This is a genomic window from Mesorhizobium sp. L2C066B000, from assembly GCF_000502335.1.
In the GTDB taxonomy this organism is placed as follows: Bacteria; Pseudomonadota; Alphaproteobacteria; order Rhizobiales; family Rhizobiaceae; genus Mesorhizobium.
In genome coordinates this window covers 55,786-113,456 of record NZ_AYWZ01000009.1, presented here as the reverse complement: position 1 = coordinate 113,456, position 57,671 = coordinate 55,786, and the positions used below count along the sequence as shown (strand labels likewise).

The 57,671-nt window shown below is 63.3% G+C and carries 46 protein-coding genes, 1 tRNA gene and 2 pseudogenes (2 of these 49 only partly in view); 23 read left to right on the top strand and 26 right to left on the bottom strand.

The window, feature by feature from the left end:
* From glgA to X733_RS146795, 8 genes and pseudogenes are all read left to right on the top strand, one after another.
* Positions 1-1,211, top strand: partial view of a glycogen synthase GlgA gene (glgA, locus tag X733_RS146765; RefSeq protein WP_023819223.1) — the 3' portion only. The gene continues 235 nt to the left of window position 1, outside the view; only the last 1,211 of its 1,446 coding nucleotides appear in the window; its start codon lies off the left edge, out of view; the stop codon is at positions 1,209-1,211.
* Between the two features lie 3 nt (positions 1,212-1,214).
* On the top strand, positions 1,215-2,843 hold the full coding sequence (locus X733_RS146770; protein WP_023752773.1) for an alpha-D-glucose phosphate-specific phosphoglucomutase: 1,629 nt from the start codon (positions 1,215-1,217) through the stop codon (positions 2,841-2,843).
* Between the two features lie 157 nt (positions 2,844-3,000).
* Positions 3,001-5,001, top strand: coding sequence for a glycogen debranching protein GlgX (glgX, locus tag X733_RS146775; protein ID WP_023819222.1), 2,001 nt, complete (start codon positions 3,001-3,003; stop codon positions 4,999-5,001).
* Positions 5,001-6,650 (top strand): alpha-glucosidase family protein, encoded by a 1,650-nt coding sequence (locus X733_RS146780; RefSeq protein WP_023819221.1) that lies wholly within the window; start codon positions 5,001-5,003, stop codon positions 6,648-6,650. Before glgX ends, X733_RS146780 begins: the two co-directional genes overlap by 1 nt.
* A 449-nt stretch (positions 6,651-7,099) precedes the next feature.
* Positions 7,100-8,692 (top strand): peptide ABC transporter substrate-binding protein, encoded by a 1,593-nt coding sequence (locus tag X733_RS146785; protein WP_023670734.1) that lies wholly within the window; start codon positions 7,100-7,102, stop codon positions 8,690-8,692.
* Positions 8,693-8,866: 174 nt separating this feature from the next.
* A pseudogene (locus tag X733_RS01000000166385) lies at positions 8,867-9,866 on the top strand (ABC transporter permease subunit).
* A gap of 9 nt (positions 9,867-9,875) precedes the next feature.
* Entirely contained in the window at positions 9,876-11,003 is a 1,128-nt protein-coding gene (locus X733_RS146790; RefSeq protein ID WP_023670736.1) for an ABC transporter permease subunit, read from the top strand.
* Positions 11,004-11,050: 47 nt separating this feature from the next.
* Positions 11,051-12,670, top strand: a complete 1,620-nt coding sequence (locus tag X733_RS146795; protein ID WP_023819218.1) for an ABC transporter ATP-binding protein — start codon at positions 11,051-11,053, stop codon at positions 12,668-12,670.
* Between the two features lie 41 nt (positions 12,671-12,711).
* Here X733_RS146795 and X733_RS146800 read toward each other — a convergent pair whose 3' ends face one another.
* Together X733_RS146800 and X733_RS146805 are read right to left on the bottom strand one after the other, a co-directional pair.
* Entirely contained in the window at positions 12,712-13,050 is a 339-nt protein-coding gene (locus X733_RS146800) for a hypothetical protein (protein WP_023684572.1), read from the bottom strand.
* Between the two features lie 168 nt (positions 13,051-13,218).
* Positions 13,219-13,295, bottom strand: a tRNA-Pro gene (locus X733_RS146805).
* Positions 13,296-13,495: 200 nt separating this feature from the next.
* Here X733_RS146805 and X733_RS146810 point away from each other — a divergent pair.
* A complete protein-coding gene (locus X733_RS146810) occupies positions 13,496-15,016 on the top strand; it encodes a phosphomannomutase/phosphoglucomutase (protein WP_023819217.1) in 1,521 nt (506 codons plus the stop codon).
* 11 nt (positions 15,017-15,027) lie between these two features.
* Positions 15,028-17,265, top strand: a complete 2,238-nt coding sequence (locus tag X733_RS146815) for a mannose-1-phosphate guanylyltransferase/mannose-6-phosphate isomerase (protein ID WP_023819216.1) — start codon at positions 15,028-15,030, stop codon at positions 17,263-17,265.
* A gap of 188 nt (positions 17,266-17,453) precedes the next feature.
* Here X733_RS146815 and betB read toward each other — a convergent pair whose 3' ends face one another.
* Genes betB through betI form a run of 5 tightly spaced genes read right to left on the bottom strand, consistent with a single transcriptional unit; the run spans position 17,454 to position 23,737 of the window.
* Positions 17,454-18,917, bottom strand: coding sequence for a betaine-aldehyde dehydrogenase (gene betB, locus X733_RS146820; protein ID WP_023819215.1), 1,464 nt, complete (start codon positions 18,915-18,917; stop codon positions 17,454-17,456).
* Positions 18,918-18,951: 34 nt separating this feature from the next.
* The gene (gene betA, locus X733_RS146825; protein ID WP_023819214.1) at positions 18,952-20,604 is read right to left on the bottom strand and encodes a choline dehydrogenase; all 1,653 of its coding nucleotides are present in this window, start codon (positions 20,602-20,604) and stop codon (positions 18,952-18,954) included.
* 3 nt (positions 20,605-20,607) lie between these two features.
* A complete protein-coding gene (locus X733_RS146830; RefSeq protein WP_023752766.1) occupies positions 20,608-21,612 on the bottom strand; it encodes a threonine/serine dehydratase in 1,005 nt (334 codons plus the stop codon).
* Positions 21,609-23,138, bottom strand: a complete 1,530-nt coding sequence (betC, locus tag X733_RS146835) for a choline-sulfatase (RefSeq protein ID WP_023819213.1) — start codon at positions 23,136-23,138, stop codon at positions 21,609-21,611. The genes X733_RS146830 and betC overlap by 4 nt, the downstream gene beginning before the upstream one ends.
* An 8-nt stretch (positions 23,139-23,146) precedes the next feature.
* Positions 23,147-23,737, bottom strand: a complete 591-nt coding sequence (betI, locus tag X733_RS146840) for a transcriptional regulator BetI (protein ID WP_023752764.1) — start codon at positions 23,735-23,737, stop codon at positions 23,147-23,149.
* A gap of 188 nt (positions 23,738-23,925) precedes the next feature.
* Between betI and X733_RS146845 the strand changes: the two genes are divergently transcribed.
* Positions 23,926-25,092, top strand: a complete 1,167-nt coding sequence (locus tag X733_RS146845) for an acetyl-CoA acetyltransferase (protein ID WP_023752763.1) — start codon at positions 23,926-23,928, stop codon at positions 25,090-25,092.
* Between the two features lie 27 nt (positions 25,093-25,119).
* Positions 25,120-26,124, top strand: coding sequence for an asparaginase (locus X733_RS146850; protein ID WP_023752762.1), 1,005 nt, complete (start codon positions 25,120-25,122; stop codon positions 26,122-26,124).
* On the opposite strand, the gene X733_RS146855 is transcribed toward X733_RS146850, so the two are convergent.
* Positions 26,117-27,472, bottom strand: a complete 1,356-nt coding sequence (locus X733_RS146855; protein ID WP_023752761.1) for a TIGR03808 family TAT-translocated repetitive protein — start codon at positions 27,470-27,472, stop codon at positions 26,117-26,119. The two genes, X733_RS146850 and X733_RS146855, sit on opposite strands and share 8 nt — an antisense overlap.
* A 137-nt stretch (positions 27,473-27,609) precedes the next feature.
* Here X733_RS146855 and greA point away from each other — a divergent pair, with 137 nt between their 5' ends.
* A complete protein-coding gene (gene greA / locus X733_RS146860; protein ID WP_023742677.1) occupies positions 27,610-28,083 on the top strand; it encodes a transcription elongation factor GreA in 474 nt (157 codons plus the stop codon).
* 7 nt (positions 28,084-28,090) lie between these two features.
* Here greA and X733_RS146865 read toward each other — a convergent pair whose 3' ends face one another.
* The 3 genes from X733_RS146865 to X733_RS146875 all read right to left on the bottom strand — a co-directional run bounded on the left by X733_RS146865 (position 28,091) and on the right by X733_RS146875 (position 31,951).
* A complete protein-coding gene (locus X733_RS146865) occupies positions 28,091-28,327 on the bottom strand; it encodes an AbrB/MazE/SpoVT family DNA-binding domain-containing protein (protein WP_023742676.1) in 237 nt (78 codons plus the stop codon).
* A gap of 64 nt (positions 28,328-28,391) precedes the next feature.
* Positions 28,392-30,512 (bottom strand): methylmalonyl-CoA mutase, encoded by a 2,121-nt coding sequence (scpA, locus tag X733_RS146870; protein WP_023752760.1) that lies wholly within the window; start codon positions 30,510-30,512, stop codon positions 28,392-28,394.
* A complete protein-coding gene (locus X733_RS146875; protein WP_023752759.1) occupies positions 30,509-31,951 on the bottom strand; it encodes a methylmalonyl-CoA mutase subunit beta in 1,443 nt (480 codons plus the stop codon). The genes scpA and X733_RS146875 overlap by 4 nt, the downstream gene beginning before the upstream one ends.
* 349 nt (positions 31,952-32,300) lie before the next feature.
* On the opposite strand from X733_RS146875, the gene X733_RS146880 reads away from it, so the two are divergent.
* Together X733_RS146880 and X733_RS146885 are read left to right on the top strand one after the other, a co-directional pair.
* On the top strand, positions 32,301-33,845 hold the full coding sequence (locus tag X733_RS146880) for a helicase HerA-like C-terminal domain-containing protein (RefSeq protein ID WP_023819212.1): 1,545 nt from the start codon (positions 32,301-32,303) through the stop codon (positions 33,843-33,845).
* Positions 33,846-33,916: 71 nt separating this feature from the next.
* A complete protein-coding gene (locus tag X733_RS146885; RefSeq protein ID WP_023819211.1) occupies positions 33,917-34,786 on the top strand; it encodes an aldose 1-epimerase in 870 nt (289 codons plus the stop codon).
* 4 nt (positions 34,787-34,790) lie between these two features.
* On the opposite strand, the gene X733_RS146890 is transcribed toward X733_RS146885, so the two are convergent.
* The 10 genes and pseudogenes from X733_RS146890 to X733_RS146920 form a co-directional block, all read right to left on the bottom strand.
* Positions 34,791-35,267 (bottom strand): DUF4189 domain-containing protein, encoded by a 477-nt coding sequence (locus X733_RS146890; protein WP_023687219.1) that lies wholly within the window; start codon positions 35,265-35,267, stop codon positions 34,791-34,793.
* Positions 35,264-35,959 carry a hypothetical protein gene (locus X733_RS146895; RefSeq protein WP_023819210.1) on the bottom strand — a complete coding sequence of 232 codons (696 nt, stop codon included), beginning with the start codon at positions 35,957-35,959 and terminating at the stop codon, positions 35,264-35,266. The genes X733_RS146890 and X733_RS146895 overlap by 4 nt, the downstream gene beginning before the upstream one ends.
* 13 nt (positions 35,960-35,972) lie before the next feature.
* Positions 35,973-36,548 carry an invasion associated locus B family protein gene (locus X733_RS146900; protein ID WP_023670757.1) on the bottom strand — a complete coding sequence of 192 codons (576 nt, stop codon included), beginning with the start codon at positions 36,546-36,548 and terminating at the stop codon, positions 35,973-35,975.
* Positions 36,549-36,557: 9 nt separating this feature from the next.
* Positions 36,558-38,126: pseudogene (locus X733_RS1000000171515) on the bottom strand (YadA-like family protein); the annotation flags it as partial.
* Positions 38,089-41,043 carry a hypothetical protein gene (locus tag X733_RS1000000171510; protein ID WP_050588683.1) on the bottom strand — a complete coding sequence of 985 codons (2,955 nt, stop codon included), beginning with the start codon at positions 41,041-41,043 and terminating at the stop codon, positions 38,089-38,091. The pseudogene X733_RS1000000171515 and the gene X733_RS1000000171510, both read right to left, overlap by 38 nt.
* Positions 41,044-41,207: 164 nt before the next feature.
* Positions 41,208-41,627, bottom strand: coding sequence for a hypothetical protein (locus tag X733_RS10540; protein WP_023684558.1), 420 nt, complete (start codon positions 41,625-41,627; stop codon positions 41,208-41,210).
* 233 nt (positions 41,628-41,860) lie between these two features.
* Positions 41,861-42,796 (bottom strand): AraC family transcriptional regulator, encoded by a 936-nt coding sequence (locus X733_RS146905; protein WP_348625726.1) that lies wholly within the window; start codon positions 42,794-42,796, stop codon positions 41,861-41,863.
* A gap of 806 nt (positions 42,797-43,602) precedes the next feature.
* A complete protein-coding gene (locus tag X733_RS146910) occupies positions 43,603-43,803 on the bottom strand; it encodes a hypothetical protein (RefSeq protein ID WP_023684556.1) in 201 nt (66 codons plus the stop codon).
* A gap of 289 nt (positions 43,804-44,092) precedes the next feature.
* A complete protein-coding gene (locus X733_RS146915; protein WP_023819209.1) occupies positions 44,093-44,902 on the bottom strand; it encodes a L,D-transpeptidase in 810 nt (269 codons plus the stop codon).
* 175 nt (positions 44,903-45,077) lie between these two features.
* The gene (locus X733_RS146920; protein WP_023727656.1) at positions 45,078-45,740 is read right to left on the bottom strand and encodes a haloacid dehalogenase type II; all 663 of its coding nucleotides are present in this window, start codon (positions 45,738-45,740) and stop codon (positions 45,078-45,080) included.
* A 167-nt stretch (positions 45,741-45,907) separates the two neighbouring features.
* Between X733_RS146920 and X733_RS146925 the strand changes: the two genes are divergently transcribed.
* The 4 genes from X733_RS146925 (at position 45,908) to X733_RS146940 (ending at position 49,051) form a co-directional block, all read left to right on the top strand.
* Positions 45,908-46,786, top strand: a complete 879-nt coding sequence (locus X733_RS146925) for a branched-chain amino acid aminotransferase (RefSeq protein WP_023673688.1) — start codon at positions 45,908-45,910, stop codon at positions 46,784-46,786.
* Positions 46,787-46,891: 105 nt separating this feature from the next.
* The gene (locus X733_RS146930) at positions 46,892-47,494 is read left to right on the top strand and encodes a superoxide dismutase (protein ID WP_023673687.1); all 603 of its coding nucleotides are present in this window, start codon (positions 46,892-46,894) and stop codon (positions 47,492-47,494) included.
* A gap of 159 nt (positions 47,495-47,653) precedes the next feature.
* On the top strand, positions 47,654-48,091 hold the full coding sequence (locus X733_RS146935; RefSeq protein ID WP_023684552.1) for a cytochrome c: 438 nt from the start codon (positions 47,654-47,656) through the stop codon (positions 48,089-48,091).
* Positions 48,092-48,100: 9 nt separating this feature from the next.
* Positions 48,101-49,051, top strand: coding sequence for a cytochrome c (locus tag X733_RS146940; protein ID WP_023819208.1), 951 nt, complete (start codon positions 48,101-48,103; stop codon positions 49,049-49,051).
* Between the two features lie 20 nt (positions 49,052-49,071).
* Here X733_RS146940 and X733_RS146945 read toward each other — a convergent pair whose 3' ends face one another.
* The 3 genes from X733_RS146945 to X733_RS146955 form a co-directional block, all read right to left on the bottom strand.
* Positions 49,072-49,461: an SET domain-containing protein-lysine N-methyltransferase gene (locus X733_RS146945; RefSeq protein ID WP_023673684.1), complete on the bottom strand. Its 390-nt coding sequence runs from the start codon at positions 49,459-49,461 to the stop codon at positions 49,072-49,074.
* A 145-nt stretch (positions 49,462-49,606) separates the two neighbouring features.
* The gene (locus X733_RS146950; RefSeq protein WP_023692796.1) at positions 49,607-50,233 is read right to left on the bottom strand and encodes a LysE family translocator; all 627 of its coding nucleotides are present in this window, start codon (positions 50,231-50,233) and stop codon (positions 49,607-49,609) included.
* The gene (locus X733_RS146955) at positions 50,230-52,401 is read right to left on the bottom strand and encodes a S9 family peptidase (RefSeq protein WP_023819207.1); all 2,172 of its coding nucleotides are present in this window, start codon (positions 52,399-52,401) and stop codon (positions 50,230-50,232) included. The genes X733_RS146950 and X733_RS146955 overlap by 4 nt, the downstream gene beginning before the upstream one ends.
* A 114-nt stretch (positions 52,402-52,515) precedes the next feature.
* On the opposite strand from X733_RS146955, the gene X733_RS146960 reads away from it, so the two are divergent.
* Entirely contained in the window at positions 52,516-52,890 is a 375-nt protein-coding gene (locus X733_RS146960; protein ID WP_023702200.1) for an SH3 domain-containing protein, read from the top strand.
* Positions 52,891-53,302: 412 nt separating this feature from the next.
* Positions 53,303-53,728, top strand: a complete 426-nt coding sequence (locus X733_RS146965) for a MucR family transcriptional regulator (RefSeq protein WP_023727649.1) — start codon at positions 53,303-53,305, stop codon at positions 53,726-53,728.
* Positions 53,729-53,854: 126 nt separating this feature from the next.
* Here the strand turns inward: X733_RS146965 and X733_RS146970 are convergent, their stop codons facing one another.
* Both X733_RS146970 and X733_RS146975 read right to left on the bottom strand, forming a co-directional pair.
* Positions 53,855-54,283, bottom strand: a complete 429-nt coding sequence (locus tag X733_RS146970; protein WP_023673679.1) for a SufE family protein — start codon at positions 54,281-54,283, stop codon at positions 53,855-53,857.
* A gap of 116 nt (positions 54,284-54,399) precedes the next feature.
* Positions 54,400-54,768 carry a DUF5330 domain-containing protein gene (locus X733_RS146975; protein ID WP_023684546.1) on the bottom strand — a complete coding sequence of 123 codons (369 nt, stop codon included), beginning with the start codon at positions 54,766-54,768 and terminating at the stop codon, positions 54,400-54,402.
* Positions 54,769-55,300: 532 nt separating this feature from the next.
* Here X733_RS146975 and X733_RS146980 point away from each other — a divergent pair.
* Complete coding sequence (locus X733_RS146980) at positions 55,301-57,046, top strand: HAMP domain-containing sensor histidine kinase (protein WP_023819206.1); 1,746 nt, start codon at positions 55,301-55,303, stop codon at positions 57,044-57,046.
* Positions 57,021-57,671, top strand: the 5' portion of a protein-coding gene (locus X733_RS146985; RefSeq protein WP_023687231.1) for a peptidoglycan-binding protein. 138 nt of this gene lie beyond the right edge of the window; only the first 651 of its 789 coding nucleotides appear in the window; it begins with the start codon at positions 57,021-57,023; its stop codon lies beyond the right edge, outside the window. Before X733_RS146980 ends, X733_RS146985 begins: the two co-directional genes overlap by 26 nt.

Sequence of the window (57,671 nt, the reverse complement as noted above, 5' to 3'; positions counted from 1 at the left end):
ACCTGTTCGTGCTCGACGCGCCGCATCTCTACGATCGTCCCGGCGGCCCTTACGGCAATGCGGCCGGCGCCGATTGGCCCGACAATTGGCGGCGTTTTGCTGCGCTGAGCCAGGTCGGTGGCGATATCGCCGGCGGCGCCATTTCCGGCTACCAGCCGGATCTCGTCCACGCCCATGACTGGCAGTCGGCGATGACGCTGGCCTATATGCGCTACGGCAAGGCGGTCGGCGTGCCGTCGCTGATCACGGTTCACAACCTTGCCTTCCAGGGTCAGTTCGGCGCCGGCATTTTTGGCGAGCTCGGCTTGCCGGCCGCGGCGATGGCGCTCGACGGCGTAGAATACTATGGCGGCGTCGGCTTCCTCAAGGCCGGCCTGCAGGCGGCCTGGGCGATCACCACGGTGAGCCCCACCTATGCCCAGGAAATCCGCTCGCCGGAATTCGGCATGGGCCTCGACGGCCTGATCAACATGCGCTCTTCCGACCTCTACGGCATCGTCAACGGCATCGACACCGACATCTGGAACCCGGAGACCGACAAGCATCTGGTGTCGGCCTACTCCGCCGCGACGCTCAAGGCTCGGCTTCCCAACCGGGCGGTTGTCGAGGACCGCTTCAGCCTCGAGCGCGACGACAGTCCGATCGTCTGCGTCGTCAGCCGGCTGACCTGGCAGAAGGGCATGGACATACTGGCGGCTGTGGTCGACGGCGTCGTCGCCACCGGCGCGCGGCTGGCGATCCTCGGCTCAGGCGACGCCGGCCTGGAAGGCGCGCTGCTGGCTGCCACCGCCCGCCATCGCGGCCGTGTCGGCGTCGTCGTCGGCTATGACGAGGGGCTTTCCCACACCATGCAGGGCGGCTGCGACGCCATCGTCATCCCGTCGCGCTTCGAGCCTTGCGGGCTGACCCAGCTTTACGGCCTACGCTATGGCTGCGTGCCGGTCGTCGCCCGCACCGGCGGCCTTGCCGACACCATCATCGACGCCAATGAAGCAGCGATCTCGGCCGGTGTCGCCACCGGCTTCCAGTTCGCGCCCAATAGTGGCGGCGCCATGCTGCACGCCATCCGCCGGCTGGTCGATGCGCATTCGAGCCCGGCCGTCTGGGAACAGATCCAGCGCCAGGGCATGAAGGCCGATGTCTCCTGGGACAAGAGCGCCGACAAATACGTTGAACTCTACCGCCTGCTGCTTTCGAAAAGGGTTGCCTGAAGCATGATCCGGACCGTCGCCACCAAACCCTATCTCGACCAGAAACCCGGCACGTCCGGCCTGCGCAAGAAGGTGCCTGTCTTTCAGCAGGAGCACTATGCCGAGAACTTCATCCAGTCGATCTTCGACGCGCTGGAGGGCTTTGAGGGCAAGACGCTGGTGATCGGCGGCGACGGCCGCTTCTACAACCGCGAGGTCATCCAGAAGGCCATCGCCATGGCGGCGGCCAACGGCTTCGGCAAGGTGATGGTCGGGCAGGGCGGCATATTGTCGACGCCGGCGGCGTCGCATGTCATCCGCAAATACAAGACCTTCGGCGGCATCATCCTGTCGGCCAGTCACAATCCGGGCGGCCCGCACGAGGATTTCGGCATCAAGTACAATGCCGGCAATGGCGGCCCGGCGCCGGAAAAGCTGACCGACGCGATCTTCGAAAAGACCAAGACGATTTCGAGCTTCAAGACCGCCGACATCGACCAGATCGACATCGACAAGATCGGCACGGTGACCGCCGGCGGCATGGCGGTCGAGATTATCGACCCGGTCACCGACTATGCCGAATTGATGGAGAGCCTGTTCGACTTCGACGCCATCCGCGCCAATTTCAAATACGGCTTCCGCATGCGCTTCGACGCCATGCATGCGGTCACCGGCCCGTATGCCAAGGAAATCCTCGAGCGCCGGCTCGGCGCGGAGAATGGCACCTGCCGCAACTACAAGCCGCTGCCGGATTTTGGCGGCCATCACCCGGATCCGAACCTGGTCCACGCCAAGCATCTCTATGACGAGATGATGGGACCGGATGCGCCCGATTTCGGCGCCGCTTCCGACGGCGACGGTGACCGCAATCTCATCATCGGCAAGGGCATTTTCGTCACCCCGTCGGATTCGGTGGCCATGCTTGCCGCCAATGCGCAATTGGCGCCGGGCTACAAGGACGGCCTCAAAGGCATCGCCCGCTCGATGCCGACCAGCGGCGCTGCCGACCGCGTCGCCGAACAGCTCGGCATCGGCATCTACGAAACGCCGACCGGTTGGAAGTTCTTCGGCAATCTGCTCGATGCCGGCATGGCAACGATCTGCGGCGAGGAAAGCGCCGGCACCGGCTCGAACCATGTCCGTGAAAAGGACGGGCTGTGGGCGGTGCTGTTGTGGCTGAACATCCTGGCCGTGCGCGGCGAAAGCTGCAAGGACGTCGTCACCGAACATTGGGCGACCTACGGCCGCAATTACTATTCACGTCATGACTATGAGGAGGTCGAAACCGAGCGCGCCAACGCCCTGGTCGACGAGTTGCGCGCCAAGCTGACCTCGCTGCCCGGCACCAGCGTGCGCGGCCTGAAGATCGCCAATGCCGACGACTTCGCCTATCACGATCCGGTCGACGGTTCGGTGAGCAAGAACCAGGGCATCCGCATCCTGTTCGAAGGCGGCTCGCGTGTCGTGTTTCGTTTGTCCGGCACCGGCACGTCGGGTGCTACGCTGCGCGTATACATCGAGCGCTACGAGCCGGACAGAGCGCGGCATGATCTCGACACGCAAGAGGCGCTCGCCGACCTGATCGCGGCTGCCGATGATATCGCCGGGATCAAGAGCCACACCGGGCGCAACAAGCCGAGCGTGATTACTTGAGGGTGGTGACGTCTTTACCCTCGCCCTTGTGGGGAGGGTCGATCCGCGCAGCGGATCGGGTTGGGGGTGCTCGTAAAGCGCTTTCCCCGCGCCGACCCCCACCCCGCTCACTTCGTTCGCGACCCTCCCCACAAGGGGGAGGGTGGAGGATGCGCCGATGACCCAGCTCGGCGCAACGGTCACTCCCGAAGGCATCCGCTTCGCCGCCTGGTCGTCGTCCGCGCGGCGCCTGTGGGTGTCGATCTTCGACGACACCGGCGCCCGTGAAATCGACCGGCTCGAACTTCAGCCGGAAGGCGAGAGCGTCCATGCGCTGTTCGTCGCCGGCCTTGCCGCGGGTACGCGCTACGGCTTTCGCGCCGACGGCGAATATGCGCCGGAGCGCGGGCTGTGGTTCGATCCCGACAAGCTGCTCACTGATCCCTACGCTGTCGAGATAGACCGGCCCTACCAGCATCATTGGCGGCTTGCCGCCCGGCGCAACGAAGGCACCGATACCGCGCCGCTGATGCCGAAGACCGTCGCCCGCGCGCTACCCAAGCCGCTGCCGGCCAAGGCGCCTTTGTTCCAGCCGGGCCGTCTGATCTACGAACTCAATGTCCGTTCCTTCACCAGACTGCATCCGGACGTGCCCCAAGCGCAGCGCGGCACCATTGCGGCACTTGCGCATCCGGCCATCCTCGAACACCTCAGAAAGATCGGCGTCTCCGCCGTTGAGCTGATGCCCGTGACGGCATGGATCGATGAGCGCCATCTACCGCCGCTCGGCCTCAGCAACGCATGGGGCTACAACCCAGTCACCTTCATGGCGCTCGATCCGCGGCTGGCGCCGGGCGGCCTCGCCGAATTGCGCGATACGGCGGGGGTGCTGCGCAAGGCTGGCATTGGCACCATCCTCGATCTCGTCTTCAATCATACCGGCGAAAGTGACCGGCTCGGGCCGACGCTGTCGCTGCGCGGCCTCGACAATCAAGCCTACTACCGCAGCGAGCCGGACGGCAGGTTGGCCAACGATACCGGCACCGGCAATACCATTGCCTGCGATCATCCGGTCGTTCGCGACATGGTACTCGACACGCTACGCCATTTCGTCCGCCATGCCGGCGTCGACGGTTTCCGCTTCGACCTGACGCCGGTCCTCGGCCGCGTCGCTGGCGTATTCGATCCGGCGGCCCCGTTGCTCGAGACCATCGCTGGCGATCCTCTGCTTGCCGATAGGGTGCTGATCGCCGAGCCGTGGGACATCGGCCCGAATGGCTATCAGCTCGGCAATTTCCGGCCGCCTTACCTCGAATGGAACGACCGCTACCGCGACGACGTCAGGCGCTTCTGGCGCGGCGATGCCGGCGCGGTCGGTGCGCTGGCGACAAGGCTCGCCGGCTCCTCCGATGTGTTCGGCAGGGAGGGCCAATCCGCCAGCCGCACGGTCAACTTCATCGCCGCACACGATGGCATGACGCTGACCGATATCGTCGCCTATGAAGCCAAGCACAACCAGGCCAATGGCGAGAAGAACCGCGACGGCCACAATGAGAACCTGTCCTGGAACAACGGCGTCGAGGGCGAAACCTCGGACAAGGCGATTGCCGAGGCCCGTTCCCATGATCGCTTCGCGCTGCTCGCCACTCTGTTTGCCTCGCGCGGCACCATCATGCTGACGGCGGGCGATGAATTCGGCCGCACGCAAGGGGGCAACAACAACGCCTATGCGCAGGACAACGCCATCACCTGGCTCGACTGGGCCGGGCGCGACGTCGGGCTGGAAGCCCATGTGTCGGCGCTCGCAGCTCTGCGCGGCGCGGTGCCGGCGCTTTCCGATACGCGCTTCCTGACCGGAGAGCCGCCGGACGGTTCTGATGTGCCCGACGTCGCGTGGCTGACCGAGACCGGCGCGCCGCTCGGCGAAGCCGACTGGAACGATGGCTCGCGCCATCGCCTCGTCATGCTGCTCGGCGATGGCGGGGAAGGCCGCCTGGCTGTGATCGTCAATGGCGATCGCCGCCAATGCGTCTTCACGCTGCCCGCGCGGCAAGGGTTTGAATGGCAGCCGGGTGTTGAAGCGCAAGCGGTCGACCTCGCGTGGCCGCTGCCCGGCCGCAGTGTCAGTTTCATGATCGAGCGCCGGACCGCAAAGGCCCGCGCCAGGAAGGGTCCGTGATGGCCGACGACAATGCCCAGCCGGAACCCGAACAGAGCGCCGACTGGTGGCGCGGCTGCGTCATCTACCAGATCTATCCTCGCTCCTTCCAGGACACCACCGGCGACGGCAGCGGCGACCTCTCAGGCATCACCTCACGGCTGGCGCACGTCGCCTCGCTCGGCGTCGACGCCGTCTGGCTGTCGCCCTTCTTCAAATCGCCAATGGCCGATATGGGCTACGACGTCTCCGACTATCAGGCGGTCGATCCGATGTTCGGCACGCTCGACGACTTTGACGCGCTGGTTGCCGAGGCGCACAGGCTCGGCCTGAAGGTGATCATCGATCAGGTGTTGTCGCACTCCTCCGACAAGCACGAATGGTTTGTAGAGAGCCGTGCCAGCAAGGATAATCCCAAGGCTGACTGGTATGTCTGGGCCGACACCAGGCCGGACGGCAACGCGCCCAACAACTGGCTGTCGGTCTTCGGCGGCCCGGCCTGGGAGTGGGACGCGACCCGCCGGCAATACTACATGCACAATTTCCTCGCCTCGCAGCCGGACCTCAACTTCCACAATCCTGAGGTTCAAGACGCGTTGTTGCAGACGGTGCGGTTCTGGCTCGAGCGCGGCGTCGACGGCTTCCGCCTGGATACGGTCAACTACTATGTCCACGACCGCTGGCTGCGCAGCAATCCGCCGCTGGCGTCGAGCGTCGCCGGCACCAATGGCGAAACCAACACCTATCTCTTCCAGGAGCATCTGTTCGACAAGACGCAACCGGAAAACCTCGGTTTCCTCAGGCGCTTCCGCGCTTTACTCGACGAATATGACGGCCGCGCCAGTGTCGGCGAGGTCGGCGACGAAGGCCGTTCGCTGCAGACGCTGGCCGCCTACACATCCGGCGGCGACAAGCTCAACATGTGCTACACCTTCGACCTGCTCGGTCAGCAATTCTCAGCCGCCCATGTGCGCGGCTGCGTCGAGGCCTTCGAGGCAGCTGTCGCCGACGGCTGGGTCTGCTGGGCGTTCTCCAACCACGATGTCGTGCGCCATGTCAGCCGCTGGACGCGGCCGGGCGGCGATCCAGATGCGGTGGCGACATTCGCTATCGCTTTGCTCTCCTGCCTGCGGGGCTCGATCTGTCTCTACCAAGGCGAAGAGCTTGGGCTGGAGGAGGCGGAACTGACCTTCGAGGATCTGCGCGATCCCGTCGGCATCCGTTTCTGGCCGGGGGTCAAGGGCAGGGACGGCTGCCGCACACCGATGGTGTGGGAGGCGGGCGCCGACAATGCCGGTTTTTCTTCGGGAAAACCCTGGCTGCCGGTGCCGGAAAGCCACCGCGCTCGGGCGGTCGATATCCAGAACGCCGACGACAAGTCCGTGCTCGCCGGCTACCGGACGATGCTCGCCTTGCGCAAGGCGCATCTGGCGCTGGTCAAGGGCCCGATCCGCTTTCTCGATACCGACGGCGATGTCCTTGCCTTCATCCGGCAGGGCGAGGACGAGATATTGCTCTGCGTCTTCAATTTCGCCGACAAGCCGGCCGACTGGCGGCTGCCGCCGGATCTCCAGCTTGTCGAGGCGATCGCTCTGGGTGGCGGTGCCGTCCTGCAGGAGGAGGGGCTGTTGCTGCCGGCCCTGGGCTGGTTTGTCGGCAAGGTAGGCTGATCTTTCAGGGACGCCGTCCGGCTTCAAAAAAGATCGTGTCCGCATGCAACCGTGCCGAGTGATCCGCGCAACGTCACCGGCGCCACATTTTTCATTTTCGGGCTTCTTCGGTACTTTCGTCGAGCTTGGCCACGAACGGCATTCCTGGAATTTTTCCAGATGGTTGCGCTAATGACAACTGCTGAGGGCAAAACCCAAAATTACAGGACAACCACAAGCTGCACCCAATTGGATCTTGTAATATAGATTAGCTATGGCTGGTTTAAGGTGAGGATGCTCACTTAGCGTCAAGCAAGACTCGGTTGAAATAATATTTCCGTCTGTCTAGTCTCCTGCCACCAGCTGCCGGAACGGGAACCGGCGGCGCGCTCGAAGGGGCCAGAAATCGGTTCCGGGGCGTCAACACTCGTAAGGCGCAGCCGATGGGCAGCGCCACAGGGAGAGACTTCATGCTGAAAAATATGCTGAAGGCGACGCTTGTCGCCGCGACCATGACCTTTGCCGCAGGCACGTTCCTGACGCCGGCCCTTGCCGAGACCGTCTATAACAGAGGCAGCGCCGCCGAAGCGGAGACGGTCGATCCGCACAAGACCTCGACCGTCTACGAAGCCGATATCATACGCGACCTGTTCCAGGGACTGGTCATGCACGATCAGAAGACGAACCTCATCCCGGGCGCCGCCGAAAGCTGGACGGTATCTGATGACGGCACCGTCTACACCTTCAAGCTGCGCAAGGACGGCTTGTGGTCGGATGGCAGCCCGGTGACGGCGGACGACTTCGTCTATTCCTTCCGTAGGCTGGAGGATCCGGCGACCGCCGCCGAATACGCTTCCATGCTCTATCCCGTGAAGAACGCCGAGGAAGTCAACACCAAGAAAGGCAAGCCCGAGGACATGGGCGTCAAGGCGATCGACGCCAACACCCTGGAAGTGACGCTGAAGGCGCCGACGCCATACTTCCTGGAGATGCTGACCCACCAGGCTACCTACCCGGTCAACAAGGCCTCGATCGACAAGCTCGGCGCCGACTGGATCAAGGCGGGCAATCTCGTTTCGAACGGCGCCTATACATTGGCCGAGTGGATTCCCAACGACCACATGAAGCTGGTCAAGAATCCGAAATTCTGGGATGCCGCGACCGTCAAGATGGACGTCGTCAACTACATCCCGACCGAAGACCGCTCTTCGGCGATGAAGCGCTTCGAGGCAGGCGAACTCGACAGCTACGGCGACCTGCCGACCGAACAGCTCGCTGACCTCAAGACCAAGTTCGGCGATCAGGTCCGCGTCGGACCGTATCTCGGCACCTATTATTACGCGATCAAGACCGACAAGGCGCCCTGGGATAATGTCGAGCTGCGCAACGCCATCTCGATGGCTATCGACCGCGACTTCCTGGCCGAAAAGGTCTGGCAGAATTCCATGCTGCCTGGCTATTCGATGGTGCCTCCGGGCATCGCCGGCTACACGCCGGCAATGGCCAAATACGCCGACATGCCGCAGATCGACCGCGAGGACGCCGCCAAGAAGATCCTTGAGAAACTCGGCTATACGCCCGAGCATCCGCTGAAGATGGAGATCCGCTACAACACCTCGGAAAACCACAAGAACACCGCGGTTGCCATCCAGGAACAGTTGAAGCCGCTTGGCGTCGAGATCACGCTGCTCAACACCGATACCAAGACCCACTATTCCTTCCTCGAGCAGAAGGGCAACTACGACGTGGCGCGTGCCGCCTGGATCGCCGACTACAAGGATCCCGAGACCTTCCTCGGCATCACCCGCAAGGCCAGCGGCAACAACTATTCGAACTACGTCAGCCCGGCATATGAGGCGGCCATGGACAAGGCCGCGGCTGCCGGCGGCAAGCCGGAAGAGCGCATGAAGGACCTCACTGAGGCCGAGCGCATCCTTGTCGATGACGTCGGCAACATTCCGCTTCTCTACTACAGCTTCCACGATATCGTTTCCTCGAAGCTGCATGGCTTCGATGACAATGTGATGGACATCCATCCGTCCCGCTTCGTCTCCAAGGACTGATAATCATCCTTGACTGGACCGCCGCGCCCCATTTGGGCGCGGCGGACTGGTCGGTCATCGCACCGGTCCGAAAGTCGTGGTCGATTTTCGGCAAGCCCGGTGCGAAGATTTGGCGCCGGAGCGTGGCAATGCGTCCGCATGGACGTATGTCGCTCTGGCCGAAGCGGGGCGCCGATGCTGCGATACATCTTACGGCGGCTTTTGACCGCCATTCCGACGCTGTTCGTCATCGTGACAATGGCGTTCTTCCTGATACGCGTCGCACCGGGCGGCCCTTTCAATCAGGAGCGGGGCCTCAGTCCCGAGATCAGGGCCAATCTGGAAGCACAGTTCGGCCTCGACGATCCGCTCTGGCTGCAATATGCCCACTATCTCGGCAATCTCCTGCGCGGCAATTTCGGGCCGAGCTACAATTTGCCTGACTTCACCGTCACCGAACTGTTTGCCAAGGGGCTGCCGATATCGGTCCAGCTCGGCACCTCCGCGCTGATCCTGGCGCTGCTGCTTGGTTCGGTGCTCGGCACCATCGCCGCGCTCAACCAGAACAAGCTTGGCGACTATACGGTGATTGCGCTGGCGACCGCCGGCAGCACTATCCCCACCTTCGTCATCGCTCCTGTGATTCAGCTGGTGTTCGGATTGACCTGGAAGCTGTTGCCGATCGGCGGCTGGGGTGATGGCGCATTGATCAACAAGATCGGCCCGGTGCTGACGCTGGCCTTGCCGCAGATCGCCATCGTTGCCCGCCTGATGCGCGGGTCGATGATCGAGAGCTTGCGTTCGCATCATATCCGAACGGCGCGTGCGCTCGGCCTCTCCGACTGGTCGGTGGTGGTCAAGCACGCGCTGCGCGGCGCCATCCTGCCGATCGTTTCCTTCACCGGNCGGCCTCTCCGACTGGTCGGTGGTGGTCAAGCACGCGCTGCGCGGCGCCATCCTGCCGATCGTTTCCTTCACCGGTCCGGCAGCCGCGGCGCTGCTCACCGGTTCGGTCATCGTCGAGACCATCTTCTCCATTCCCGGTGTCGGCCGCTATTTCGTCGATGCCGCGCTCAACCGCGACTACACGCTGGTGATGGGGACCGTGGTGGTGATCGCGCTCTTCACCATCGTCTTCAACCTGATCGTCGACGTCATGTACGCGGTCGTCGACCCCAGGGTACGCTATGACTGAGGGTGCGCTATGACTGACATCACAGCCGCCGCCGCTCCGCCGGCCGTCGTCGGCCGCTCGCTCTGGGGCGACGCATGGGCGCGCCTCAAAGCCAACCGCGCCGCCATGTTCAGCCTCTATTACCTGGCCTTCATTGGCGTCATCAGCATCTTCGGCCCCTGGTTCGTGCCGCATCAGTACACCACCATCTATGCCGACTATGTGCGCACGCCGCCAAGCTTTTCAGCCTATCCGAAGCCCGACATGATCGAGACGGCGCTCAAGGATGCCATCAAGCGCATGCGCGTCGACATCAAGGAGTGGAAACTGGACGGCAGTCGCGTCACCGTCACCGTCACCTCGACCAAACCGATCGACGACCGCAACATCCGCTATCTTGACCGCTCCGATGCCTTCGACGATACCAAGATAGAGAGCAAATCGGCCGACGGGCTCGAATTGACTATGACTGCGTCGGTCAAACAGCAGTACTTCCTGTTCGGCACCGACAACACCGGTCGCGATCTTCTCTCGCGAACGCTGATGGCAGGGCGCATCTCGCTGGCCATCGGCCTGCTTGCCGGCATTGTCGCCGTGGTCATCGGCGTCCTCTACGGGGCGGCGGCCGGCTTTTCCGGCGGCAAGATCGACGAGGTGATGATGCGCATCGTCGACGTGCTCTATTCTTTGCCCTTCATTTTCTTTGTCATCATGCTGGTGGTGTTCTTCGGCCGCAACTTCGTGCTGATGTTCCTGGCGGTGGGAGCGGTGCTGTGGCTCGACATGGCGCGCATCGTGCGCGGCCAGGCGCTGTCGATCCGGCGGCAGGAGTATGTCCAGGCGGCCGAAGCCATGGGCGTCGGCCAGCGCGGCATCCTGCTGCGCCATGTCATCCCCAATCTGCTCGGACCAGTGGTGATCTACATGACGCTGCTAGTGCCGCAGGTCATCATCCTGGAAAGCTTTCTGTCCTTCCTCGGCCTTGGCGTGCAGGAACCGATGACCAGCTGGGGCGTGCTCATCTCCGTCGGCGCCAAGAACATCGGCACCGCCAACTGGCTGCTTTTGTTCCCCGCCTTCTTCCTCGTGTCGACGCTGTTTGCGCTGAACTTCGTCGGCGACGGCCTGCGCGACGCGCTCGATCCGAGAGACCGATGAAGATGGGACCGATAAAGATGGGGACCGATAAGATGGGGACCGTTGCGATGGAAACGCCCGAAACGATCCTCAGCGTCAAGGACCTTCGCGTCCGCTTCCGCACGCTCGACGGCGCGGTCGAAGCGGTCAAGGGCATCAACATCCACGTCAAGGCAGGGGAAACCGTTGCCGTGGTCGGCGAATCGGGATCCGGCAAGAGCCAGACCATGATGGCGGCGATGAGCCTGCTGGCGTCCAACGGCGAGGCGACGGGTCACGTCGATTATCGCGGCCGCAACCTTTTGACCATGAGCAAGCCCGACCTCAACAAGGTGCGCGGCGCCAAGATCAGCATGATCTTCCAGGAGCCGATGACCTCGCTCGATCCGCTCTATTCGATCGGCAACCAGCTGATCGAACCGATCCGCAAGCACCGCGGCCTGAACGCAGCCGAGGCACGGAACGAGGCGCTCAAGCTGCTGCGGCTTGTGCATATTCCCGATCCCGAGCGGCGGATGAAATCCTATCCGCACGAAATGTCGGGCGGCCAGCGCCAGCGCGTCATGATCGCCATGGCATTGGCCAACGACCCCGACATCCTGATCGCCGACGAGCCGACGACGGCGCTCGACGTCACCATCCAGGCGCAGATCCTGGTGCTGCTCGCCGAATTGCAGCGCAAGCTCGGCATGGCCATCGTCTTTATCACCCACGATCTCGGCATCGTCCGGCGCTTTGCCGACCGCGTCTATGTCATGCGCTATGGCGAGGTGGTCGAGGAAGGCGAGGCGGAAGCACTTTTCGCCAACCCGCAGCATGCCTATACCAAAATGCTGCTGGCGGCCGAACCGACCGGCACCAAGGCGGCGCCGCCGCCCAGCGCTCCGGTGCTGCTGGAGGGCCGCAATGTCGAAGTGACCTTCAAGATCGGCGGCGGCTTCCTTGCCGGCGAACCGCTGCTGCTACGCGCCGTCGATCACATTTCGATCCGGCTGAAGCGCAACCAGACCATCGGTATCGTCGGCGAGTCCGGTTCGGGAAAATCGACGCTCGGCCGCGCACTTCTGCGCCTGTTGCCCAGCGACGGTGTCATCCGCTTCGGCGACCGCGACATCTCCACCGCCGACCGCCATGCGATGCGGCCGCTGCGACGTGAGATGCAACTCGTCTTCCAGGATCCGTTCGGCTCGCTGTCGCCGCGCATGACCGTCGGCCAGATCATCACCGAAGGGCTTCTGGTGCATGAGCCGAACCTGTCAGGCAAGCAACGCGATCAGCGCGCCGTCGAGGCCTTGCTCGAGGTCGGCCTCGACCCCAACGCACGCAACCGCTACCCGCACGAATTCTCCGGCGGCCAGCGCCAGCGCATCGCCATCGCGCGTGCCGTGATCCTGAAGCCCAAACTGGTGGTGCTGGACGAGCCGACTTCGGCGCTCGACCGCTCGGTGCAGAAGCAGATCGTCGAATTGCTGCGCAAGCTGCAGGCCGACCACGAACTGTCCTACCTCTTCATCAGCCACGATCTCTCCGTGGTGCGCGCCATGGCCGACTACATCATCGTCATGAGGCAGGGCAAGATCGTCGAGGAAGGCCCGACCGAACAGATATTCAGCAACCCGCAGGCCGCCTACACCCAGACGCTGATGGCTGCGGCGATCGATGTCACGCGCTTCCGGCTGAGTGCTTAAGGCGTGACGTTGAGCAGATAGTCAGGGTAGGGCCAGTTCGCTTAGCCCGCTGACCTGGGACATCTGTTGGCTCTTGTCGCGACAATGGCCTCTTGCCGCTGCTTCAGCAGTTCGATTCTGGCCGTCTCACGCTTGGCCACTGCGCTCTTCACGCGCGTGCCGCCGAGCAGCCAGTTCGGCACGCTGGTGTTGGCGACCTTGCCGCGGGTGATGGCGGTTTGCGAGATGTCGCGCGCGGTATCGCCTACGGCGGTGTTGAGCTCGGCGCATGTCATGCTGTCGTATTTCGCCGGGTTCACCGCGCTGCCCAGCGATGAGCAGCCTGCCGCCAGGGACAAAGCGAGCAGCGCTGACAGCCGGCTTGAAATCAACAAATTCATCTTCCGCAAACCTCGTTCCGGCCGCTGTCTCGGCGGCATTCCTATTATCGAGGTAGCGCGGAAGGTTGTCGCGTCAAAACACCATGCTGACAGCGACGCCGACGCGGCCGGTTTGCATCAAGCTATCTTGTGGGTCGGGAGAACAAACACCTAAGTGTCTGTTTTTTCTGGTCGGAGTGGCAGGATTTGAACCTGCGACCCCCTCGTCCCGAACGAGGTGCGCTACCAGGCTGCGCTACACTCCGTGACCAGACCGCGGGCTTATAGCTGCCGCATACCGTTCCTGCAAGCGGCAATGGCAGCGCTTCTGTCGCATTTCGTTGGCTTTCGTTGGGCATCGCCGCAAAGCTTGGCTTTCCCTCCCGGGATAAACCCGGCTTAAAGCCTTGTGTGCTAAGTCGCAGCCCCGATAGATCGTGTTTTCGCCATCTGGAGCTTTGCTGCCTTGCCCCTGAAAATCGTAGGCGACGCCCGGCCCAACAGCTTCGAATTCGAAACCGAAGCGCTGATCAAGGCGTCCGGCTTTCGCGAATACGACGCGCGCTGGTGGTTTGGCCATGCCGGTTCGACGCAACCGCCGGACCTGAACCTGATCGGCGTCCAAGCGTTGGGCATGGGCCTGGGCACTTTGATCCGCCGTCTTGGCGCGGGTCCCGACATCGTCACCGGGCATGATTTCCGTTCCTATTCGCTTGCCATCAAGCTGGCGCTGGTTTCCGGCCTGATGGCTGCGGGCGCAAAGGTGAAAGACATTGGCCTGGCGCTGTCGCCCATGGCCTATTTCGCCCAGTTCGCGCTCGACGCGGCATCCGTCGCCATGGTCACGGCATCGCACAACGAGAATGGCTGGACCGGAGTCAAGATGGGTGCGGCGAGGCCGCTCACCTTCGGACCGGAGGAGATGAGCGCCCTGAAACAGATCGTGCTGTCGGGCGATTTCGATCTTGCCGGCGGTGGCTGCTACGAATTCGTCTCCGGTTTTCGCGAGACCTATCTCGACGATCTGGTGAGCGACAAGCGCATCGCGCGAAAGCTGAAAGTCGTGGCCGCTTGCGGCAACGGCACCGCCGGCGCCTTCGCGCCACAGGCGCTGGAGCGCATCGGTTGCGAGGTGATCCCGCTCGATGTCGAGCTCGACCACACTTTTCCGCGCTATAACCCCAACCCCGAAGACATGCAGATGCTGCACGCCATCCGCGACAAGGTGCTGGAGACCGGCGCCGATGTCGGGCTGGGCTTCGACGGCGACGGCGACCGTTGCGGCGTGGTCGACAATGAGGGCAACGAGATCTTCGCCGACAAGGTGGGCGTCATGCTCGCGCGGGACATATCAACCCAATACCCCGGCTCGACCTTCGTCGTCGATGTCAAGTCGACCGGCCTGTTCAACACCGACAGCGTCCTGCGCGCCAACGGCGCGAAGACAGATTACTGGAAGACCGGCCATTCCTACATCAAGCGCCGCGTCGCCGAGCTTGGCGCCGTCGCCGGATTCGAGAAGTCGGGCCATTTCTTCTTCAACCCGCCGATCGGCCGCGGCTATGATGACGGTCTCATCACGGCAATAGCCATTTGTGAGATGCTCGACCGGAACCCCAGAAATTCGATGGCCGATCTCTATCGCGCGCTGCCGCTGACCTTCGGCACGCCGACCATGTCCCCGCATTGCGCCGACGATGTGAAATACGGCGTGGTCGATCGGGTGGTGGCGGACTTCCAGGCGATGCAGCGCGCCGGCAAGACTTTTGCCGGCCAGAAGATCGCCGACCTGATCACCGTCAACGGCGTGCGCGTCGTGGCTGAGGACGGCACCTGGGGGCTGGTGCGGGCGTCATCGAACAAGCCGGAGCTTGTCGTGGTTGTCGAAAGCCCGACATCGTCCGACCGCCGCCGGCAGATGTTCGAGGCCGTCGACGCCGTGCTGCGCCGCAGCCCCGAAGTCGGCGCTTACAACCAGACGTTCTGATTGGACCTTTCATGAGCGAGCGCATCGTCAGTTTTGTCATGAGCGGCGGTGTCGGCTCGCGGCTGTGGCCGCTGTCGCGCGAGGACAACCCGAAACAGTACCACGATCTTTCCGGCGACGGCTCGATGCTGGCCAAGACACTGCGCCGGCTGACGGCGCGGCCGGAGGGCGAAACGCCGATCTTCTTGATCGCCGCCGAGCGCCATGCCGAGCGCGTGCATGCCGACCTTGCCGGCCTCGACCTCGCCGGCGGTGGCCCGCTGTTCGAGCCGACCGGGCGCAACACGGCTGCCGCCGTGGCGCTGGCCGCGCTGCGCACATTGTCGGAGTTCGGCGACAGCCTGGTGCTGGTGGTGCCGTCAGACCACGAAATCGCCACGCCCAAGCAGTTCTGGCAGAGCGTCGAGGCGGGCAGCCAGGCAGCGCTTGCCGGCCGTCTGGTGGTGTTCGGCATCAAGCCGACGCAGCCCGAGACCGGCTATGGGTATATCGAAGTCGCAGCCGAAAGCGGCGGCGTCTTCGACGTGTCGCGCTTCGTCGAAAAGCCCGACCTCGCCACTGCGCAGAGCTATCTCAGTGCGGGCACCTTCTACTGGAACACCGGCATTTTCCTGTTTCGCGCCGGCGCCATGCGCGACGCCTTCGCCACCTTCCAACCCGACATCTGGCAGGCCACCGAAACCGCCTACAAGGCGGCAACGAGCGACCTGTCCGGCCTCTATATGCCGCTCGACCTCTACGCCGCCATCCCGTCGAACTCGATCGACTACGCCATCATGGAACGGGCCAAGGACATCGCCATGGTGCCGGCCGGCTTCCGCTGGAACGACCTCGGCTCCTGGCAGTCGCTGCTCGATGTCGGCCCTGCCGACGCCAAGGGCAATGTCGTCGTCGGCGATGTCGTCGCCATTGATTGCGAAAACTCCTACATCAGAAGCGACGGCCGGCTTTTGTCGGCAATCGGTATGAAGGATGTCGCCATCGTCTCGACGGCGGACGCCACCTTCGTCGCCCCGGTCAGCCACAGCCAGCACGTCAAGAAAATCGTCGAGCAGCTGGAAAAGTCGGGCCGGCTGGAAACCAGGTTCACGCCGGCACACGACCGCGTCATCGAGAGCGGCGCCTGGCGTCGGCGCGTGCATCACTGGCTGTTCGAGGAGACCTTGCCGCTGTGGTCGACTTCAGGCGTCGATGAGCGTCATGGCGGTTTCCACGAGGCGCTCGGCTTCGACGGCGAGGCGCTGTTGAAGCCCAAGCGCATGCGCACGACGGCGAGGCAAGTCTACGCCTTCGCCGTTGCCAAGGCCCGCGGCTGGGACGGTCCAGCCGATCGCCTGATCTCCCATGGCATCGCCTTCATGGCCGGCAAGGGCCGCACGGACCGGGGCGGCTGGGTGCGCACGCTCAATGTCAACGGCTCCGTCGCCGACCCAACCGAGGATGCCTACGACCATTCCTGCGTGCTGCTGGCGCTGGCGCATGCGCATATGTGCGGCGATCCGGATGCGCTGCGGCTGGGCCAGGAGACCTTCGTGTTCCTCGACGCGCATCTCGAGGACAGCCGCATGACCGGTTTCCTCGAGACGTCGGACGGGGAGGGCGAGCGGCGCTCCAACCCGCATATGCATCTGCTCGAGGCCTTCCTCGCCTGGTATGAGGCGACCGGCGACCGCACCTATCTGCGCCGCGCCGCGCGCATCATCGACCTTTTCCGCAGTCATTTCTTCGATGCCGAGAGCTGGACGCTGGGCGAATATTTCGACGCCGGGTGGAAGCCGGCCGCCGGCGAGAAGGGCACATGGACCGAGCCCGGTCATCATTTCGAATGGGCCTCGCTGCTCACCGATTTCGTCGCCCGCAGCGGCCAGGGCGAGTTGAGCAATTTTGCCCGCAAGCTCTACGCCTCGGCCATCGCCAACGGCCTCAACCGCGCCACCGGCCTTGCCTACGGCGCGGTCTCCAGACAGGGCCTGCCGCTCGACCTTGTGTCGCGGAGCTGGCCACAGGCCGAAGCGATCAAGGCGGCGATTGCGCTTGACGGTTCAGGTGGTCCCGACCTCAAGCCGGAAATCGAGGCGCGCGTCGGCCGCCTGTTCCGCTGGCACATCGATCCGGCCCCGCTCGGCCTGTGGATTGACCGCATCGACGAACGCGGCCGCTCCTTGGCATCGGACGTGCCGGCCAGCATCTTCTATCATCTGGTCTGCGCGCTGACGCAGTATCTGGACGGCACGGCGCAGAAGGGGTGAGGCGTTGGAGCTGCCAATCTCCCCCCTTGCGGGGGAGATGCCTGGCAAGGCAGAGGGGGGTGCTGTCCCGCCGACGTCTCAGCTACTCGAAGATCAGACCAAAGGTGGCGATCCGTCACACCCCCCTCTGGCCTGCCGGCCATCTCCCCCGCAAGGGGGGAGATCAGCTGTCACTTCGCTTTCAACCCTCAATACGGGCTCGCCACGTCCCCGGTCTCGACATACACCGCCTTCAGCTGCGAATAGAGCGCTAAAGCCGCCAGCGAGTTCTCGCGCCCGATGCCGGATTGCTTCACCCCGCCAAACGGAATTTCCACTGGCGTCAGATTGTAGGCGTTGATCCAGCAGGTGCCGGCCTGCAGTTCGGCGATCACCCTATGAGCGCGCTGCAGGTCGCGGGTGAAGACGCCGGCGGCGAGGCCGAATTCGGTGTCGTTGGCGCGGTCGATCACCTCGTCCTCGCCGTCGAACTTCAGCACGCTCATCACCGGCCCGAAAATCTCCTCGCGCGCAATGCGCATCTTATCGGTGACACCGGTGAACACGGTTGGCTCTACAAAGAAGCCGCCATCGAACCCTTGCAGCGACGGCACGTTGCCGCCGCAGGCGAGCGTTGCTCCATCCTGCCTGCCGGCCGCGATGTAGGAAACGACCTTCTCCTGCTGCGCCTTGTTGACCAGCGGCCCCATCTGCGTCTCAGGATCGAGCGGATCGCCGATGCGGATCTTTTTCGTCCGCTCGACCAGCCGGTCGACGAAGCGGTCATGGATGCCGCTCTGCACGAAGACGCGCGTGCCGTTGGAGCAGATCTGCCCGGTCGAATAGAAATTGCCGAGCATGGCGCCGCCGACGGCGTTTTCGAGATCGGCATCGTCGAACACGATCAGCGGCGACTTGCCGCCGAGCTCCATGGTAGCGTGCTTCATCTTCGAGCCGGCGAGCGACAGCACCTTGCGGCCGGTCGGCACCGAGCCGGTCACCGAAACCTTGGCAACGACATCATGGCCGACGAGGCCGGCGCCGACATCGCCATAGCCTTGCACGACGTTGAACAGCCCGTCGGGCAGGCCCGCCTCTGAGTAGATCTCGGCCAGCGCCAGCGCCGACAGCGGCGTGTTTTCCGAAGGCTTGAATACCATGGCGTTGCCCATGGCGAGCGCCGGAGCGGATTTCCAGCCGGCGATCTGGATCGGACAGTTCCAGGCGCCGATGCCGACGCACACACCGAGCGCCTCGCGGCGCGTATAGGCAAAAGGTCCACCAAGATCGATCGCATCGCCGTTGAAGGCGGCAACCGCGCCGCCGAAATATTCGAGGCAGTCGGCGGCCGATAGTGCATCCGCCACCAGCGTCTCCTGGATCGCTTTGCCGGTGTCGAGCGTCTCGATCCGCGCCAGATCGGCGTTGCGCGCGCGCAAAATGTCGGCGGCGCGGCGCAGGATGCGGCCACGCTCGACCGGCTTCATCCGCGCCCAGGCCGGTTGTGCGGCCCGCGCAGCTTCGATGGCGAGTTCCAGCACGTTCGGCGTCGCCGAATGCAAGGTGGCGATGACCTCGCCGGTCGCCGGATAGATCACCGGCAGCGGCGCGCCGCCTTCGTCCTCGATGTAGCGGCCGTTGACATAGTGCGATGCCGTTGGCTGGGCGCGCATATGAATTCTCCAATGGTCTTGGCCGGACAATGCCCTATCGATCCGCCACCTGCCAGCGCGGATTGATCCAGGGTTCCTGGTTGGACGGCGCCAGTGGCGTGCGGCCGAGAATGTGGTCGGAGGCCTTCTCGCCGGTCATGATCGACGGCGCGTTGAGGTTGCCGTTGGTCACCCGCGGGAAGATCGAGGAGTCGGCGACGCGCAGGCCGTCGACGCCGATGACCCGGCACTCCGGATCGACCACGCTCATGATGTCGTCGGCGCGGCCCATCTTGCACGTGCCGCACGGGTGGTAGGCACTCTCGGCATGATCGCGGATGAAGGCGTCGAGATCCTCGTCCGACTGGACGTGCGAACCCGGCGAGATTTCCTTGCCGCGAAAGCCGTCAAAAGCCTTCTGGCCGAAGATCTCGCGGGTCAGCCGGATGCAGTGGCGGAACTCGGTCCAGTCGTCTGGATGCGACATGTAGTTGAAGCGGATGACCGGCGTCGCTTTCGGGTCGGGCGAGCGCAGCGTCACCGAACCGCGCGACTTCGACCGCATCGGCCCGACATGCGCCTGGAAGCCATGCGCCTTAGCCGCCGCCTTGCCGTCATAGCGCACCGCCGCCGGGATGAAGTGGTACTGGATATCGGGGTAGTCCACACCGGCCTGCGAGCGTACGAAGGCCGCGGCCTCGAAATGGTTGGTGGCGCCGAGGCCGGTCTTGAAGAACAGCCACTGCGCCCCGATCAGCGTCTTGGAGAATGGGTTGAGAACCGAATTCAGCGTGATCGGCTGGGTCGATTCTTGCTGGATGTAGAGCTCCATATGATCCTGCAGATTGCGGCCGACACCGGGCCGGTCGGCCACGACCTGGATGCCGTTCTCCGTGAGATGCGCGGCCGGGCCGATACCGGATAGCATCAGGATCTTGGGCGAATTGATCGACGATGCGGCGACGATCACCTCACGTCGTGCCTTAACGAACTGAATCTGTTTGTGAGCTTCGATCTCGACTCCGACGGCACGCTGATTCTCGATGATCACCCGGCGGGCGAAGCCTTTGACCACGCTGACATTTTGCCGCTTGAGAGCCGGCTTCAGATAGGCTGATGCCGCCGACCAGCGGCGGCCGTCGCGTATGGTCTGCTCCATCGGCCCGAAGCCTTCCTGCTTCGAACCATTGTAGTCGTCGGTCAGTTCGAACCCGGCTTGGCGGCCGGCCTCGACAAAGGCGCCGTAGAGTGGATTCTTGCGCGGGCCGCGCTGGACATGCAGCGGGCCGCCGTGGCCGCGCCAGCCGTCCTCGCCGCCGTCACTGTCCTCCATGCGCTTGAAATAGGGCAGCACGTCGGCGAAGCCCCAGCCGGCCGCCCCCTGTTCGGCCCAGTGGTCGAAGTCGCGTGCATGGCCCCTGACATAGACCATGCCGTTGATCGAGGACGAGCCGCCGATCACCTTGCCGCGTGGCGTCGCCAGCACGCGGCCGCCGAGATGCGGCTCCGGTTCGCTGGCAAAGCCCCAGTCGTAAAGGCTCATGTTGAGCGGGATCGACAGCGCCGACGGCATCTGGATCAGCGGCCCGATATCGGTGCCGCCGAACTCGATGACGATGACCGAATGCTTGCCGTCTTCCGACAGCCGGTAGGCCATGGCCGAGCCGGCCGAGCCGGAGCCGATGATGACGAAATCTGCTTCAAGCATGGTTCACATGCGCCCATCGTTCATATGCGAAATAAAATCGGCGAGAGAGACATTGCCGCCGGTAGCCATGACCAGGACGGTTTTACCCGCCACATCCACCTTGCCGCCGAGCAGCGCCGCCAGCGACGCGGCGCCTGACGGCTCAAGCACCAACTTCATCCGCTCGAAGGCGATCTTCATCGCTTGCCTAACCGATTGGTCGTCGACGGTGATGCCGCGCACGCCGGCGGTCTTGACCGCCGCGAACGGCGCGTCGCCCGGCCGCCGCGACATCAGCCCGTCGCAAATCGATTTCGGCGCGATCGGCATGGTCTCGATGGCGCCATGCGCTAGCGATGAACCCATGCCGTTGAAGCCTTCCGGCTCGACGCCGATGATCTCGGTTCCCGGCGACAGATAGTGGAAGGCGAGCGACATGCCGCCGATCAGTCCGCCGCCGCCGACCGAGCAGAACAGAAGGTCGGCGCTGGCGTCCTTTGCCTCGAGTTGTTCGAGCGCTTCGAGCCCGGCGCCGGCCTGGCCGGCAACGATCTCCGGATCGTCGAATGGATGCAGCAACGCCAGCCGTTCGGTCTCGGCAATCTCGCGGGCCTTGGCGGCTGCGACCTCTTCACGGGCGCGCTCGCCATGATCGGTCAGCACGACGCGCGCGCCATAGCCTGCGGTCGCATCGCGCTTGGCGGCCGGCGCGTCGAGCGGCATGACGATGGTGACGGGAATGCCGAGCGCCTGGCCGGCGGCTGCCAACCCTTGCGCGAAATTGCCGGAGGAGTAGGCGACGACGCCTTTTATGGCCTCATCCGGCGACAGCCGCTTCAACCGCCAATAGGCGCCGCGCACCTTGAACGATCCCGCCCATTGCAGCGATTCCGGTTTGATGAAGACGCGGGCCGCACCCGTCTCCTTGGCCAAGGCTGTCGATTCCAGCAAAGGCGTGATCTGCGTCGCCTTCGACGTCACGGCATAGGCCTGTCTGAGGTGCTCGAGGGAGGGGACAATTGTCATCATTCGCCTCGCGGAAAGCGTTTCTGTTCCTCGAGATTGTCGAGGTTCATGTGGTTGCGCATGTAGCGTTCCGACGCCTTCTGCAGTGGCTGGAATTCCCAGGGGTAATGCGTGCCGTTGCGCAGCGCGGGATAGACCACCCAGCGCCGCGCCTGGCTGGTACGCACGGCGGCGTCGAAGGCGGCCATGTCCCAGCGCGCTCGTACGGCTCCCGTGAAGGCCGCCACCAGATCGGCATGCGCCGGATCGGTGGCACGATTGGTGCGTTCTTGCGGATCGGCTTCGAGATCGAACAGAAGCGGCGGGTCGATCTCGCAATGGATGAATTTGTAGCGGCCGTCGCGGATCGCCACCAACGGCGCGGTGGAGCCCTCGGCGGCATATTCCATCAGCACCGGCGCGCTGCGCGGCTCGCCATCAAGCAGCGGCAGCAGCGACTGCCCGTCGGTCCACGGTGCGATGGCGGAGATGTCGATGCCGGCGAGGTCGCACAATGTCGGCGTCACGTCGAGGTTGGAGACCGGCGCCTCGATCAGCCCTGCAGGAATGCCTTTGCCGGCGATCATCAAAGGTACTCGCGCCGAGCCCTCGAAGAAATTCATCTTGAACCACAGGCCGCGCTCGCCAAGCATGTCGCCGTGGTCGGAGCAGAACAGGATGATGGTGTCGTCCAGCATGCGCGTTCGCTCCAGCACTGACATCAGCTCGCCGACCTTGTCGTCGAGATAGGAGATGTTGGCGTAGTAGCCGCGCCGCGAGCGGCGGATCTGCTCCGGCGTGATGTTGAAACTGTCGTAGTCGCTGGCCCGGTAAAGCCGTTGCGAATGCGGGTCCTGATGGGCATAGGGGATGAATCCCACCTCCGGCTCAAGCGCCGGACAGTCTTCATAGAGATCCCAATATTGCCGCCGAGCGACATAGGGGTCGTGCGGATGGGTGAAGGAAACCGTCAGGCACCAGGGCCGGCTGGCCTCGTCCTCGGAGGTGCGGGCAAGATCGTAGAGTTTTTGCACCGCGTGGAAGGCGACCTCGTCGTCATACTCCATCTGGTTGGTGATCTCGGCAACGCCGGCGCCGGTGACCGAGCCCAGATTGTGATACCACCAGTCGATGCGCTCGCCGGGCTTGCGGTAATCCGGCGTCCAGCCGAAATCGGCGGGATAGATGTCGGTGGTCAGCCGCTCCTCGAAACCGTGCAACTGGTCCGGCCCGACGAAATGCATCTTGCCCGACAGGCAAGTGTAGTAGCCGGCGCCGCGCAGATGGTGGGCATAGGTCGGGATCGAGGAAGCGAATTCGGCGGCGTTGTCATAGACCTGGGTGCGCGACGGCAATTGCCCGCTCATGAAGGCGGCGCGGCCCGGCGCGCAAAGCGGCGAGGCCGTGTAGTTGTTCTGGAAGCGCGCGGCACGCGCGGCCAGCGCCTTGAGGTGCGGCGCATACAGGAAGTCCGCCGGCCCGTCCGCAAACAGCGTGCCGTTGAGCTGATCGACCATGACGATCAGGATGTTGGGTCGCCTTGATATCACTGAGGCTGTCACTGTGTCTGTCGCCCGCCGAGTTTGATTTCGAGATAATCTTCGACCAGCGCGATCGCGGTTTGAGCATCCGGCACGCCGTCCTTCAGCGCGCGCCTGATGTACAGCCCGTCGATCATCGCCGCGACCGCTTCCGCCGCGCGGTCGGCTTCGTTGCGCGGCAGTATGCCGATCAGTCCGCTCATCAGGTTGGACTGTAGTCGCCGCGCATAGACCCTGAGCAGCCGGCGCAAGGCCGATGATTTCTGGGCCTCGACATAAAAGGCGAGCCAGGCGGCAATGGTTTCCGGTCGGAACTGGATGTCGGAGAAGTTGACGGCCACAACCGCCGAGACGCGTTCGCGCGGCGAGCCGGCCGATTGCAGGGCGCGCCGCATGTCGATGGTCAGCTCGGCCAGTATGTGCCGCATCGTCGCCAGAAGGAGCTCGTCCTTGGCGCCGAAATAATGATGGGCGAGGGCTGAGGATACACCGGCACGGCCGGCGATCTCCGACATGGTCACATCAAGCGAGCCGCGCTCGCCGATCGCCGAGATCGTCGCGTCGATGAGCGCCTTGCGGCGCAACGGTTCCATTCCGACTTTCGGCATTGGGAGATCCAGATCAAAACAGAGATTATTTTTTATTGACGGATCAATCAATAAAAAACTCGCGCTCGGATCAATCGATCGTGTCGCTCTGGCCCATCCCTTGGACTGGAAAACGGTTCACTGTTGAACAATATTAGAGGGTGATGCCGCGCTATGACATGTTAGGCTTGCGGCGAACGGAGGTTGCCATGACCGGATGCATCGTCGGCTGGGCGCATTCGCGCTTCGGCAAGCTTGAAGGCGAGACGCTCGAGGGCCTGATCACAAAGGTCGCGGTCGACGCGCTCGACCATGCCGGCATTGGCCCGGACGAGGTCGACGAGATCGTGCTCGGCCATTTCAACGCCGGCTTCTCCCCTCAGGATTTTACCGCCAGCCTGGTGCTGCAGGCCGATGACCGGCTGCGCTTCAAGCCGGCGACGCGGGTCGAGAACGCCTGCGCCACGGGTTCGGCAGCGGTCCGCCAAGGCATCCGCGCCATCGACGCCAATGCCGCCCGCATCGTGCTGGTGGTCGGTGCCGAGCAGATGACGACGACGCCCGGCCCCGAGATCGGCAAGAACCTGCTCAAGGCTTCCTATCTGCCGGAAGAGGGCGACACGCCGGCCGGTTTTGCCGGCGTCTTCGGCAAGATCGCACAGGCCTATTTCCAGCGTTATGGCGACCAGTCGGATGCGCTGGCGATGATCGCCGCCAAGAACCACAAGAACGGCGTCGACAATCCGTACGCGCAGATGCGCAAGGATTTCGGCTACGAATTCTGCCGCCAGGAAAGCGAGAAGAACCCCTTCGTCGCCGGTCCGCTGAAGCGCACCGACTGCTCCCTGGTTTCCGATGGCGCCGCCGCCCTTGTGCTGACCGACACCTCGACGGCGTTGAAGATGCGCCGCGCCGTCGCCTTCCGCGCCAACGAGCATGTCCAGGATTTCCTGCCGATGTCGAAGCGTGACATCCTGTCCTTCGAAGGCTGCGAGCAGGCCTGGAACCAGGCTTTGAAGAAGGCCGGCGTGACGCTCGACGACCTCTCCTTCGTCGAGACGCATGACTGCTTCACCATTGCCGAACTCATCGAATATGAGGCGATGGGCCTGGCCAAGCCGGGCGAGGGCGCCAGGCTGGCGCTGGACGGCACGACGGCAAAAGACGGCAGGCTCCCGGTCAATCCTTCGGGCGGGCTGAAGGCCAAGGGCCATCCGATCGGCGCCACCGGTGTGTCGATGCATGTACTGACCGCCATGCAGTTGACCGGCGAAGCAGACGGCATCCAGGTGCCGGACGCAAAGCTTGGCGGCATCTTCAACATGGGTGGCGCTGCCGTCGCCAACTACGTTTCCATCCTCGACCGGATCAGGTAGAAGCGGCCCGTATATTTCGGGGTGGTGATGACAAATCCGGTTCTGGTCGAAGTCTTGCGCGGCGCGATCGTCGAGAGCGCCCATCGCGGCGCTGTCGCAATCTTCGACGGTGACGGCAAGCCTGTCCTGGGGATCGGCGATACGGCGCGGCCGGTGTTTCCGCGCTCGGCGGTCAAGGCGATCCAGGCGCTGCCGCTGGTTGAAACGGGTGCCGCCGATGCGTACGGCTTCGGCGACCGCGAACTGGCGCTGGCCTGCGCTTCGCATTCGGGCGAACCCGCGCATGTCGAACTGGCGCAGGCGATGCTGGCCAAGGCCGGGCTCGACAAGTCGGCGCTGGAATGCGGCGCGCATTGGCCGTCGAGCCACGACGCGACGATCGCACTGGCCCGCACAGGCGTCTCGCCGAACGCACTGCACAACAATTGCTCGGGCAAGCATTCCGGATTTCTCTGCACCTGCGTGCACTCAGGGATTGCCCACCAAGGCTACGTCAAGGCAGGCCATGGTTTGCAGGAGATGGTGCGCGACGCCATGCAGGCGGTGACCGGCGCTGCCCACGATGCGGATCACCGGGCAACCGATGGCTGCTCGATCCCCACCTATGCCGTGCCGCTGAAAAGTTTTGCCCTTGGCTTTGCCCGCATGGCGACGGGCAGGAGCCTTGGCCCTGAGCGCGCCAAGGCGGCCAAACGCCTGCTGTCTGCCTGTATGGCCGAGCCTTTCCTGGTCGCCGGCACCGGCAAAGTGGATGTGGCGCTGATGCAGGCCGCGCCCGGCCGCATATTCGTCAAGACGGGCGCCGAGGGTGTCTATTGCGCTGCCGTTCCGGAGCTTGGCCTCGGCATCGCGCTAAAATGTGATGACGGCGCCGGCCGCGCCGCCGAGGTGATGATTGCCGCTGTGCTGGCAAAACTTCTCAGCGCCGACGGCGCACTGGAGGCGAACCTTCTGGAGCGGGCCAATCCGCCGATCGAAAGCCGCATCGGCGCCAAGGTCGGCTCGCTGCGGCCGACGACGGCGCTCAGCTGACCCTGTTTCGCTCGACCGTCAGATGCGCATAGCCGCTTACGCTTGACCGCGCGAGGTCGCCGGTCGCCGGTTCGGCCCAGCGCTGGCCGATGATGGCGCCGTTCTTGGCGCCGTCGATGACGTTGTCGGAAATGATGGCGTTCCCAGCGCCTTCTACCACAGTGACGGCGATGCCGGTTCCGGCCTGACGGATGATGTTTCCCGTCGCCACAACATTGCGCATATAAGCGCCCCAGCCGATCTGCATGCCGTAGAGCGGCGCGTTCTCGATGACATTGCCCGAGACGGTGGTGTCGGCCTCGACGCTGATACCGACGCCGAAGCCCGGCGCGTCGGCGGGGTAAGGGCCGGCGGTCGAGAGGTTGCGCACGATGTTGTTCGAGCAGACACCCATACGGCCGCCCTCGTTGAAATTGACGATCGAGATGCCGTTAGCGGCACCATCGACGATGTTGTTGCCGATGATGGCGCCTTCGAAGGAGAATTCGGAATAGAGCGCCGTTTCGCCCGACCGCGAGCAGGTGTTGCCGGTCATCTGCAGATTGCTGGAACTGTTGGCGCGGATTGCCGAGAAGGCGCAGTCCGAGACGATGTTGCCGGTGACCGAGACATTGCCGGCACGGAATGCGTTGATGCCATTGCCGTTCTGCCCGGTGCCGCCGCTGCGCGCGCCGATCCGCTGCACGCGGTTGCCGCTGACGATCGTGCCGTCCTCGGCCTGCTGCCAGCGATGGACAAGAATGCCGCCATTGCCACAGTCGGATACGGCATTATCGGATATCGCCAGGCCAGCGGCCTCGACGGAGTAGATGCCGGCGTCCGCAGCCCCCGAAATCTCGGAGCGCTCGACGCGGCCCGACGCATGCTCCAGCGCCAGCCCATGCTTGCAGCTGCCGGTGATCGTGCAATTGTCGATGACGAGATGGGCGACGCGGCGCAGGTCGAGCAGGCCTTGCGCATCGTCGGCCAGCCCGCCGTTGGCGCCGTCGAAGACCAATGCGGTGAACTCTATATGCTCGGCCTGTTCGGCCGTCAGCAAATGGCCATTGCCGCCATAGAGGATGCGCGAGGCGCCCGGCACGCCCGAAAGCCTGACGCGGGCGGGCAGGGTCAGGTTGGACACGACATAGGTGCCCGGCGGCAGGAACACCGGCGCATTGCGCTGGCTTGCCTCGGCTAGCATCCTGGCGAAGGCCCTGCTCTGGTCGTCCGGTGCGTCCGGCTCCACGCCAAGCTCGGCGGCATTGATCGAGCCAAGCGCTGCCGTCTTCGCCAAGGCGTTGTCCAACGAAAGGCCGAGCACCGCAAAGCCGACAGTCCCCTTGAGAAGCGTTCGTCTGTTCAACATCGGCACAGATCCCTGCGATGAAACGGTTCTTCGCAGGAATTGGGCCAGCCGCATAGGCTCCGCTCCGCCGTAGCCCGGTCAATGATCGGTCAGGCAACTGGCTTGTACAGTCGCCGAAGCGGGCCTAAGTTTATCCGATGAGCAGGGCTTTTACCCGCGAGGAAGACAGCGAAAACGCCATTGCCGGCATCGGCGAGCGGCCGATCAGCCAACACCGCAATCTGGTGACGGAGCGCGGCCTGGCGATGATCGAGGACAATCTGGCCGATCTGCGCGACATCTTGGCGAAAGCCGAGCGAAAAGCCGATCGCGAGCGCATTGCCGTTGTCTCGCGCGACCTGCGCTACTGGACAGCGCGCCGCGAAAGCGCCGAGCTTTCCGTGCCGGAACCGGGCAGCGATCAGGTGCGCTTCGGCATGGGTGTCACGCTGGAAGGCGATGACGGCAAGAAAGTGCACTGGAAGATAGTCGGCGAGGACGAGGCCGACCCCTCAAAGGGCAGCATCTCACACGTCTCGCCAATGGCCGTGGCGCTGTTCGGCAAGAAGGTCGGCGACGTCGCAAGCGTCAACGGCAAGGAATGGGAAATCCTCAAGCTGTCGGACGCCTGACGCCAGCTCACCCTATTTGCACAGCCAGCTTTCGCAACGCGGGCTCATACTTGTCCATGACATCGCGAGCAGCACGTATTTGCCGTTCGACGTCGTCACACGGCACCGGCCTTAGGATGATGCCGTCGTCGGTTTCGATGATCTGGAGTTCATCGCCCATTTGCAGGCCCAAGCTGTCGAGAGTTTCCCGCGGCAGGATTACAACGCCCGATCCGTCCTCAAGTCCGTGAATGATGGTGTTCATAGCTATACCATAGGTTGCGCCCGATATTGTAACGCAACTTTGATAAGCAGTGCAACTGTTTCAATCAGCTCGCCAGCAGCCGGTCCAGCAACCGATCCGCAGCCTCCGGGATAACCGTCCCTGGCGGGAAGATTTCCGCGGCACCCGCTTCCAGCACTGCGCCGTAATCCTGCGGCGGGATGACGCCGCCGGCGACGATCAGTATGTCGGCGTGGCCGAGCTTCTTCAGCGCGTCGCGTAGTTCGGGGATCAGTGTCAGGTGCCCCGCCGCCAGCGACGAGGCACCGATGATATGGACGTCCTGCGCGACCGCCAGTCTCGCGATCTCGTCGGGTGTCTGGAACATCGCGCCGACCGTGACGTCGAAGCCGAGATCGGCGAAGGCCGTGGCGATCACCTTCTGGCCACGGTCGTGGCCGTCCTGTCCCATCTTTGCGACCAGGATGCGCGGCTTGCCGCCGGACTTCTTCTCGAAAGCTTCGAGCTTCTCCAGCAATCGGTCGACCGTCAGATTGTCGCCAAGCGCATTGCGATAAACGCCGGAGATCGTTTGCACCGAGGCGACGTGACGGCCAAAGACCTTTTCGAGCGCCAGCGAGATCTCGCCGACCGTGGCATAGGCGCGCGCGGCGCGGATGGCAAATTCCAGCAGGTTTTCGTTACCCTGCGCAGCGCGGGTCAGCGCATCGAGCGCGCTCTCGACCGCGCCGACATTGCGCGTGCCTTTCAGGTTCTGCAGCTTCGACAATTGCCGGGCCTTGACCTCGGCATTGTCGATCTTCAGCACGTCGACGTCGATGTCGTTCTCGGGGCGATGCGCGTTTACGCCAACCAGTATCTGCTCGCCGGAATCGATACGCGCCTGCGTGCGCGCCGCCGCTTCCTCGATGCGCAGTTTTGGAATGCCCTGTTCGGTTGCCGCCGCCATGCCGCCAAGCGCCTCGACCTCTTCGATATGGGCGAGCGCACGCGCCGCCAGATCGTGCGTCAGCCGTTCAATATAGGCCGAGCCGCCCCACGGATCGATGATGCGGGTGGTACCGGATTCCTTCTGCAGGATCAGCTGCGTGTTGCGGGCGATGCGGGCCGAGTGGTCGGTCGGCAGCGCCATCGCCTCGTCGAAGGAGTTGGTGTGCAGCGACTGGGTGTGTCCCTGCGTCGCCGCCATCGCCTCGATCATGGTGCGGGTGATGTTGTTGTAGGGGTCCTGCGCCGTCAGCGACCAGCCGGAGGTCTGGCAATGGGTGCGCAGCGACAGCGAGCGTTCGTCCTTCGGTGCAAAATTCTTCTGCATCAGGGTCGCCCACAACAGGCGCGCCGCGCGGAGCTTGGCGATCTCCATGAAGAAGTTCATGCCGATCGCCCAGAAGAAGGAAAGCCGCGGGGCGAAACGGTCGATGTCGAGCCCGGCGGCGACGCCGGCGCGGGCATATTCGATGCCGTCGGCGATGGTGTAGGCGAGCTCCAGGTCCGCGGTCGCGCCGGCCTCCTGCATGTGATAGCCGGAGATCGAGATCGAATTGAACTTCGGCATGTGCTGGGAGGTATAGGAGAAGATGTCAGACACGATCCGCATCGAGGGCTTCGGCGGATAGATGTAGGTGTTGCGGACCATGAACTCCTTCAGAATGTCGTTCTGAATGGTGCCGGCGAGATCCTTCTGCGCAACGCCCTGTTCTTCGGCCGCAACGATATAGAGCGCCATGATCGGCAGCACCGCGCCATTCATGGTCATCGACACCGTCATTTCGTCGAGCGGGATGCCGTCGAACAATTGCCGCATGTCGAGGATGGAATCGATGGCCACGCCCGCCATGCCGACATCGCCTGATACACGCGGATGGTCGCTGTCATAGCCGCGATGGGTGGGCAGATCGAAGGCGACCGAAAGGCCCTTTTGGCCGGCGGCGAGATTGCGCCGGTAGAAGGCGTTGGATTCCTCGGCCGTCGAGAAGCCGGCATATTGCCGGATCGTCCACGGCTGCTGGACATACATGGTCGGGTAGGGACCGCGCACGAAGGGCGGCATTCCCGGATAGGTGTCGAGATGCGGCAGCCCCTTGAGATCGCCCTGGCTGTAGAGATGCTTGACGGCGATGCCCTCCGGCGTCAGTCGCTGGCCTTTGACCTCGACCGGCGCTCGCCGTGGAGCCGACCAGCCAATATGGCTGAAATCCGGGATCACTGTGCGGCCCCGATTGCCTGGTCGATGCGGACGGGAAACAGCGCCTCGCACACCGCCACGCCCTCTGTGAAAGGCGGCCGCCGCTCAGCCGCCAGCGTCTCGACCGGGGCATCGTTTTTCAGCGGGTAAAGCGTGGTGCCGATGATTGCCCGTTCACCCGACCGGTAGGCCCCGGCGCGGCGCTCGGATGCTGCCTTCACGCGCTTCTGGATATGCCCTTGCTGGAGGCTTGCCAGAACGCCGCCTTCCGCTTCGATCCGCTGGAACTCTTCCCACGCCGCTTCGCACAGGCCCAGGGTCACCGCCTCGACTGCGCCCGACCCAAATGCTGGGTCGGCGACATGGTCGATATGGCTTTCATTGGCCATGATCAACTGCGCATTGCGGGCGATGCGGCGGGCAAAGCCGGCCGGCAGCCCGAGGGCGATGGTGTGTGGCAGGATGGAGATCGAGTCCGCGCCGCCTGCTGCCGCTGCAAAGCTGGCGATGGTGGTGCGCAGGATGTTGGTTTCGGCATCCGCCGCCGTCATCATGCGGAACGACGTCTCGGCATGGATGTTGGCTGTCGATGCCGGGATGGAACAGGTTTCCTGGATACGTGCCCACAGCCTGCGCAACGCCCGGACCTTGGCCATGGACAGGAACTGGTCCTGGTCGACGCTCAGCGCAAAGCCGATATGGGGAGCGGCATAGACAAGCGGCTGGCGCGCATCCTCGAACATCCTGAGGTAGGACACGGCGGAAGCGAGCATGGTGCCGAGTTCCTGCGCCTCCGTGGCGCCGGCATTGTGGAACACCCGCCCGTCTGCCTCCAGCAGCACACCCGGCACGCCCAGCGAGAAGAAATGCGCCAGCGATTGCGGCATCGATGCCTGCAACGCCTCGATCGACATGCGCAGCCGGCCGGTTCCGGCAAAGATTGCCGCCGGGTCGATGCCGAAGGAAAGGTTCAGCTTTGCCGGGTCGGAGCGGCGCTTGCTCAGGAACGCCACCAGCCAGTCGGCAACGGCACGGCTCCAGGGATGGGCGTCGATGCGGATCTGCGTGCGGTTGAGCGGTACGCCGTCCAGCACCGTCTCCAGCGCCTGCGCCGTCCTCGGCAGGCCATAGCCGAACGCATTCGGAGCACCCTCGAAGACAAGCGACAATCCCGTCGCGCCTTGTGCCACATCGTCCAGGGCCTGCGCCTTGGCGCGGCCGATATCGGGATCGTCAATGCGCTGGCTGACAATCCAGGGCAATTTGGGGTTGGCGCGCACAAGCGGCTCGGCGCCGCCGGCGCGATCGTAGAGCGGTTCGATGCGAATCTGATCGTCAGTATGCGAGACCAGTTTTTCCTCGAAGGAGGCGCCGGCGAGCGCCTTTTCGGCCAAGGCCAGCCAACGCTGGCGCTCGACATCAGCGGGTTCGACAGTCCTGGTCAAGGCTCCGGCGCCCATCCATGTTCCTCGTTTTTATGCGGCCGCACCAGCGTCAGCCGTCCAGTCTACGGTTCCCTGCCAGATATCGCAATGCAATGCGCTTGCGCGGTTGGGATTCGCTTCCCTGACATAGGGCAGCCTGCGTGGACGAACCATGGAACGATTGCCAAACAGCGGCAAAATCCGCAAGTTCCAAAAACCGATTTGGAGGATTGGTTCAATTTAGACGATTGGCCCAATCTGGATGAATAGCCAACTGGATGGATAGCCCAATTGGAGAATAGCATTGTCGCTGCGCAATGGCCTGACTATACCCTGCGGCACGGCCACAGGCTTTTAACACATCAGTTTGCGGAGACATGGTCATATGGCTGACGACACCAGCATTTTCCTCGGCGCCAGCCGCAAGCCCGACGACAGCTATCAGCGCGCCGAACAGCTCTTGCTGCAATATGGGAACCGCCATGGCCTGATCACCGGCGCCACCGGCACCGGCAAGACAGTCAGCCTGCAGATCCTGGCCGAGGGGTTTTCCAATGCCGGCGTGCCTGTGTTCTGCGCCGATATCAAGGGCGACCTGTCCGGCATTGCCATGATGGGCAAGGCGCAGGATTTCCTGGTCAAGCGGGCCGAGCAGGTCAAGCTCGACCCTTATGACTTCCAGGAATTCCCGGTCATCTTCTGGGACCTGTTCGGCGAGCAGGGCCATCCGATCCGCGCCACCGTCTCGGAAATGGGGCCGCTGCTTCTGTCGCGGCTGATGAACCTCTCCGAAGCGCAGGAAGGCATCATGAACATCGCCTTCCGCATCGCCGATGAGGATGGCCTGCTGCTGCTCGACATGAAGGACCTGCAAGCGCTGCTGGCCAACATCGCAGCGCGCGCCGACGAGATCAGCTCGCGCTACGGCAATGTCACCAAGCCGTCGGTCGGCGCAATCCAGCGCACGCTTCTGGTGCTGGAACAGCAGGGCGCGGCGCATTTCTTCGGCGAACCGGCTTTGCGCATCGCCGACATCATGCGCACCACCCGCGACGGCCGCGGCGCCATCAGCGTGCTCGCTGCCGACAGGCTGATGATGAACCCCAGGCTCTACGCCACCTTCCTGCTCTGGCTGATGTCGGAACTGTTCGAGCAATTGCCCGAGGTCGGCGATCCCGAAAGGCCGAAGCTGGTGTTCTTCTTCGACGAGGCGCATCTGCTTTTCGACGAGGCGCCGAAGGTGCTGATCGACCGCGTCGAGCAGGTGGTTCGCTTGATCCGTTCGAAAGGCGTCGGCGTCTATTTCGTCACGCAGAACCCTTTGGACATCCCTGAAAAGGTTCTCGCCCAGCTCGGCAACCGTGTGCAGCACGCGCTGCGCGCCTATACGCCGCGTGAGCAGCAGGCGGTCAAGACCGCCGCCGACACCTTCCGGCCCAATCCCGATTTCGACTGCGCCACCGCCATCACCCAGCTCGGCACCGGCGAGGCGCTGGTCTCGACGCTGGAGGTCAAGGGCGTGCCGTCCATGGTGCAGCGGACATTGATCCGGCCGCCATCGTCCAGGCTTGGCCCGATCACGGCGGACGAGCGCCGCAAGCTGATCGACCAGAGCCCGGTCGCCGGCCAGTACGACCAGACCATCGACCGCGAATCGGCCTTCGAGATGCTGCAGAAGAAAGCCAGGGATGCGCAGGACGAGCAGGCGCAGCAGGCCGACAGCGGGCGCTCGCGCTGGACCATTCCGGGCTTCGGCAATGACGATCCGCCGCCGCAGCAATCAGGCGGTCGCCGCGCCCCGGCGCCGCGCCCGTCCAACCGCCAGACGGTGGCCGAAGCCGCGATCAAAGCGGTGGTGCGCTCGGTCGGCTCGTCGGTCGGCCGCGCGATCGTGCGCGGGATTCTGGGCAGCCTGTCCAGGGGGCGGTGAAAAGTGTCAGCCAGCCCGCCTCGGACATGATCAGCGGCCAGAACATCGCCATCGACGGCGGTTGGTAAGGGATGGCCGGCCTCCTGGAACTGCGCGACGACCGCGCCCGTCTGGTCCTGGCGCCGCAAAAGGGCGCAGGGATCGCCCGCTTCGACGCACTGGTCTGCGGCGCAACGGTGCCGCTGCTCCGCCCCGACGATGGCACCGGCGCCTCCGGCTGCCAGCTTCTGGTTCCCTGGTCGAACCGCATCTCAGGCGGCGGTTTCGCCTTCGACGGCCGCTTCCATGCGATCGAGCCGAACGTGCCGGGGGAGGCCTTTCCAATCCATGGCGACGGCTTCCAGAGGGAGTGGCGGATTGCCAGCCACAGCGCCACCGAGGCGGAACTGGTCCTCGACGCCGGTGAAATCGGCCCCTACCGATATAAGGCGCGGGTCGCCTATGCGCTGCATGACGGGGCCTTGCATGCCACGCTCACGGTGGAGAATCGCACCGGCATTCGCCTGCCTTACGGGCTCGGCTTTCATCCCTGGTTCCCGCGCAGCGTCGGAACGACGCTCGAGGCGAAGGCGGCGCGGGTCTGGCTGGAGGACAAGCATCATCTGCCGGTCGGCGTCGCGCCGGTGGCCGATTACCCCGCGTGGAATTTCTCGAACGCCTCCCTGCTGCCGCGAAGCTGGGTCAACAACGCCTTCGACGGCTGGGACCGCCGCGCCAGGATCACCCGGCCCGAGGACAGGATCGCCATCTCGCTCACCGCCTCGCCATTGCTCGACGTCTTCATCCTCTATTCGCCGTCGCAGGATGCCGATTTCTTCTGCTTCGAGCCGGTGTCGCATACCGTCGATGCGCATCACGGCAAAGGGCTGACCCCGCTTGAGCACGGCGCTACACTGAGTGCAAACATGCGCCTCGATTGGCGTTCCGCTGCTTCGCTCTGATGCGTCATGTGCACACCCACTCGCGGATCTTGCATTTTTGTCCGTTCCGCTCGCACGCCTGCAGTGTCAGGTCTTCGGCATCCCGGCGTGTTTGCGCCGTCTCGGCGCCCCAACTGGTCAGCCGCCCTTCCGGCTTCTCGCCTACGGCGAGGGCGCCGCAATGCTTGTAGGGAAAGCCGGTATTGTCGTCGTCATCCCAATGGCGATGATTGCGGAATACGCTGACCACGGCGCAGCTGCCGCCGCCGGCGTTCTGGCAATGCTTCAGCGCGATGTCCATCGCCTCCTGCCGCTTGTCGGCGCCCCAAAAGAAGCCGTGCTTCTCGTCGGGGCTCGAATAGGCGATCGCAGCCCAGATGCCTCTCTCCTCCTGGGCCGGCGGCTCGGGCACGTCCGCCGCCGGGGCTAGGTCCGCCGCGCCCAGCCGCCCGGCGCAAAGCAACAACATGCCGATCGCCGCAATGGCGGAATTCACCCTCATTGTACGCCTCCTTGTTTTCCTGCTGCCGAGGCCACGGAAATGACGACGCAGCTGTTGCCGGTTGGCAGCAGCATCGCGTTGCCCCCTCCATTGGCGAGTTCATAGACGCTGATTTGTCCAAGATTGTTGGCAAGCTTGCTGTCTTTCGGAAGCAGGGCCGGAACATCGGCGCAATTGGCCGCGAATGGCGCCACCCTGACCATCGTACCTTCGCAAACGGATGCGGTGGGTGCTGCGAACACCAAGCCTGCCGCCGGGCCGCTGTAGCCCTGCGTGGCGTAGTTCATGCCGACCAGGGCTTCCACGAGGTGTTTGTCGGGGGCCTCGTTGTTCCAGATCGACTGGACGCTGTACGTCGTGCCGGTCGTCAGCATATGCCCAAGGGCCGGGAAAATGTTGGAACAAGACTGCAAGCCTGCCTCTTTGGCATGCTGCAGAAACGGCGTTTCGGCCAGAGCCGGATTGGGCTGGTTGGTCTCCGCGACCGCCGGCTGCGGCAATAGATTGTGGAGCAGGTCGTAGCGCATGGCCGCGAAGCCGGCCGCGGCGACGACGGCAATGGCGAGCAAGGAGAAGACAGCGGTCTTCGCCCGGTTTCGTTGCGGTCTGCTCCGGTCTTCGATGCCGACCCGGACAGCACCCTTTCCCTGGTTGCGGGACATTATCCGGTCATGGATCGATTGCTGGTTCATCGCGATTGCCTCGTCAATTGATCGCCGCAACGGCCGCGGCCAAGCCCTTGAGGGTTGCGGTTACGTTGATCGTCCTGCCATCCGTGGTCGGAAAGGAGATGACGGATGCCGCGGCCTTCGAAATCTGTTCGCGCATGATCGGACCAACCGGCAGCATGCCGACGCAGACGGCCTGATTGCATCCGTCGAGTTGAATTTTTATCGGCTCCTTGCGCCCCTCGAACGTCAGCGAGACAGGAGCGTCGCTCTTGGCGATCGGCGGGGCGCGCAAGATCATGTAGGGGTTGCCTTCCTTGGTGGCGGCAAGCGACCAGCTGAACGCAACCTGTCCTGCCTGGTCCTCAATGATCTGGGTGACATTGCAGACCTTTTGGCGCGCCTTCAGGTTCTCGTCGCAGATCAGCGTCCAGTTCTCGAACGGACGGGTGGTCCGTTGATATTCGCCAAGCTTCGCATCCGCAGGGATCGCTACGTCGGAAGGTTTTACCCTGTAGCCGGAAGGGATCGCTTCCTGCCCGGCCGCTAACGGGCCGGACAGGAGCATTGACGTCATGGATATCGCGACAGCAAGGACTGCCTGCCTGATCATGGCCGGGCTCTAGTTCAGCGTAAGGCTGACGCCCGCGCCGACACCCCAGTGTCCGCCTGCCGTCGTACCGGACAGGTTCGCTCGAACACGTCCTTCCTCGCTGGTGTAGCCGGCGCCGAAGGCCAGGGCGCCTTCACCGCGCCAATAGCCTCCGCCGGCGGCCACGCTCAGCTTGCCGGGACGATCGTCATAGCGCAGCGAGCCGGCCGCCAAGCCGATTGCCGCAGCCTGGCGCGCCTCGCCCCTGACCTCTCCCATGTCCATGTTGAGCTGGCTGAGTTTGGAGTCCGCATACGCATTGGCTTGCTGCAGCGTGGTGGCCGCCACCTGGTTGGTGTAGTTCTTCGAATTGTCCAGGTTGAGTGCTAACCCGCTGTTGAACTGCTGAACATTGACCGCATCGGTGTTGGCAACGCCCGGCCCGACATTGTGGATGACCACCGGCGTGTTCGGGTCGCCGCCGGCAAGGGTAATCGAGTTGGACTTGTTGCCGTTCCCGTCCTTGTCGTACTGGACGGCGAACTGGTTGAGGTCGCCGACGCTACCCTGCATGGCTTCGACCGCCTGGTTGGTGGCGAAGAGCTGGCTGCCGTTGATGGCGTCGGTGGAGGTGCCGCTGATCCGGCCCGCCGCGACATTGGTGACGGTGCGCTCGTTGCCGACGGTGCCGACGCTGACCGTGCTCGTCGGAGCTGTTCCGGCGAAGGTATAGGCAACGCCGTTGATCGTGGTGCCGGTGGTGGCGACCGCCGCCGCCGTCGTCGAGCCCGCGCCGAGCGCGACGCTGCCCGGCTCGTTGGCCTTTGCGCCGGCGCCGAGCGCCACCGCCTGCGCTCCGTTGGTGGTCGCGTTGGTGCCGAGGGCGATGCTGTCGGCCTGGTTGACGGTCGAGTTCTGGCCGATCGCAATGCCTCCCGGCGCCGTCTGCTGCACGATGGCGCCGTTGCCGATGCCGATGCCATTGTCGCCGTTGACGGTGGTGCGCGGACCGACCGCAACCGAATCGACGCCGACCGCGAGCGAATCCGCTGCCGTCGAATTGGCGTGGAAGTACAGGCTCCCCGTCACCGCGAACGAGCTCAGCGCGCCCTTCAACTGGCGAAGCGTGACCGCATCCTGGTCCTGCGTGCCGTCGGCCACGTTGATGATCTGGCGATAGGAGGTGGAGGTGCCGACCGAGACGGCGCCGAGCAGGCTCATGTCCGCGGTGTTGTAGGGAATGAGGCCGGTGCCGGAGAGGATCGATCCCGAGACGGGCGCGACCGCCCGGTCCGAAACCGAGCCGGCGCCGAGCGCCACGCCGCCGATGACGCTGGCCTGGGTGTCGCGGCCGAGCGCCAGCGCATTGTCGGCGCTCGCGGTCGCCTGGTAGCCGAGGGCGGACGAGCCGATCCCTTGCGCGAAGGAGTCCGCGACGGCGAGCGTCCGGTCGTTGGTGCGCACATAGCGTATGCCGTCGCCATTGGCGTCGGTGTAGGCCAGCGAGGTGTCGCCGGTAATGTTGCTGATCGAATTGCCGAGATTGGTGATGTCAGCCGTGTTAGCGGCAATGTCGGTCGTGTTCTGCGTCACCTGCTGGTTGGTNATTGCCGAGATTGGTGATGTCAGCCGTGTTAGCGGCAATGTCGGTCGTGTTCTGCGTCACCTGCTGGTTGGTCGCAAACAGCTGCGAACCATTGACCGCATCGGTCGAGGAGCCGCTCAACTGCCCGGCCGCGACGTTCTGGATCTGGCGTTCGGCGCCCACCGAGCCGACCGAGAATGCACCCGCGGGCGTTGCGCCGGCGAAGGTGTAGGCAACGCCGCCGATCGTGGTGCCGCCGACAGCCGTCGTCACGGTCGACACCGCATTCGCGCCGATCGCCACGTCGCCGGCATTGTTGGCGACCGCGTTCGGGCCGATGGCAACGGAATCCGTCCCCAGCGCCTGCGAATCCGCCAGCGTCGAATTGGCGTGGAAATACTTGATGCCGCCGCCCGTGCTGATGCTGTTGATCGTGTTGCCGAGACTGGTGATGTCGGCGGTGTTGGCGGCGATGTCGGTCGTATTCTGCGTCACCTGCTGGTTGGTGGCGAAGAGCTGCGAGCCGTTGATCGCGTCGGTCGACGAATTGCTGAGCCGGCCCGCCGCGACATTGGTGATGGTGCGTTCCGCGCCGACCGCGCCGACGCTGACGGTGCTTGCCGGCGTCGTGCCGGCGAAGTTGTAGGCGACGCCGCCGATCGTCGTGCCGGCGGTGCCGACCGCCGCGGCGGTTACCGAGCCCGAGCCGAGCGCCACGTCGCCGGCGTTGCTGGCGTTGGCGAGGGCGCCCAGCGCGATTGCATTCTGGGCGCCGGCATTCGCTCCTACGCCGAGAGCGGTCGCTTGAAAGGCGGTTGCAAACGCGTTCTGGCCGATCGCGGTGCTGGACGTGGCTGTGGCATTGGCGTTGGCGCCGACGGCGGTGCTGTATTGGCCCGAGGCCTTGGAGATGTATCCCATCGCCGTTGCGTCAAGCGCCGATGCGACGGCGCCGCTGCCGAAGGCCGAGGCGTTGGCGTCGGAGGCGCTCGAATTGGTGCCGGCCGCGATGGCGTTTGTCCCCGTCGCGGTCGCGACTGGTCCGATAGCAACGGAGTCCGTGCCCGTTGCGGACGAGTCCGCCGCCGTCGAATTGGCGTGGAAATACTTGATGCCGCCACCGGTGCTGATGCTGTTGATCGTGTTGCCGAGATTGGTGATGTCGGCGGTGTTGGCGGCGATCGCCGTCGTGTTCTGCGTCACCTGCTGGTTGGTCGCAAACAGCTGCGAGCCATTGATGGCGTCGGTCGACGAATTGCTGAGCCGGCCCGCCGCGACATTGGTGATTGTCCGCTCCGCGCCGAGCGCGCCGACGCTGACAGTGCTCGTCGGCGTCGTGCCGGCGAAGCTGTAGGCCGTGCCGCCGATCGTCGCGCCGCTGGTGCCGACCGCCGTCGCGGTCACCGAGCCCGAACCGAGCGCTACGTCGCCGGAGCTTGCCGTCGCCGTCGCGCCGTTGCCCAGCGCGACATTGCCGGCAAGGCCGGCTGCACCCGCCGTCGAGCCATTGCCCAGCGCCACGGAGCCTTGCCCGACGGCCTTGTTGTTGTTGCCGATGGCAACCGCGCCTGCGGCTTGGTTTGCGGCGGTGGCGGTTGCCGTGCCGTCGCTGTTGGCGATGTTGTTGGCGCCGCCGGTGAAGGCGCCGGTGCCGCTGGCATAGCTGGGATCGCCGATGGAGACCGCGCCGTTGCCAAAGGCTGTGTTGCCGGCGCCGATGGCGACAGCCTTGCCGCCCGTCGCCGTTGCATTCGTGCCCACTGCAACAGCGTCGGCGGAATTGGCGACCGCCGCATTACCGATCGCCACGGCGTTGGTGGCGCTGGCCTTGGAGCCGATGCCGAGCGCGGTGCTGGCAATCCCGCTGGCGGCGGCGCTGACACCGGCGGCAAGAGAATTGTCTCCCGTCGCATTCGCGCCGGAACCGAACGAGGAGGCGTTTGCGCCGCTGGCGACAGCCGTGTTGCCGATCGCTGTGCTGGCGGAGCCACTCGCAACCGAGGTAGCACCCATCGCCGTGGCGAAAGCGCCCGAAGAGAGCGAATTGGTACCGATCGCGATGCTGTTGGGCACAGCCGTGTTGGCCTGAACGCCCGCCTGCGCGCCCGTGCCGAATGCGATGGACTGGTTGCCCCATGCACTGGCTCCTCTACCCACCGCTGCGGCGTTCGTTCCCGTTGCTTTGGTCAGGACGCCAATGGCAAGGGCGTTTTGCTGATTTGCTGTGACATCCGTGCCAAAGGCGATGGCGCCTTGGGCCAAGGCCCCTGACCCCGCAACGGTGCGCGCGCCGATATTGATAGAGTTGATATCGGACGCGACCGACTGGAAGCCTATCGCGATGGCGTTTTGACTGCCTGCATTGGCGTTGGTACCTTGGGCAAGGGAATCGATTCCGCTCTGGGTTGCTTGATATCCAAGCGCCATACCGCGCAGGCCACTAGCACTGGACTGATAGCCCATGGCGTATGCGTATTGGGCGCTGGCTACCGACCCGTAGCCAGTGGCGAACGCATAATTGTTGCTGGCCGTGGCGCCGACACCGACCGCGGTGGAGTTCGATCCCGAAGCGTGGGAGTTTGTGCCCAGTGCGCTGGCCCCGGCCGCAGTGGCGTCGGACTGAACGCCAATGGCTACCGTATTGATGTTGTTTGAAATCGCGCCGCCGCCGATCGCCACCGCGCCGCCGGTGCCTGTGGCCTGCGCATCCTGGCCGATTGCCACTGCGTATTGCGTTGACCCGACAGACCGGGTCCCGATCGCAACAGCATTGAGCTGAGAGGCCGTCGCGGCCGGGCCGATAGCGACTGAGCCACTGGCGGTCGCGGTGCCGCCGCCGGCGGCATACTGCGCGGACGCCGGGGTGGCGATGCTCCCGAATGCGATTGCACCCAGCGCCGCTGCCGCAATTGCCGCTGCCCAGCGTGCCAAGCCCCAGACATTTGCGTCGCATGCCGAGCACGCGGCACGCGTTGCGCAGCACCGCCATCAGGCGGCGCCGCACCGAGCGGCTGTCGGCCGCGCCCGCGATCCAGTTTCCGACAAAGCTTGAAGAAAGTTCGATCCTTCTCCGCCCCTCGACGCGTCTGGTCATGCTAGTTTTTCCTCGCAATTGCCGAGGCGCCCTGATGTGCCGCACCATTCGCCTCGGTGGCCAAAAAATCTTCGAAATTGCGCGTCTTCTCCCGCAACGAGAGACCAACCTTCGCGCCTTGTTTTTCAATCAGCTGATAGGCGCTCGCGACCCATGGCTGCGTCGGTTCTGGAACCGTATGCAGTGCAGCCTCCGTCCGTTCCGGCGGCAGGCTTACCGCCACCAGCGCGCGGCAGAGATCGAAATGAAATCCCGGATCGCCTTCACCACAAGCCGGAGAGGTCAGTCCAAGCACGAAACAGGCCAGGAGATGGTCGAGTTCCGCAGCGCTGATCCGGCTGGCGTATTGGCGTTGCAGTGCAGCCCAGGCCGCTTCGGCCTTAGGCGCGAAGACCTCGATTTCCGCGAATTGAATGTCCATGGGACAATCCGACATGCTGTATCATCTGGTTGCTCCCCCGCCCCAAATGACTTCCATCGCGACCATGAGCACATTCGCGGTGCAGGTATTTTGGAATAATCCGGAATCTTTGTAGGAAAATCCGGTATTTGGTCCCTGCGCGACAACTGTGACTGCTCTGCCACACAACCTTCGACTATACTGAAGATCAATCGAGGTATCGCCGCGGACAATCATGCGCGCCGCAACAGTCGTTAACGTTGCAGCTTCACCTGCCTGGGGGTTCTGTTCCGGTATCTGGACATGGTGACTGTCAAGTGGCTCTGGTCCGAGAATCCACTGAGATGAGCGACTTCCGCAATCGACAGGTCGCTCTCGATGAGAAGTTTTTCGGCGAAATCGAGACGCAGCCGCAGCAGGTATTTGTGCGGCGGCTCGCCAAAGGTCTTGGTGAATGCCAGGATGAAATGGCTCGGCGAAAGGCCACAGAGTGCGGCCAGCTCGGCCACCGCGATCTTGCTGGAAAAATTTACCTCCAGGAATTCGCGCACCCGCCGGGCGCTGCGGTTCGACAGACCGCCCTTTGGGGCTTGTGGCAACTTTCGCGCTCCTGCGTAGTTCCGAAGCAAATGGACGCCGAACATGGTGACCAACGAATCCACATAGAACTCGTTTGGAGTTTCCCGATCCGTCAGTTCCGCCTTCAGCAACTGCGCGAGTTGCAGCGCCTGAAAGTCGACGGTCCCGAACGGCGGCGGTTGAAGCTCGGCATGGCCGGTGTCGAATTCACGCGTTGCCAGCTCGAAGAGACTCTCGGGGGTGAGCGCCACGATTACGCTCTCCGTAGTGGATGACCGGGTCACCTTGCCGCCGAGGTCGGCTGGGACGATCATGATCATACCGACGTCGCCGTCGTATTCGTGGACTTTGTCGCTGCCCAGCGATGCCGCTATCCCTGGTGAGGGTGCAAGCAGAACCGAAGCGAAATGTTCCGCCGCTTTGAATGTGTGTGATCCCGGCCGATGAACGACATGAGCCGCGCCGCCTCGAAACGTGACCAGGTAGCGCCCCGCGCTTTCCGGTATTCCGTCGAAGATGCGACGATCCGCGCGCCGCCGCTCTGTCCCGGCGCTTTCCTGGACGTTGCCTCTATGTTGCATCTTCGTCTCTGCCACTGCTGCGCCGATCAATCCAATCCTGTGCTGTATCGAGGCGCCCAGAATTGACGTTTGCTCCCGGGCGTTCCTTCGAATCCTACAGATGCTGCTTTATATTTCAAAGAAGAATTTGAGCTCAAATGAAAATTTTACCAGGATTTTGACTATAAATTTACAGGTTTGAATTTTAGCCAAGGCTACCTGACTATTTTCCGATCTTATCTTACCATTTTTGCCTAGTTATTGTGCATAGTGTGGCGTCACAATCCAGAGTTGTATTCCGAATATAGATCGCGCGGCCATTGACAGAGCTGGTCGACTATCTGTGATTGCCACGGACGATCCAGCAGCAGTTATCGCCCGAACCATGGCTTCTTTCCCTTGTGCTTCTTCATGGCGGTGGCCAAATGGCCTTGATCCGAAAATCCCCGAGGTAAGCGACTTCGGCGATGGCGACCCTCCGGGAGCGATCCAGGGCTGCGGACAGAGCATATCCCGCTCCCCCGCATGGTTGCTCTTCTGGGATTGGCATTTTCGGGGATTGTGTCGAGGGCGTGCCGATCGACCCGATCGGCGCTTGCGCTGCGTTCCTGAACCTCGCCCGCATTTTTCACTCAGCCTTGCCTCAGCCGCTTTGCCAGCGCATCGAAATTCCGTGCCGTGCAACAGCCAACCCGGAAATCCGGACGGTAATTTGTATCCCCCATAGTCCTGCCCAAAGGCAGCGTAGCGCATCCCGCGGATAGAAAAAACATTGTAAGTGAAGAAAAAAGTTCGCGCGAGAAAAACATGGCCTGGCTTGGCCGGCGCTACCGAACTATCCGGCTCACGCAGGCCTGCTAAAGATCGCCTCGGCGTTTCTCGTACAGATCCCAGGACAGCTCGACCATGGCCAGAAGAACGTCTTCCTGGCTCCACCCGGCGGCAACCGCCGCCTCGACAATTCCGCGGACGAGCGGCAGCAATTGGCGCTCGCATTCGGCCGACAGGTTGGCCTCGGCGCCGTCGGCAGGCGGACTATCGAAATCAAATCCCACCATCGGCGTTCCCCCGCCATCAATGATCTAATGAAATGTATGTCTCTGCAATCATACTCCCGTCTAATATACATCAATCGGAAACGAAACACAGCAGCGTCGAGATTGACAGGGCATGGCCGCCCCGATTGCAGCGGCTCCATGGTTTGTCTGGACGTCTTTTTTGGCCTCCTGTTGCCGGCATTGCATATCTTGGATGCGAACCCCAGGCATTCGCGTGAAGCTATCGGGATCCTGACGAGCTTTGCCGCATGGAGCGGAACCTGCCGCTTCATGGCATAGATGAAGTCGATCAGGTCACCGGGCCGAGCAGGACCGAGCCATCCGGCACCCCGCCATCGATCGGGATGGCTCTGCGGTTTCCGCTCGCCGCCATCGGCTGGCCTATGTCGGACGTCACGATGACCGGGCTCTTCGACGGCACGCGGTCGTAGAGGTCGATGATGTCCTGATTTATCAGGCGCACGCAGCCTGACGAGACGGATTTGCCGATCGAGTTCCATTCCGGCGAGCCATGCAGGCGGTAGAGCGTGTCGACGTTGTCGTGGAACAGGTAGAGCGCGCGGGCGCCGAGCGGGTTCTTGAGGCCGCCGGGCATGCCGCCGTTCTTGGCGCTGTATTCTTCCAGTTCAGGCTGGCGGGCGACCATCTCATCGGGCGGCGTCCATTTCGGCCATTTCTGCTTCCACTGGACGACGGCGTCTCCCGACCATTCGAAGCCGGCGCGACCGAGGCCGACGCCGTAACGGATCGCTTGGCCGCCTTCGCGCACCAGATAGAGGAAATGGTTGGTCGTATCGACGATGATGGTGCCTGGCCGCTGGCCGGTCGGATCGGGAACGATCTGGCGCAGGAACTGCGGGTCCATCTTCTTGATCGGGATGGCCGGGAGCTCGAACCCGCTGTCGGAAATCGGGCCGTACATCGTCGCATAGTCGCCGAGCGGCGGCTCGTCATAGGTCGGCGGTGGCGGTTCGACCGGCGCCGGCGTCGGTCCGGTGGTGGTGCAGGCGGAGACCGCAATCGAAGCGGCGCCAAGGGCTGCAGCATTCAGAAAGCCGCGACGGCTCAGGCGATAGGGGTCGATTTCGGTCTTCAACATGGTTGCCTTTTTTAAGTCTCGAATCGCAAGAAAGCGTGAATGCCTTCAAGCGGCGCAGTGGTCGGCCTCCCCCAATGCCTGACGCGATAGGCGGTTCCGATTCTGGCCTGAGGGTGGACAAACAAAGGCGAAGCTGTGACCGCCCTGCCACTGTTGCTCGAAGGCAACAGAGTGATCAGCCGCCGGTCAGCAGGCCTTCAAGCGACGGCAGGATCAGCGCCGGCGGGAAATCCCGGTATTCCTCGGGCTGGTTGGCGCGGTTGATCCATACGGTGCGAAAGCCGAATTTCGTGGCGCCGGCGACGTCCCAGCGGTTGGACGACTGGAATGAGACGGCGCCCGGATAGAGTCGCCAGCCCGTCGCCACCATGTCGTAGGTCGACGGGTCGGTCTTGAAGCGCCTGACGGCGTCGACCGAAAAGATATCGTCCAGCACCTGGTCGAGGGCGGCCGACTTGACCGCCGCTTCCAGCATCTCGGGCGAGCCGTTGGACAGGATTGCGAGCTTGGCGCCGGATGCTTTCAGCGCCTTGAGCACGGCCGGCACTTCCGGATAGCAGTCGAGCCGCCAATAGGCTTCGAGCAGCTTGGCCTTCAGTCCCATGTCGGCGGAGGGAACCTTGAGCAGGGCGAAATCGAGCGCCTGTTCGGTGAGCTGCCAGAAATCGGCATAGCCGCCCATCAGCGTGCGCACCCAGGAATATTCCAGCTGCTTGGCGCGCCAGATTTCCGAAAGCAGCGGGCCGTCGGGGCCGATCTCGCCGTCATGACGGCGCACGGCCGCGTGCACGTCGAACAACGTGCCATAGGCGTCGAAAACGTAAGCCGCGTAATGCATGGCGACAGTTTTGAGGGCAGGCGGCGCAAGGTGCAAGCATCGATTGTAGTCTTGATCGCTTTCTTGGGGCGCTCTGGCCTCAACAAAAACCGCTCCATGCCGGTTGACGGCGCCGGTCAAAGCATCTTCCAATGCTTGGCACAGGCAGCTTTGAAGCGGAACCGACAATGACACTGGCGACTGCGGCGCTATCGGCGACATGGACCTTCGTCGACGGCGACTGGTACGAAGGCAACGTCGCCATTCTGGGTCCGCGCAGCCACGCCATGTGGCTCGGCACCAGCGTCTTCGACGGCGCCCGCTGGTTCGAAGGCGTCGCCCCCGATCTCGAGCTGCATGCCGCTAGGGTGAACGCATCGGCGACCGCGCTCGGCCTCGCGCCGTCGATGAGCGCCGATGAGATTGTTGGACTGACCTGGGACGGGCTGAAGAAGTTCGACGGCAAGACAGCGGTCTACATCAGGCCGATGTACTGGGCCGAGCATGGCGGCTACATGGGCGTGCCGGCCGATCCGGCCTCGACCCGTTTCTGCCTCTGCCTCTACGAATCGCCGATGATCTCGCCGACCGGCTTTTCGATCACCGTGTCGCCGTTCCGGCGGCCGACCATCGAGACCATGCCGACCAATGCCAAGGCCGGCTGCCTCTATCCCAACAATGGCCGCGCCATCCTCGAAGCGAAGGGACGCGGCTTCGACAATGCGCTGGTGCTGGACATGCTGGGCAATGTCGCCGAGACCGGAACCTCGAACATCTTCCTGGTCAAGGACAGCCACGTGTTGACGCCGGCGCCCAACGGCACCTTCCTGTCCGGCATCACCCGCTCGCGCACCATGACGCTGCTTGGCGATTACGGCTTCAAGACCACGGAGAAGATGCTGTCGGTGCGCGACTTTCTTGAAGCCGATGAGATCTTTTCGACCGGAAATCATTCCAAGGTCGTGCCGATCACCCGCATCGAGGACCGCGATCTGCAGCCCGGGCCGGTGGCCAAGAAAGCGCGCGACCTTTATTGGGAATGGGCGCATTCGACTTCCGCCGGTTGAGCCGCTAAAAGGCAATTGGCGCTTCATTCCGGAGTTGTTCCAGATCAATGCAGCCCTATCTTAATCCGGTATCCGCACCGGATTTTTCCATGAGGAGTATGACCGATGGCTTTTGAATTGCCCGCCTTGCCCTACGACTACGAGGCCTTGCAGCCTTACATGTCGAAGGAGACGCTGGAGTATCACCACGACAAGCACCACAAGGCTTATGTCGACAACGGCAACAAGCTGGCCGCCGAAGCGGGCCTTGGCGATCTGTCGGTCGAAGAGGTGGTCAAACAGTCGTTCGGCAAGAATGCCGGCCTCTTCAACAACGCAGCCCAGCACTACAACCACATCCATTTCTGGAAGTGGATGAAGAAGGGCGGCGGCGGCAACAAGCTTCCGGGCGCCCTGCAGAAGGCTTTCGACGCCGACCTCGGCGGCTACGACAAGTTTAAGGCCGACTTCATCGCCGCCGGCACAACGCAGTTCGGCTCGGGCTGGGCCTGGGTCTCGGTGAAGGACGGCAAGCTGGCGATATCCAAGACGCCGAACGGCGAGAACCCGCTCGTCCATGGCGCATCGCCGATCCTCGGCGTCGATGTCTGGGAACATTCCTATTACATCGACTACCGCAACGCGCGGCCGAAATATCTGGAGGCCTTCGTCGACAGCCTCATCAACTGGGACCATGTCCTTGAAATGTACGAAGAGGCGAAAGCCTGATCGACCCAGAGAAGCCCCGGTACTCCGGGGCTTTTCTTTCTCAGCTGAAGCAGCAGGCACACAAAATTCGGCAGAATCCGGCCCGCGGACAGGGAATAATCCCGGCCCGCCCTCCGTTAACGTTAGGTCGCGACCCCTCATCATCCTGGAGCCAATTGAATGAGAAAGCTTGTTATCGCCATCTCTATGCTCAGCCTCGCCGCCTCGGCGGCTTTTGCCGACCCGATCCTCGACCGACAGGGACTGATGAAGGAACGAGGCAAGATCGTCGGCGGCCTGTCGAAGATCGCCAAGGGCGAAGCGGACTTCGATGCCGCCGCCGTGCTGACGGCGCTGCAGGCGCTGCAGGTCAACGCGGAAAAGTTCGATGTCGACACGCTGTTCCCGGCCGGCAGCGACAGCGGTGATACCACCGCCTCGCCCAAAATCTGGAAAGACATGGCGGGCTTCAAATCGACCGAAGACAAGTACCTCGCCGACGTCAAGGCCGCAGTCGCCGCCGCCCCCGCCGATGTCGATGCGTTGAAGGCGCAGATCGATACGCTCGGCAGTGATTGCGGCACCTGCCACAAGACCTATCGGGTGAAGAAGAGCTGATCCCGGGCAATGCCCTTGTGGAAAAAATTTGTCGGCGCCGCCCTTGTCCTGGGTGTCGTCGGTGCCGGCGCCGGCTGGCTGTTGTCGGCGCCGGTCAAGCTCGACACTGACACCCTGGCGCAGCTCGGCCCCGGCGACGCCGCCAGGGGCAAGCGCATTTTCAATGCCGGCGGCTGCACCTCCTGTCACGCCAAGCCAGGCTCGCAGGGTGACGCCCGTTTGCAACTGGTCGGCGGCCTCGAGCTCAAGACGCCGTTCGGCACCTTCGTGCCGCCCAACATCTCGCAGGATCCCAAGGACGGCATCGGCGCCTGGACGGTCGAGGACCTTGCCAACGCCATGCTGAAGGGCGTGTCGCCGTCGGGCGAGCATTTCTATCCGGCCTTCCCCTACACATCCTACGCCCGCATGAAGCCGGCTGATATTGCCGATCTCTATGCGTTCCTGAAGACGCTGCCGGCGGTCGCCGGCAAGGCGCCGGACAATTCCCTGAGTTTCCCCTTCAACATCCGCCGCGGCCTCGGCCTGTGGAAGCGGCTCTATCTCAGCAAAGAGCCGGTGATTGCCTTTGCCGATGGCACGCCTGATCCGGTACTCGCCGGCCGCTATCTGGTCGAGGGGCCTGGCCATTGCGGCGAATGCCACACGCCGCGCGACTTCACCGGCGCCACTAGGAAGAGCCAGTGGCTGGCTGGCGCGCCGGCAGCCGAAGGCAGCGGCGTCGTGCCGAACATCACATCGGGCGAGGGCGGGCTCGGTGACTGGTCGGAAGCCGACATCGCCAACTATCTCGAAACCGGTTTTACCCCCGATTTCGACTCGGTAGGCGGCGCCATGGTCGACGTGCAGCGCAACATGGCCGAACTGCCGCCGGGAGATCGCGCGGCAATAGCCGCCTATCTCAAGGCGGTGCCGCCGCATCCCAACGGCTACCCGGTGCGCAGCAAGCCGGCCAAGTGATCCCGGCTACAGGTGGCGATCTACAGGTGGCGATCGCCGAGGAAGTCGAAGCCCGTCTCGAAGAAATGGCTGTAATTGCAGGTCAGTTCCTCGCCGGGTGCGATGTCGCGCAAGGCATAGGTTTCCTCGGGCGAGGAGACATCGCAATTCGGTTCGTCGTCATGGTTCATGTAGCGGGCGTCGTCGGCTTCGAAGACGATGTAGTTCGGATCCCGGCGGTCTGGATAGGAATAACGGTCGAGATAGTTCTTCACCGGGCCGCTCTCGCCTTCATAGGTCTCGACGTCGATGATCCGGTCGAATCTGGGGTCGAGCTTCCAGACCAGCGTGCCCTTGGCAATGTGGTTCCTGGCGAAAACCCCGATGCCCTGGATCGGTGATTTCTCGAGATAGGTGTCGACGAGCAACATAGTGGCCCCTTTGCGTATGTCATGGTCTGGAAGGTGGCGCGCATGGGTAGCGCGCAGCCATTGCAAATGCGAGTGAAAATGAGCAGCCCGGAATTCAAAAAGTGACGACCGGCGCGCCTCGACGGGCGCGCTTTTCGCTTCGACATCAGCGCTGCTGCAAGGCCAGACGAACGCCTAACGCGCAGTAGATGCCGCCAACCACCTTGCCTTGCCATTTCACCACCGACGGATTGCGGCGCAGGAACGTGCCGAGCCGGCCCGCACTCACGGCAAAGACGACTGTGCTGAAAAGGCCGAGCAGAACAAAGATTATGCCCAGCGTCATCAGCTGGAGCATCACCGATCCGTTTTCAGGCCGCACGAACTGGGGCAGGAAGGCGAGGAAGAAAAGCGCCGTCTTTGGATTAAGCACTTCGGTCAGGACAGCTTGACGAAACGCCTTGCTGGCGGAGATCGCGAGTGCGCCGGCAGTAGGGTCGGCCGGTATTCTCTCGATGATTGCGCGGATGCCGAGGTAAACGAGATACGCCGCGCCGATGTATTTTACGACGCTGAACAGCGTTGCCGAAGTGGCGATGATCGCCGAAATGCCGACCATCGCCATGATGGTATGGAACACATCGCCAGCCGCGACGCCCGCGCCCGTCGCGACGCCAACCCTGGTTCCGGAACTCGTCGCTCGCGCGACCGTCAAAAGCGTGGCTGGGCCTGGAATAAACACAAAGCCAAGCACAACCGCTATGTAAGCCGTCAAGGTGGATAGATCGATCATTGCGACGCCTCCGTTGCATTCTCAGCCTTGCCCGTCACCTCAGGTTCGGGCTTGCCCGTAACCTCGGGTTCGGCCTTGCCAGTCACCTTGAGCGCAAAGGAATAGGTGTAGGCGATCTCCTCCAGCCTGGAGAACCGGCCCGACGCGCCGGCATGGCCGGAATCCATGTTGATCTTGAACAGCACCGGATTGTCGCCGCTCTTGCGCTCGCGCAGCCGCGCCACCCATTTGGCCGGCTCCCAATAGGTGACGCGCGGATCGGTGAGGCCGGCCAGCGCCAGGATCGGCGGGTAGTCGTGATCGGCAACATTGTCATAGGGCGAGTAGGCGGCGATGGTATTGTAATCTTCCGCCGACCCGATCGGGTTGCCCCATTCCGGCCACTCCGGCGGCGTCAGCGGCAAGCTTGCGTCGAGCATCGTGGTCAGCACGTCGACAAAGGGAACCTCGGCAACGATGGCGCCGAAATTTTGCGGCGCCATGTTGGCGATCGCACCCATCAGCATGCCGCCGGCCGAGCCGCCTTGCGCGACGATGCGGTCGTGATGGGTGTAACGCTCGGCGACGAGATGCTGCGCGACGGCGATGAAATCGGTGAACGTGTTCATCTTGTGCGCCCGTTTGCCGTCGTCATACCAGCCATAGCCCTTGTCCTTGCCGCCGCGGACATGGGCGATGGCAAAGACAAAGCCACGGTCGACCAGCGAGAACCAGTTGGTGTTGAACGCCGCCGGAATGGCAATGCCGTAAGAGCCGTAGCCGTAAAGCAGGCACGGTGCGGAGCCATCGAGCGGCGTGTCGCGGTGGTGCAGCAGCGAGACCGGCACCAGTTCGCCATCGGCGGCCGGCGCCATCAACCGGCGCGTGACATAATGATCCGGATTGTGACCGGACGGCACTTCCTGGGTCTTCAGCAGCACACGCTCGCGGCTGCGCATATTGTAGTCGAAGACCTGCGCCGGGGTCGTCATCGACGAATAGGTGAAGCGCATGATCTCGGTGTCGTATTCATAGGACCCCGACAGGCCGAGCGAGAACGCCTCTTCGTCGAACGAGATCAGATGCTCCTCGCCGCTGCGGCGATCGCGAACGACGATGCGCGGCAGCCCTTCCTTGCGCTCGAGCCTGACCATATGATCCCTGAAGCCGACCACCGACAGGATCAGCCGGCCTGGCTCGTGCGCCACCAGCTCTTCCCAATTGGCGCGAACCGGGTCATTAGCCGGCGCCGTCATGATCTTGAAGTCCTTGGCGCCGTCGGCATTGGTGAGGACGAAGAAGATGTCGCCGCCTTCTTCCAGATCATATTGCAGGCCAGTCTCGCGCTTTGCCACCAGCTTTGGCTCGGCGAAAGGCTCATCGGCGCGCATCAGGTGATATTCCGAGGTTTCGTGATCGTTGATCCCGATCATGATCCATTCGTTGGAGCGCGTGCCGCCGACATCCATGAAGAAGCCGGGATCGGTTTCCTCATAAATCAGCCGGTCATTAAGGGGGCTGCCGCCGAGCGCGTGGAACAGCACCTTGGACGGGCGATGATTGTCGTCGAGCCTTGTGTAGAAGAAGCCGTCATCGGCGGCATTCCAGACGCCGCCACCACTGGTGGCCTCGATCTGGTCGCTCAGTTCCTTGCCGCTGGTGAGATCGCGCACGCGAAGTGTGAAGAATTCAGAGCCCTTGTCGTCGAACGCCCACAACAGCTTGCGGTGATCGGCCGAATGGTCGACGCCGCCGAGGCGGAAATAGGGCTTGCCCTCGGCTTCCGCGTCGCCATCGAGCAGGATCTGCTCATCGCCGCCATCGCGCGGCATGCGGAAATAGCGGGGCTGTTCGCCGCCAAGCTTGAAGGATGAGCCGTAAGCATATGGGCCATCCTTCATCGGCACCGTCGAATCATCTTCCTTGATGCGCCCCTTCATCTCGCCGAACAGCTGCTTCCGAAGCTCTAGCGTATCGGCCATAAGCACTGCTTGATAGGCGTTTTCGGCTTCGAGATGGGCGCGGATGCGGCCCTCAAGCAGGGAAGGGTCCCTGAACATCGCCTGCCAGTTCTCGGCCCTCAGCCAGGCATAGTCATCTGTGCGGGTAATGCCGTGGTGCGTGTCGAAGACGGGGTGTTTCTCGGGGCTCGGCGGGCTGGCGGTCGGAAAAGCTGAGGTCTTGGTCATTGCGTCTCACTGAAGAAATTACTTGAATGGCAAATGAACACGCCGATCAGCGCGGGTTCAAGGGCCGGGATGTATTGGTTGCGGCGGGCTCGGGAGATGAGCCAAAAGGAGAGGATGATGAATTTCCATATCAACACCGCTGCGGCTCTCGCCGTCGTCGCTTCGACCGTTCTGGCTTTCACCGGCCAGTCTCATGCAACCGCGTTCGCCGCTTGGCAAGTGGCTGGCGTGCCGTTCGGCGACACGCTCAACGTTCGCAAATATCCGTCCGGCACCTCGCAGAAGCAGGCCGCCTATCCCAACGGGACGATCCTGCAGATGACCGGCAAGTGCACCGGCGGCTTGAATCTTCTGGAGATCGCCGGCCAGCCGCACTGGAAACAGAAACAGGCAATTCGCTATCAATGGTGTCAAGTTTGGCACGACCCGGCGCAAAATGGTGGTTTTGTTAGTGGCTGGGTCTATGGAAAATACCTCACGCCGTATTGAATCCGGTCAGATCGAAGATCTTCTTCGGCGTGTTTCGCCAACGCTTTGCAACTTGCGGTTTGGTACGAATCCGACAATCAGCCGCCCAAACCTCGAAGCATAGACCAAGCATCGCTGCCCACTTTATGAGTCCTTGCTGATTTAGCGGTGGTGTGACCTTACGTCATGCTAGTCCTGGTCCGACCAGAAAATATCGCGAAGTTACAGAGTGCACGAAAGATTGAAGCTGAAGAGCGACTATTCGATGAATATCGTTGAATATAGCGCAAGATGCGAATTGACTTACTTTGTCTGTGGGCTCATTAAGATGCCCGGACGCGAATCCATGAAGCTCTTCCCGCGTGAAATTCGCGCCATGCCCGATCTTCCAAAAAGGGCGCAAACAGAAACATCCTTCGTTGGGGCCTAAACCATGGATATCGTCGAAACACCTTCCAGAAATAGCGATGCGCTGATCGAGCTGACCGCCGATGTGGTGGCAGCCTATGTCAGCAACAATCCCGTGCCGGTCGGCGAATTGCCGAACCTTATCGCTGATGTCCATGCCGCTCTCGGGCGCGTGGGCGGAGCAAGCGAACAGCCTCTGGCCGACAAGCAGAAGCCTGCGGTAAACCCGAAGCGCTCTGTTCATGACGATTACATCGTCTGCCTTGAAGATGGCAAGAAGTTCAAGTCGCTGAAGCGCCACCTGATGACCCATTACGGTCTGACGCCCGATGAATACCGCGAGAAGTGGAATCTCGACGCCAGCTATCCGATGGTTGCCCCCAACTATGCCGCTGCCCGTTCGCAGCTGGCCAAGAAGATGGGCCTCGGCCGCAAGCGCAAGGGGCGGTAACACCGGCTCCAATGGACAAGATCAACGGCGCCCCTTACGGCGCCGTTTTTGTTCCTAGAACAATTCCAGGAAAACTGCCGAGCGCTTTCCCTTGGAATTGCGTCGAAAGAAGAGAAGATAGAGCAATCAAGCAGTCTGCTTGAGAGCCATCTCGGCGTCCCGCTTGACGCGCTTGACCATCGAGCGCAGGCCATTGGCCCGCTGCGGCGACAGATGTTCGTCGAGGCCAAGCGACCTCAGCGTCGCCTCTGCGTCCGTTTCAAGGATCTGGCTGGCAGTCCGTCCCGAAAACAGCGCCAGCATGATGGCGACCAGACCGCGCACGATATGAGCGTCTGAATCGCCTGTGAAGGTGATGACCGGATCGGCGCCCGGCGCTCGGCTCGTGGTCAGCCAGACCTGGCTGACGCAGCCCGGCACCTTGTTGGCGGCGTTGCGTTCGGCGTCGGGAAATGGCGGCAGCGCTTCGCCGAGCTCGATCACATAGCGATAGCGGTCTTCCCACTCGTCGAGCAGGGAGAAGTCGTCGCGGATCGTCTGGATCGTCGTGGCCATTGCTCGGGATATAGTCATCCGCGGCTGCGGCGTCACGGAAAAAGAAGAAAAGCACCGCAGGCATCGAGAGGTCCGACCGGCCTGCGGTGTCGCTGTAGATACAGCTGAAACGGTGTTTAGTTCTTCGCCACCAGCTTGGCAGGTATGTTGACTGTCGCCGGCAGCACGATGTCCTTGGCGACGCTGCCGGTGGCCAGCGATGTATCGGGCGAGGTCTCGGCGCTCTTGTCGTCCAGCATGGCGGCGGCGATCTTGGCGGTTTCCTTGGCCCGGGCGCTGATCGTATGCATCGCCGACTTGCCGGTTTCGCAGACGTCCGGCTTACGCTCGCAAATGCCGGCGATGTCGCCGACCGCTTCGCGCGCCGCAAAAAGCGCCTGGAACGGCCCGACGCTTTCGCGGCCATCCTCGTCGGGGCCGACGGTCAGCGGCAGCGCCAGCAACACCAGCGAAAACCAGAACGCCATTCTTATCAAAAAGCCCATCGATCTGCCCTCTCGTCCAATGACCGGATCATGCGTCCATGCGCAATGACCTCTTTATATCAGCGACAATGGCACATGAGGCGCAAAGGACGGCTTTCTTGCTCAGCGAAAATTTTCCTCAAATTTTAGGCAAATTCGAAGCGAGGCGTTTTGCAGTGCATTAGCCTCAAATGCCGGCAATTTTCTTAACCTTGCAGTAACCATCTAAGCGATTGTTGCGCATGGATATCTTCAGAAGAGCAGGCATGCCGGCTCAGGGTTTCGCAGCCACGGGCACGCCCTTTGCACATAACGCTCCGTTTACTATGGCTACAAATGGCGGTGCATTCCGGTGCCGGCGCTCCAATTTTTGCCGTAGCGCGCTCGTTGTTCCGGTCAGCCTTATTCATTCCTTAAACGCTGGATGCGAGTTTCAAACAAGCAAAAGCGACCTGCAAAGCAGGGGCAGTCACGACCGGGTGCGAGTGCGTTGAGTTTGACAACTGCCAGATATATTGAACTGCCTGGCGCGCTGGCGGCCGGTTGCGAACGCATGGTCCATCCGGCCATCATCGGCCAGGGCGATCGCCTGCGCCAGCGCCGGTTCATCGGCATCATGCTTGCCGCTCCGTTCTTCGCCGCCGGTGCGGCGGTGACACTGGTCACCTCGGGCATGGGCGCCGCCGTCACCGTCGCAACCATTTTCGCCGCCTTCGGTCTTTGCTGGTTCGCCGCCTTGCTGGTGGCGGCGTCGGGCAAGATGACGCTGGCAGCCCAGGTTGCCCTTGCCGCCGGCGGTCTTGCCCTTGCCGGCGCCGTCGCGGCAGCAGGCGGCCTGGCGTCGCCGGTTGCGCTGCTGGCCCTGGCACTGCCATTCGAGGCCTGGTGGATCGGCGGTTCAAAGCGCGCGGCACTTTGGGGCGGCCTCTCAACCTTGGCCGCAATGCTGCTGCAGCCCTTTGTCGGCTCTGTCGTCCCGCTCGGAGGGGCGCAAGTCGCGGCGTGGCACTGGCTGCTGCCGCTCGCCTGGGGCCTGACGCTGGTTCCCCGGCTCGCAGCCCTCGGCGATGCCGCACGCGCCCAGCCCGCGCTCCTTCCAAACGACCGCCTTGAAGATATGATCGACGCCGTTGTCCTGCATGTCGCCCGGCATGGCGAGGTCCTGGATGCCTCGGCCAAGGCGCGCACCATCCTGAAGCTGCCGCCGGAACTGCTTTTCGGCGCCGGCATGTTCGACCGCATCCACCTGTCCGATCGCGTTGCTTATCTCAGCGCGCTTGCCGACATGCGCGATGGCGCCCTGGCGCGCCGGCTCGATCTTCGGGTTAGGCTGCCGCAGGACGGCAGCGCCTCGACGGCCGACAATTACCGGCCATTTCAGCTCGAACTGATGCGCGCCGAAGAGCAGCAGGAGACCTTCACTCTGCTGCTGCGCGAGAACGACGAGACTGCCGAATTGCGCGACGAGCTTGCTGCCGCCACTGAGGCCGCAGCGTCGGCCGAGGTGGCGAAGGGCCGCTTCCTGGCGGTCGTCAGCCATGAGCTTCGGACGCCGCTCAACGCCATCATCGGTTTTTCCGACATGCTGCTGCATGAGATGTTCGGCGGCTTCAAGGACCCGCGCCAGAAGGAGTATGTCGGCCTGGTGAAGCAGTCGGGCCAGCATCTGCTTGCCGTCGTCACCTCCATCCTTGATGTCTCGAGGATCGAGGCCGGCGCCTACGCGACCGAGCCCGAACCGTTCCGATTCATCGAAGCGGTCGAGATGTGCCAGTCGATGATGCAGCTGCAGGCGAATGCCAAGAACATCGGTCTCCAGGCGCAGATTGCGCCGGACGCCGGGGAGATCAATGCCGACCGTCGTGCCGTGCAGCAGATCCTGATCAACCTCGTCTCCAATGCGGTCAAGTTCACGCCCGATGGCGGCAATGTCGTCGTCGGCGCCAAGCGGATCGGCTCGCGGCTGCATTTCTGGGTCAGGGACACCGGCATCGGCATCGCCGAGGAAGATTTTGTCAATCTCGGCAAGCCGTTCATGCAGATCCAGAACGACTATACGCGCCGCTTCGAGGGCACCGGGCTCGGCCTGTCGCTGGTCAAGGGCCTGGTGGCGCTGCACGACGGCACGATGTCGATCGAAAGCATGCCGGGCGAGGGGACGACGGTCACGATCAGCCTGCCGGTGAACGGGCCGAAGAGGAGCGCGACCGACAGGAACGGCGTGCTGCCGATGCCCGCGACCAGGACGAAAGGCGACGCGAAAGGGGACAGGAATGGCTCGCTCCGCAAAACAGCCTAAGGCGGTCAAGCGCCGCAGCGGCGCGTTCGAGGCCGGCGCGATTGCGCTCGGCGGCGCGATCTCGCGCAATCCGGTCCTGGTCGGCGGGTCGACCGCCTTCCTGGTGACGCTGTTCTACGTTTCCGCCAACGCGCTGTGGTACCAGCCGTTTCCGCATGCCGGCGCCTTCTTCGCCACCCGCAGCATCGAGGGTTTTCCGCACCCCGGCGCGGACGAACCCGAAACCACCATCAACATCCTGCGGCCCGGCCCGGCACCGGTCAAAAGCGACCCGACCGTCGAGCAGGTCCAGGGCATCCTGAAGGATCTCGATTTCTACACGGGAACGGTCGACGGCATTTCCGGGCCGAATACCCAAAAGGCGATCCAGGCATACCAGCAGAAAGTTGGCCTGCCGGCCTCCGGTGAGATCGACGCCGTCCTGCTCGACCAGCTCGGCGCCAAGCAGACAACAGCTGGCATCCCGCATCCTGTGCCGAGGCCCGTGGATATGGCCGCCGCTCGAGTTGCCGCGCCCGAGGCCGCGCCTGCGCCCATCCCGGTTTCCGCGTCGGTATCCGCCCAGGCGCCCGATGCCCGCATCGTCAAGATCCAGGCCGGCCTGAAGGCATTCGGCAATGACGAC

Excerpts from the sequence above, each read along its gene's own strand:
- X733_RS146915 (WP_023819209.1), bottom strand. The coding sequence starts at position 44,902 with ATGTTGAAGACCGAAATCGACCCCTATCGCCTGAGCCGTCGCGGCTTT.
- betB (WP_023819215.1), bottom strand. The coding sequence starts at position 18,917 with ATGCGCGCCCAGCCAACGGCATCGCACTATGTCAACGGCCGCTACATC.
- X733_RS146890 (WP_023687219.1), bottom strand. The coding sequence starts at position 35,267 with ATGAGGGTGAATTCCGCCATTGCGGCGATCGGCATGTTGTTGCTTTGC.
- X733_RS146785 (WP_023670734.1), top strand. The coding sequence starts at position 7,100 with ATGCTGAAAAATATGCTGAAGGCGACGCTTGTCGCCGCGACCATGACC.
- X733_RS146855 (WP_023752761.1), bottom strand. The coding sequence starts at position 27,472 with ATGTTGAACAGACGAACGCTTCTCAAGGGGACTGTCGGCTTTGCGGTG.
- X733_RS146815 (WP_023819216.1), top strand. The coding sequence starts at position 15,028 with ATGAGCGAGCGCATCGTCAGTTTTGTCATGAGCGGCGGTGTCGGCTCG.
- X733_RS146965 (WP_023727649.1), top strand. The coding sequence starts at position 53,303 with ATGGATATCGTCGAAACACCTTCCAGAAATAGCGATGCGCTGATCGAG.
- betI (WP_023752764.1), bottom strand. The coding sequence starts at position 23,737 with ATGCCGAAAGTCGGAATGGAACCGTTGCGCCGCAAGGCGCTCATCGAC.
- X733_RS146970 (WP_023673679.1), bottom strand. The coding sequence starts at position 54,283 with ATGGCCACGACGATCCAGACGATCCGCGACGACTTCTCCCTGCTCGAC.
- X733_RS146895 (WP_023819210.1), bottom strand. The coding sequence starts at position 35,959 with ATGAACCAGCAATCGATCCATGACCGGATAATGTCCCGCAACCAGGGA.
- X733_RS146930 (WP_023673687.1), top strand. The coding sequence starts at position 46,892 with ATGGCTTTTGAATTGCCCGCCTTGCCCTACGACTACGAGGCCTTGCAG.
- X733_RS146920 (WP_023727656.1), bottom strand. The coding sequence starts at position 45,740 with ATGCATTACGCGGCTTACGTTTTCGACGCCTATGGCACGTTGTTCGAC.
- X733_RS146845 (WP_023752763.1), top strand. The coding sequence starts at position 23,926 with ATGACCGGATGCATCGTCGGCTGGGCGCATTCGCGCTTCGGCAAGCTT.
- X733_RS146800 (WP_023684572.1), bottom strand. The coding sequence starts at position 13,050 with ATGAATTTGTTGATTTCAAGCCGGCTGTCAGCGCTGCTCGCTTTGTCC.
- X733_RS146850 (WP_023752762.1), top strand. The coding sequence starts at position 25,120 with ATGACAAATCCGGTTCTGGTCGAAGTCTTGCGCGGCGCGATCGTCGAG.
- X733_RS146910 (WP_023684556.1), bottom strand. The coding sequence starts at position 43,803 with ATGGTGGGATTTGATTTCGATAGTCCGCCTGCCGACGGCGCCGAGGCC.
- X733_RS146790 (WP_023670736.1), top strand. The coding sequence starts at position 9,876 with ATGACTGACATCACAGCCGCCGCCGCTCCGCCGGCCGTCGTCGGCCGC.
- X733_RS146925 (WP_023673688.1), top strand. The coding sequence starts at position 45,908 with ATGACACTGGCGACTGCGGCGCTATCGGCGACATGGACCTTCGTCGAC.
- X733_RS146780 (WP_023819221.1), top strand. The coding sequence starts at position 5,001 with ATGGCCGACGACAATGCCCAGCCGGAACCCGAACAGAGCGCCGACTGG.
- X733_RS146935 (WP_023684552.1), top strand. The coding sequence starts at position 47,654 with ATGAGAAAGCTTGTTATCGCCATCTCTATGCTCAGCCTCGCCGCCTCG.
- X733_RS146880 (WP_023819212.1), top strand. The coding sequence starts at position 32,301 with ATGGCTGACGACACCAGCATTTTCCTCGGCGCCAGCCGCAAGCCCGAC.
- X733_RS146955 (WP_023819207.1), bottom strand. The coding sequence starts at position 52,401 with ATGACCAAGACCTCAGCTTTTCCGACCGCCAGCCCGCCGAGCCCCGAG.
- X733_RS146795 (WP_023819218.1), top strand. The coding sequence starts at position 11,051 with ATGGAAACGCCCGAAACGATCCTCAGCGTCAAGGACCTTCGCGTCCGC.
- X733_RS146900 (WP_023670757.1), bottom strand. The coding sequence starts at position 36,548 with ATGATCAGGCAGGCAGTCCTTGCTGTCGCGATATCCATGACGTCAATG.
- greA (WP_023742677.1), top strand. The coding sequence starts at position 27,610 with ATGAGCAGGGCTTTTACCCGCGAGGAAGACAGCGAAAACGCCATTGCC.
- X733_RS10540 (WP_023684558.1), bottom strand. The coding sequence starts at position 41,627 with ATGGACATTCAATTCGCGGAAATCGAGGTCTTCGCGCCTAAGGCCGAA.
- X733_RS146980 (WP_023819206.1), top strand. The coding sequence starts at position 55,301 with ATGGTCCATCCGGCCATCATCGGCCAGGGCGATCGCCTGCGCCAGCGC.
- glgX (WP_023819222.1), top strand. The coding sequence starts at position 3,001 with ATGACCCAGCTCGGCGCAACGGTCACTCCCGAAGGCATCCGCTTCGCC.
- X733_RS146945 (WP_023673684.1), bottom strand. The coding sequence starts at position 49,461 with ATGTTGCTCGTCGACACCTATCTCGAGAAATCACCGATCCAGGGCATC.
- X733_RS146940 (WP_023819208.1), top strand. The coding sequence starts at position 48,101 with ATGCCCTTGTGGAAAAAATTTGTCGGCGCCGCCCTTGTCCTGGGTGTC.
- X733_RS146960 (WP_023702200.1), top strand. The coding sequence starts at position 52,516 with ATGATGAATTTCCATATCAACACCGCTGCGGCTCTCGCCGTCGTCGCT.
- X733_RS146885 (WP_023819211.1), top strand. The coding sequence starts at position 33,917 with ATGGCCGGCCTCCTGGAACTGCGCGACGACCGCGCCCGTCTGGTCCTG.
- betA (WP_023819214.1), bottom strand. The coding sequence starts at position 20,604 with ATGCTTGAAGCAGATTTCGTCATCATCGGCTCCGGCTCGGCCGGCTCG.
- X733_RS146830 (WP_023752766.1), bottom strand. The coding sequence starts at position 21,612 with ATGATGACAATTGTCCCCTCCCTCGAGCACCTCAGACAGGCCTATGCC.
- X733_RS146975 (WP_023684546.1), bottom strand. The coding sequence starts at position 54,768 with ATGGGCTTTTTGATAAGAATGGCGTTCTGGTTTTCGCTGGTGTTGCTG.
- X733_RS146875 (WP_023752759.1), bottom strand. The coding sequence starts at position 31,951 with ATGGGCGCCGGAGCCTTGACCAGGACTGTCGAACCCGCTGATGTCGAG.
- X733_RS146865 (WP_023742676.1), bottom strand. The coding sequence starts at position 28,327 with ATGAACACCATCATTCACGGACTTGAGGACGGATCGGGCGTTGTAATC.
- X733_RS146770 (WP_023752773.1), top strand. The coding sequence starts at position 1,215 with ATGATCCGGACCGTCGCCACCAAACCCTATCTCGACCAGAAACCCGGC.
- X733_RS146950 (WP_023692796.1), bottom strand. The coding sequence starts at position 50,233 with ATGATCGATCTATCCACCTTGACGGCTTACATAGCGGTTGTGCTTGGC.